The sequence below is a fragment of the Gammaproteobacteria bacterium genome, assembly GCA_029880545.1.
In the GTDB taxonomy this organism is placed as follows: Bacteria; Pseudomonadota; Gammaproteobacteria; order Acidiferrobacterales; family SZUA-150; genus JAOUOD01.
Genome location: JAOUOD010000004.1, coordinates 230,685 through 277,444, shown reverse-complemented (window position 1 = coordinate 277,444; position 46,760 = coordinate 230,685). Strand labels below are relative to the sequence as shown.

The 46,760-nt window shown below is 54.8% G+C and carries 42 protein-coding genes and 1 pseudogene (1 of these 43 only partly in view); 13 read left to right on the top strand and 30 right to left on the bottom strand.

Features of this window, described 5'->3' with window-relative positions:
* From rfbA to OEZ10_06600, 14 genes are all read right to left on the bottom strand, one after another.
* On the bottom strand, positions 1-650 hold a 650-nt coding region (gene rfbA / locus OEZ10_06665; protein ID MDH5632665.1), incomplete at its 3' end, for a glucose-1-phosphate thymidylyltransferase RfbA.
* On the bottom strand, positions 651-1,715 hold the full coding sequence (gene rfbB / locus OEZ10_06660; protein ID MDH5632664.1) for a dTDP-glucose 4,6-dehydratase: 1,065 nt from the start codon (positions 1,713-1,715) through the stop codon (positions 651-653).
* Between the two features lie 98 nt (positions 1,716-1,813).
* A complete protein-coding gene (locus OEZ10_06655) occupies positions 1,814-2,815 on the bottom strand; it encodes a GDP-L-fucose synthase (GenBank protein MDH5632663.1) in 1,002 nt (333 codons plus the stop codon).
* Entirely contained in the window at positions 2,808-3,893 is a 1,086-nt protein-coding gene (gene gmd, locus OEZ10_06650; GenBank protein ID MDH5632662.1) for a GDP-mannose 4,6-dehydratase, read from the bottom strand. Before gmd ends, OEZ10_06655 begins: the two co-directional genes overlap by 8 nt.
* Before the next feature lie 74 nt (positions 3,894-3,967).
* Positions 3,968-5,404: a mannose-1-phosphate guanylyltransferase/mannose-6-phosphate isomerase gene (locus OEZ10_06645; GenBank protein MDH5632661.1), complete on the bottom strand. Its 1,437-nt coding sequence runs from the start codon at positions 5,402-5,404 to the stop codon at positions 3,968-3,970.
* 87 nt (positions 5,405-5,491) lie between these two features.
* Complete coding sequence (gene wecB, locus OEZ10_06640; GenBank protein ID MDH5632660.1) at positions 5,492-6,616, bottom strand: UDP-N-acetylglucosamine 2-epimerase (non-hydrolyzing); 1,125 nt, start codon at positions 6,614-6,616, stop codon at positions 5,492-5,494.
* Positions 6,609-7,619, bottom strand: a complete 1,011-nt coding sequence (locus OEZ10_06635) for a polysaccharide biosynthesis protein (protein ID MDH5632659.1) — start codon at positions 7,617-7,619, stop codon at positions 6,609-6,611. The genes wecB and OEZ10_06635 overlap by 8 nt, the downstream gene beginning before the upstream one ends.
* Positions 7,612-8,493, bottom strand: coding sequence for an SDR family oxidoreductase (locus tag OEZ10_06630; protein ID MDH5632658.1), 882 nt, complete (start codon positions 8,491-8,493; stop codon positions 7,612-7,614). Before OEZ10_06630 ends, OEZ10_06635 begins: the two co-directional genes overlap by 8 nt.
* Positions 8,490-9,725 (bottom strand): glycosyltransferase family 4 protein, encoded by a 1,236-nt coding sequence (locus OEZ10_06625; protein ID MDH5632657.1) that lies wholly within the window; start codon positions 9,723-9,725, stop codon positions 8,490-8,492. Before OEZ10_06625 ends, OEZ10_06630 begins: the two co-directional genes overlap by 4 nt.
* On the bottom strand, positions 9,722-10,735 hold the full coding sequence (locus OEZ10_06620) for a glycosyltransferase (GenBank protein MDH5632656.1): 1,014 nt from the start codon (positions 10,733-10,735) through the stop codon (positions 9,722-9,724). Before OEZ10_06620 ends, OEZ10_06625 begins: the two co-directional genes overlap by 4 nt.
* 60 nt (positions 10,736-10,795) lie before the next feature.
* Positions 10,796-11,167, bottom strand: a complete 372-nt coding sequence (locus OEZ10_06615) for a hypothetical protein (GenBank protein ID MDH5632655.1) — start codon at positions 11,165-11,167, stop codon at positions 10,796-10,798.
* A 35-nt stretch (positions 11,168-11,202) separates the two neighbouring features.
* A complete protein-coding gene (locus tag OEZ10_06610; protein MDH5632654.1) occupies positions 11,203-12,399 on the bottom strand; it encodes a glycosyltransferase in 1,197 nt (398 codons plus the stop codon).
* Positions 12,400-12,498: 99 nt separating this feature from the next.
* A complete protein-coding gene (locus OEZ10_06605; GenBank protein MDH5632653.1) occupies positions 12,499-13,935 on the bottom strand; it encodes a flippase in 1,437 nt (478 codons plus the stop codon).
* Positions 13,936-14,234: 299 nt separating this feature from the next.
* Positions 14,235-14,567: a metalloregulator ArsR/SmtB family transcription factor gene (locus tag OEZ10_06600; protein ID MDH5632652.1), complete on the bottom strand. Its 333-nt coding sequence runs from the start codon at positions 14,565-14,567 to the stop codon at positions 14,235-14,237.
* Between the two features lie 229 nt (positions 14,568-14,796).
* On the opposite strand from OEZ10_06600, the gene gpmI reads away from it, so the two are divergent.
* The 6 genes from gpmI (at position 14,797) to OEZ10_06570 (ending at position 20,783) form a co-directional block, all read left to right on the top strand.
* Positions 14,797-16,356, top strand: coding sequence for a 2,3-bisphosphoglycerate-independent phosphoglycerate mutase (gpmI, locus tag OEZ10_06595; protein ID MDH5632651.1), 1,560 nt, complete (start codon positions 14,797-14,799; stop codon positions 16,354-16,356).
* A gap of 68 nt (positions 16,357-16,424) precedes the next feature.
* Entirely contained in the window at positions 16,425-17,579 is a 1,155-nt protein-coding gene (locus OEZ10_06590; GenBank protein ID MDH5632650.1) for a peptidoglycan DD-metalloendopeptidase family protein, read from the top strand.
* Positions 17,580-17,610: 31 nt separating this feature from the next.
* A complete protein-coding gene (locus OEZ10_06585; protein MDH5632649.1) occupies positions 17,611-18,921 on the top strand; it encodes a S41 family peptidase in 1,311 nt (436 codons plus the stop codon).
* Positions 18,902-19,771, top strand: coding sequence for a divergent polysaccharide deacetylase family protein (locus OEZ10_06580; protein ID MDH5632648.1), 870 nt, complete (start codon positions 18,902-18,904; stop codon positions 19,769-19,771). The genes OEZ10_06585 and OEZ10_06580 overlap by 20 nt, the downstream gene beginning before the upstream one ends.
* On the top strand, positions 19,699-20,247 hold the full coding sequence (locus tag OEZ10_06575) for a DJ-1/PfpI family protein (GenBank protein MDH5632647.1): 549 nt from the start codon (positions 19,699-19,701) through the stop codon (positions 20,245-20,247). Before OEZ10_06580 ends, OEZ10_06575 begins: the two co-directional genes overlap by 73 nt.
* Positions 20,248-20,309: 62 nt before the next feature.
* A complete protein-coding gene (locus OEZ10_06570) occupies positions 20,310-20,783 on the top strand; it encodes a GNAT family N-acetyltransferase (GenBank protein MDH5632646.1) in 474 nt (157 codons plus the stop codon).
* Between the two features lie 54 nt (positions 20,784-20,837).
* On the opposite strand, the gene OEZ10_06565 is transcribed toward OEZ10_06570, so the two are convergent.
* The 3 genes from OEZ10_06565 to OEZ10_06555 all read right to left on the bottom strand — a co-directional run bounded on the left by OEZ10_06565 (position 20,838) and on the right by OEZ10_06555 (position 24,419).
* Complete coding sequence (locus tag OEZ10_06565) at positions 20,838-22,505, bottom strand: protein kinase (GenBank protein ID MDH5632645.1); 1,668 nt, start codon at positions 22,503-22,505, stop codon at positions 20,838-20,840.
* Between the two features lie 40 nt (positions 22,506-22,545).
* Positions 22,546-23,439, bottom strand: a complete 894-nt coding sequence (locus tag OEZ10_06560) for an adenylate/guanylate cyclase domain-containing protein (protein ID MDH5632644.1) — start codon at positions 23,437-23,439, stop codon at positions 22,546-22,548.
* A gap of 245 nt (positions 23,440-23,684) precedes the next feature.
* Positions 23,685-24,419, bottom strand: a complete 735-nt coding sequence (locus OEZ10_06555) for a hypothetical protein (protein ID MDH5632643.1) — start codon at positions 24,417-24,419, stop codon at positions 23,685-23,687.
* A 296-nt stretch (positions 24,420-24,715) separates the two neighbouring features.
* On the opposite strand from OEZ10_06555, the gene OEZ10_06550 reads away from it, so the two are divergent.
* Positions 24,716-26,092, top strand: coding sequence for a hypothetical protein (locus OEZ10_06550; protein ID MDH5632642.1), 1,377 nt, complete (start codon positions 24,716-24,718; stop codon positions 26,090-26,092).
* Positions 26,093-26,164: 72 nt separating this feature from the next.
* Here OEZ10_06550 and OEZ10_06545 read toward each other — a convergent pair whose 3' ends face one another.
* The 9 genes and pseudogenes from OEZ10_06545 to OEZ10_06505 all read right to left on the bottom strand — a co-directional run bounded on the left by OEZ10_06545 (position 26,165) and on the right by OEZ10_06505 (position 35,228).
* Positions 26,165-27,094 carry a BamA/TamA family outer membrane protein gene (locus OEZ10_06545; protein ID MDH5632641.1) on the bottom strand — a complete coding sequence of 310 codons (930 nt, stop codon included), beginning with the start codon at positions 27,092-27,094 and terminating at the stop codon, positions 26,165-26,167.
* A gap of 101 nt (positions 27,095-27,195) precedes the next feature.
* Positions 27,196-28,860 (bottom strand): ubiquinone biosynthesis regulatory protein kinase UbiB, encoded by a 1,665-nt coding sequence (gene ubiB / locus OEZ10_06540; protein ID MDH5632640.1) that lies wholly within the window; start codon positions 28,858-28,860, stop codon positions 27,196-27,198.
* Positions 28,857-29,486, bottom strand: a complete 630-nt coding sequence (locus OEZ10_06535; GenBank protein MDH5632639.1) for an SCP2 sterol-binding domain-containing protein — start codon at positions 29,484-29,486, stop codon at positions 28,857-28,859. The genes ubiB and OEZ10_06535 overlap by 4 nt, the downstream gene beginning before the upstream one ends.
* 4 nt (positions 29,487-29,490) lie before the next feature.
* A complete protein-coding gene (gene ubiE, locus OEZ10_06530; protein MDH5632638.1) occupies positions 29,491-30,252 on the bottom strand; it encodes a bifunctional demethylmenaquinone methyltransferase/2-methoxy-6-polyprenyl-1,4-benzoquinol methylase UbiE in 762 nt (253 codons plus the stop codon).
* 10 nt (positions 30,253-30,262) lie between these two features.
* The gene (locus OEZ10_06525; GenBank protein MDH5632637.1) at positions 30,263-30,637 is read right to left on the bottom strand and encodes a DUF971 domain-containing protein; all 375 of its coding nucleotides are present in this window, start codon (positions 30,635-30,637) and stop codon (positions 30,263-30,265) included.
* A 163-nt stretch (positions 30,638-30,800) separates the two neighbouring features.
* On the bottom strand, positions 30,801-32,063 hold the full coding sequence (locus tag OEZ10_06520) for an inorganic phosphate transporter (GenBank protein ID MDH5632636.1): 1,263 nt from the start codon (positions 32,061-32,063) through the stop codon (positions 30,801-30,803).
* Between the two features lie 17 nt (positions 32,064-32,080).
* Positions 32,081-32,755 (bottom strand): TIGR00153 family protein, encoded by a 675-nt coding sequence (locus OEZ10_06515; GenBank protein MDH5632635.1) that lies wholly within the window; start codon positions 32,753-32,755, stop codon positions 32,081-32,083.
* Positions 32,756-32,951: 196 nt separating this feature from the next.
* Positions 32,952-33,977, bottom strand: a complete 1,026-nt coding sequence (gene hemB, locus OEZ10_06510) for a porphobilinogen synthase (GenBank protein MDH5632634.1) — start codon at positions 33,975-33,977, stop codon at positions 32,952-32,954.
* A gap of 606 nt (positions 33,978-34,583) precedes the next feature.
* A pseudogene (locus OEZ10_06505) lies at positions 34,584-35,228 on the bottom strand (adenylate kinase).
* Between the two features lie 312 nt (positions 35,229-35,540).
* Here OEZ10_06505 and OEZ10_06500 point away from each other — a divergent pair.
* From OEZ10_06500 to OEZ10_06475, 6 genes are all read left to right on the top strand, one after another.
* On the top strand, positions 35,541-35,903 hold the full coding sequence (locus tag OEZ10_06500; GenBank protein ID MDH5632633.1) for a hypothetical protein: 363 nt from the start codon (positions 35,541-35,543) through the stop codon (positions 35,901-35,903).
* 56 nt (positions 35,904-35,959) lie between these two features.
* Positions 35,960-37,363 (top strand): 6-phosphofructokinase, encoded by a 1,404-nt coding sequence (locus tag OEZ10_06495; protein MDH5632632.1) that lies wholly within the window; start codon positions 35,960-35,962, stop codon positions 37,361-37,363.
* Positions 37,364-37,447: 84 nt separating this feature from the next.
* Positions 37,448-37,666: a hypothetical protein gene (locus tag OEZ10_06490; GenBank protein MDH5632631.1), complete on the top strand. Its 219-nt coding sequence runs from the start codon at positions 37,448-37,450 to the stop codon at positions 37,664-37,666.
* 258 nt (positions 37,667-37,924) lie between these two features.
* The gene (locus OEZ10_06485) at positions 37,925-39,937 is read left to right on the top strand and encodes a sodium-translocating pyrophosphatase (protein ID MDH5632630.1); all 2,013 of its coding nucleotides are present in this window, start codon (positions 37,925-37,927) and stop codon (positions 39,935-39,937) included.
* 342 nt (positions 39,938-40,279) lie between these two features.
* Positions 40,280-42,472, top strand: a complete 2,193-nt coding sequence (locus OEZ10_06480) for a VCBS repeat-containing protein (GenBank protein ID MDH5632629.1) — start codon at positions 40,280-40,282, stop codon at positions 42,470-42,472.
* A 57-nt stretch (positions 42,473-42,529) separates the two neighbouring features.
* Positions 42,530-43,042 carry a metallophosphatase family protein gene (locus OEZ10_06475; protein MDH5632628.1) on the top strand — a complete coding sequence of 171 codons (513 nt, stop codon included), beginning with the start codon at positions 42,530-42,532 and terminating at the stop codon, positions 43,040-43,042.
* 52 nt (positions 43,043-43,094) lie between these two features.
* Here OEZ10_06475 and OEZ10_06470 read toward each other — a convergent pair whose 3' ends face one another.
* The 4 genes from OEZ10_06470 to hemN form a co-directional block, all read right to left on the bottom strand.
* Entirely contained in the window at positions 43,095-43,607 is a 513-nt protein-coding gene (locus OEZ10_06470; GenBank protein ID MDH5632627.1) for a DUF1269 domain-containing protein, read from the bottom strand.
* 254 nt (positions 43,608-43,861) lie between these two features.
* A complete protein-coding gene (gene bioB, locus OEZ10_06465; GenBank protein MDH5632626.1) occupies positions 43,862-44,842 on the bottom strand; it encodes a biotin synthase BioB in 981 nt (326 codons plus the stop codon).
* Between the two features lie 120 nt (positions 44,843-44,962).
* Positions 44,963-45,736, bottom strand: a complete 774-nt coding sequence (fnr, locus tag OEZ10_06460; GenBank protein MDH5632625.1) for a fumarate/nitrate reduction transcriptional regulator Fnr — start codon at positions 45,734-45,736, stop codon at positions 44,963-44,965.
* A 113-nt stretch (positions 45,737-45,849) separates the two neighbouring features.
* Positions 45,850-46,760, bottom strand: the 3' portion of a protein-coding gene (hemN, locus tag OEZ10_06455) for an oxygen-independent coproporphyrinogen III oxidase (protein ID MDH5632624.1). It continues 472 nt past the right edge of the window; the window shows 911 of its 1,383 coding nt (coding positions 473-1,383); its start codon lies off the right edge, out of view; it ends in the stop codon at positions 45,850-45,852.

The following is a 46,760-nucleotide window of genomic DNA, read 5'->3' as shown; positions in this document are numbered from 1 at the left end:
CGACCCATGATCTCGACACTGAGTTGGCCCTGCTCCATGTAAATACGGTTTACATCGGTGATTTCCAGCTCGCCGCGCGCCGATGGCTTGATGGAAGCGGCAATATCGACCACCTGGTTGTCATAGAAATACAGGCCGGTGACTGCGTAACGGGATTTGGGTTGCGCCGGTTTTTCTTCAAGACTGATGGCGGTGCCACTCTTGTCAAACTCGACCACGCCATAGCGTTCGGGATCAAGCACCGGGTAGGCAAACACGGTTGCACCACTTGCCTTGTTGGCGGCGTTTTTCAGGCTCTTCTGGAAATCATGGCCATAGAAAATATTGTCACCCAGCACCAGCGCGCAGCTGTCATTGCCGACAAAGTCACGACCAAGAATAAATGCCTGTGCCAGTCCATCGGGGCTGGGCTGGACAACATAGCTCAGGCTGATACCCCATTGACTGCCGTCACCCAGCAACTGCGGGTAGCGCGGTGTATCCTGCGGTGTCGAGATCACCAGGATCTCGCGAATACCGGACAACATCAGCGTGCTCAGCGGGTAATACACCATGGGCTTGTCATAAACGGGCAACAACTGCTTGGATACTGCCAGTGTTGCCGGGTGCAAACGTGTGCCGGAACCGCCGGCAAGAATAATACCTTTCATTTACTTGCCTCCCAGTCCCAGTCGTTCGCCACGATAGCTGCCATCCTGGACGCGTTGACACCATTCGCTGTTATCCAGGTACCACTGGATGGTTTTGCGGATACCGGTTTCAAAGGTTTCCTCCGGCATCCAGCCAAGCTCGTTCTTGATCTTGTCAGCATCAATAGCGTAGCGCTGATCATGGCCCGGTCGGTCGGCAACATGCGTAATCAGGTCTTCGTACTTGCTGATGTCACCGGGATGATCCGGCACCAGTTCATCCAGCAGGCGGCAAATGGTCTTGACCACTTCCAGGTTGGTTTTTTCATTATGACCGCCGATGTTGTAGGTCTCGCCGGGCTTGCCTTCGGTCATTACCTTGTAAAGTGCACGCGCATGATCGTCGACATAGAGCCAGTCTCGAACCTGGTCGCCCTTGCCATAAATGGGCAGCGCCTTGCCCTGCAGTGCATTCATTGTTACCAGCGGGATCAGTTTTTCCGGGAACTGGTACGGCCCGTAGTTGTTGGAACAGTTGGTAATGACGATGGGCATGCCATAGGTGGCATGCCAGGCGCGCACCAGGTGATCCGATGATGCCTTGCTGGCGGAATACGGTGAATTGGGTTCGTAACGGTTTTGTTCGGTGAACAGGCCGGTGGCGCCGAGGCTGCCATAGACCTCGTCAGTGGAAACATGATGAAACCGGAACGCCCTGGCCGTAGCATTATCAAGCGATGCCGTGTACTTGCGCGCCGCTTCCAGCAAGGTATAGGTGCCGACGATATTGGTGTTGATAAACTCGGCCGGTCCGTCTATGGAACGATCCACGTGTGACTCGGCGGCCAGGTGCATGATGGCATCGGGTTGATATTGATCAAAGATGCGTGCCACCTCGGCAGCATCACAAATATCGGCATGCTCGAAATGATAGCGCTCGCTGCCTGATACATCGGCAAGTGATTCCAGGTTGCCGGCGTAAGTCAGCTTGTCGAGATTGATGACTTCATCGGAAGTATTGTTGATGATGTGGCGAATAACTGCTGTACCGATAAAGCCGGCGCCGCCTGTGACAATAACTTTCATTCCCTTCCCTTTATTTTTTGCTTTACGTTACAACCGTTAACAACATGCGATTGGCGGAATACTGCTATGCCGCGCCGGTTCTGTTCCGGCGCTTGTTGTTATGCTGTCGTCAGCCTCGGTTCTTCGGCTTCACAGAACCAATCATAAGACTGTTTCAATCCCTGCTCCAGCGAGGTCGGTGCGCGCCAGCCCATGGCGGCGAGACGCGAGACATCGAGCAGCTTTCTCGGTGCACCATCAGGCTTGTCGGCATCAAAAACAATATCACCGGAAAATCCGACGACCGTCTGAATGGTTTGCGCCAACTGGCGAATCGTTACATCTTCACCCGTGCCAACGTTGATATGTGAGCACATGGGTTCGGTATTGGCATCATAGGCCGGCTTGTCGAGGCCGAGCACAAACAGCGAGGCATCGGCCATGTCATCCACGTACAGGAATTCCCGCATGGCGTTGCCGGTGCCCCAGACCTGGACACTGGCACTGTTGTTGACCCTGGCTTCGTGGAACTTGCGGATCAATGCCGGGATGACGTGTGAATTCATCAGGTCAAAGTTATCACCGGGGCCATACAGGTTGGTGGGCATGACACTGCGGTAATCGGTGCCATATTGGCGATTGTAGGATTCACACAGCTTGATGCCGGCAATCTTGGCCAGTGCATAGGGTTCGTTGGTGGGCTCCAGCGTGCCGGTGAGCAAGGCGCGTTCCTGCATGGGTTGTTCGGCCAGGCGCGGATAAATACACGATGAGCCCAGGAACAATAATCTTTCTACACCCGCTTGCCAGGCACTGTTGATGACATTGGCTTCAATCATCAGGTTCTGGTAGATGAACTCGGCAGGGTAGGTGTTGTTCGCATGTATACCGCCCACCTTGGCCGCGGCCAGGATTACATGGTCGGGCTTTTCCGCGGCAAGAAAGTCGCTCACCGCCTGCTGGCTGGTGAGATCCAGCTGCGCGTGGGTGCGCGTAATAATATGCTCATCATCAAAGCCGAGGCTTTTCAGGCGCCGGACAATGGCACTGCCGACCAGGCCACGATGGCCGGCAACATAAATACGTTGTGAGGGGTTGAGCGCGGGCGCCGGGTTACTCATGACGATTCAATACCTCGTGGCCCTCGCGCTTCAGCAGTGCATCGCGTTCGGCTTCCTTGAGATCACTGGCGGCCATTTCCTGAACCAGCTCGGCGAAGCTGGTCTTCGGCGCCCAACCCAGTTTCTCCCGCGCCTTGGTGGCATCCCCCAGCAGGGTTTCCACCTCGGTGGGCCGGAAGTAACGCGGGTCAACGGCGACAATACAGTTGCCGTTTTCATCATAACCTTTTTCATCCACGCCACTGCCTTCCCAGCGCACCTTCATGCCCAGCTCTTCAGCAGCAATGTTGACAAAGTCACGTACCGAGTACTGCACGCCGGTGGCAATGGCAAAATCTTCCGGTTCATCCTGTTGCAACATCAGCCATTGCATTTCCACGTAGTCGCGGGCATGACCCCAGTCACGCTTGGCATCGAGGTTGCCGAGATACAGGCAGTCCTGCATGCCCAGCTTGATGCGTGCCAGCGCCCGGGTAATCTTGCGGGTGACAAAGGTTTCACCGCGAACCGGTGATTCGTGGTTAAACAGGATACCGTTACAGGCGTAGATGCCATAGGCCTCGCGGTAGTTAACCACGATCCAGTATGCATAGAGCTTGGCCACCGCGTAGGGTGAGCGCGGGTAAAACGGCGTGGTTTCCTTTTGCGGAATTTCCTGCACCTTGCCAAACAACTCCGAGGTGGATGCCTGGTAGAACCGGGTTTTCTTTTCCAGCCCGAGAATACGAATGGCTTCCAGCAGGCGCAGGGTACCGAGCGCATCAGAGTTGGCCGTGTATTCGGGCTCTTCAAAGGATACGGCCACATGGGATTGCGCCGCGAGATTATACAACTCGTCCGGCTGCACTTCCTGGATAATGCGGACAAGACTGCTGGAATCGGTCAGGTCGCCGTGATGCAGGATGAAGCGGCGTTGCTTTTCGTGCGGGTCCTGGTAAAGGTGATCAATACGGTCGGTATTAAAAAGTGACGACCGGCGCTTGATGCCGTGAACTTCGTACCCCTTGTCCAGCAGCAGTTCTGCCAGGTAGGCGCCATCCTGACCGGTAATGCCGGTGATAAGTGCTTTTTTTGTCATAGTGATATGCCTTGCCGACTACTCCGGCCCAGTTCCTTGTTTACAAAAAATATGATCCCGGGGAAACAGCAGGATTATTTAACCGCTTCTTTTTCCCGACCGTATATGTCTTCCAGGCGGATAATATCATCCTCACCGACATAGTCACCGGATTGCACCTCGATCATGGACAAGGGCTGATCGGTGCGGTTCTCCAGCCGGTGCTGGGTGTTGACCGGAATATAGGTGGATTCATCCACGTTCAGGTCGAACGTCCGGTCGCCGCAAGTGACCGTAGCCACACCGCTGACCACCACCCAGTGCTCGGCTCGCTGCCGGTGCATTTGCAGCGACAGGCTGGCGCCCGGCCTGACAATAATATGTTTGACCTTGAAACGATCGCCTTCATCCAGGCACTCGTAGCTGCCCCAGGGCCGGAACACTTTCTGGTGCAGATGCGCTTCTTCGCGGCCACTGGTCTTTAACTGGCTGACGATTTCCTTGACGTCCTGCACCTTGTCCTTGTGTGCCACCAACACGGCATCACTGGTCTCTACAATGACATGGTCACTGATACCGACAGCGGCGATCATGCGGTTGGTGGCGTGCAGGTAGGAATTCTGTACATCGACGGTTTGCACATCGCCGATGCTGACGTTGCCGGACGCATCCTTTTTACCCATATCCCACAGGGCGCTCCAGGAACCGACATCATCCCAGCCGGCGTCCAGCGGCACCACGGCGGCGCGCGTGGTTTTTTCCATCAACGCGTAGTCGATGGAATCGGACGGCACCTTGCCGAAATCTTCATCGTCCAGCCAGACAAAATCATGCTCTTCGCGCTTGCTGACAAACGCTGCCTGGCAGGCAGACAGGATCGCCGGCGAATGCTGCTGCATTTCTTCGATCACGCGATCGGCGCGGAACAGGAACATGCCGCTGTTCCACAGGTAATCACCCGAGTTCACATACTCGCGCGCGGTGTCGAGATCCGGTTTTTCCACAAACCGGCCAACGCGGTAACCGGCTTCATCGAGCGCATCACCCTTGAGAATATAGCCATAGCCCGTATGCGGCTGGCTTGGCACCACGCCAAAGGTCACCAGTTCACCCGCTGCGGCCAGCCGGGCGCCTGCCTGTACTGCCTGGTGGAATGCGCCAAGATCACGAATCACGTGGTCGGCCGGAAGAATCAGCATTAACGCGTCGGCACCATGACTGGCCTGGAGCTCAAGTGCGGCGATAGCGGTTGCCGGCGCGGTATTGCGGCCCATGGGCTCAAGATAAATACGGCTGCCTTCTATGCCCTGCTCCAGCAATTGTTCTGCCACCAGGAACCGGTGCCGGGCATTGCAGATGACCATGGGCACTGCCAGCTCGGCCATGCCGTCCAGGCGTGTCGCGGTTTGCTGCAGCATGGTCTGGCTGTTGCCGGTCAGCGACAACAACTGCTTGGGATACAGCTCACGGGACAGTGGCCACAGGCGACTGCCGGAACCACCGGACAGGATAACAGGAACAATTACAGCCATGGATATCTATGCTCTATATACGTCAGGCCCGAGTATAGCGGCTTGCATCCCGGCACTCCACGATGGCTTAACCGGAAACAAACCGGTCTAGTGCTTGTGCCAGACCGTGCGATTGACATGGTCGATATTGCTCAGCACCGCTTTCAGGACTTTCTTTGATACAGACCGGCTCTGGTAATCCGCCACCGGGTCACTGTTCTGGGCCTGGGCAGTCATATCGATGGTTACACGCACGGCATCAAGAATCCGGTCTTTTTTCAGGCCGCTCATAATCAGCGTGCCGGCATCCGGCCCTTCCGGGCGTTCGTGCGCATTACGCACGTTGACGGCGGTCAGGCCCAGTAACGCAGTTTCCTCGGTAATGGTGCCGCTGTCGGACAACACGCAAAACGCCTGTTTCTGCAGCTGGATGTAATCACAGAAACCGAACGGCTTCATGAAACGGATCCTGTCACTGGCAAGCAGGCTGTCGAGCTGGTCCAGGCGTTTGCGTGTGCGCGGATGCGTGGACACAATAACCGGGAAATCATACTGCTCGGCCAGCGCATTGAGCGAATCCACCAGGTCACGCAGGTTGTGAGGTGAATCAACATTTTCCTCGCGATGCAGGCTGACCAGGAAATACCTTCCGGCCTCCAGGCCCATGGGCTCCAGCGGTCGCGCCTGGTCGATCTTGTCTTGGTAGTACTCCAGCACCTCGGTCATGTGTGAGCCGGTCTTGATAATTGTATTGGCGGCAATGCCTTCGGCTATCAGGTAGCGCCGCGCATGCTCGGTAAGCACGAAGTTGATATCTGCCAGGTGGTCCAGCACCTTGCGATTGATTTCTTCGGGCACGCGCTGGTCGAAACAGCGGTTGCCGGCTTCGAAATGAAACACGGGAATCTTGCGACGCTTGGCGGAGATGATCGACAGGCAGGAGTTGGTATCACCGTAGAGCAATACCGCGTCGGGTTGCTCCTGTTCCATTACCCGGTCGCTGGCGGCGATGACGTTGGCGATGGTTTCTGCCGCGGTTTTGCCATCGGCTTCAAGAAAGTGATCCGGCTTGCGGATACCCAGGTCATCGAAGAACACCTGGTTCAGTTCGTAATCATAATTCTGGCCGGTATGAACCAGCACGTGATCGGTATGCGTATCAAACTCGGCGATGACCCGGCTCATCTTGATGAGCTCGGGGCGCGTGCCGACGATAGTCATGACCTTAACCATTGAGTGCTTCCTGTATGATATCGAGGCTGAGCAGCAACTGCTTGACCTGCTCCACGTTCAGGCGCTCGGTATTGTGCGACGTGTAGTCGTCAAGGGTGGATACGGCTTTCTCGCCATCAGAGAAATACTTGTTGTAGTTCAGATCGCGGTTATCCGCCGGTACGCGGTAATAACGGCCCATGTCTTCTGCATGCGCCATTTCCTCGCGTGATACCAGTGATTCGTACAGTTTTTCGCCATGACGTGTGCCGATGACCTTGACACCATGCTTGCTGTCGAACAGTTCCACCATGGCCTGGGCCAGGTCACCGACTGTTGATGCCGGCGCTTTCTGCACAAAGATATCGCCCTGCTCGGCATGGGCGTAGGCGTGCAGCACCAGGTCAACGGAATCTTCAAGTGACATCAGGAACCGGGTCATGTCCGGGTCGGTAACGGTAAGCGGCTTGCCCTGCTGTATCTGTGAAATAAACAACGGGATTACCGAACCGCGTGACGCCATGACATTGCCGTAGCGCGTGGCACACATGACGGTCTCGGTGTTGGTAAACATGCGCGACTTGGCAACCATGAGTTTTTCCATCATTGCCTTCGACAGGCCCATGGCATTGATCGGGTACACGGCCTTGTCGGTACTCAGCACAATGACGCGCTTGACATCCTGCGCTACCGCGGCGTTCAGCACGTTCTCGGCACCCAGTATGTTGGTATTGACCGCTTCAAGCGGGTAGAACTCGCACGACGGTACCTGCTTCAGCGCGGCGGCATGGAATACATAATCGACGCCCTTCAGGGCCTGGTGAATACTGTCGTAGTTGCGCACATCACCGATGTAGAACTTGAGCTTGTCATGGTTCTTGCCGAGACGCATTTCTTCCTGCTTCTTTTCATCGCGGCTGAAGATGCGGATCTCGCGCACGTTGGTGGACAGGAACCGGTCCAGCACGGCGTTGCCGAAAGAACCGGTACCACCGGTAATCATTAAAACCTTGTCATCAAACATTGTTGCTCTCTTGCTTCATATAATAGGTATGCATCACCCTGACCAGCTCTTCCCAGGCCGGCGGCGTATAACCGGTTTCGCTGTTGAACCGGCTGGCATCCAGCGAGCGGTCAATGACCAGCTTGTCGTCAGGCCTGATATCGATAGTCTTGCCGTACTGCTTTGCCACCAGCGTGATCAGGTCGTGCTTGTTGATCGGTGCAGCGGCAACATGATACAGGCCGCTCATTTGCGGGCGCGGGATTACCACGTCACGAATCACCTGCGCCAGCACCACGGTTGGCAAGCCGGAAAATATCGCCCGGGTAAACCCCTTGCACGATCCTTGCTGTGACAGGAACCAGCCGACCAGGCCGTTACTGCCGCCACCCAGCTCGTGACCGATGATGGACGTGCGCAGCGTAATGCTGTGATCGTATTTCACTTCACCGAGATACTTGGATACGCCGTATAAATCCGTGCTGTCGGATTTGTCGTCCTCAGTATAGCCGCCTTTTTCGCCGGTAAAGACGCAATCGGTGCTCATGTGAATCATGCGCGCACCGGCCAGTTTCGCCAGTTTCGCCAGCCGATGTGGCAGCAGGCTGTTAATGGGGATTGCTGACAACGGGTCATTGGCGTGGGCCAGTTGCTTGATCAGGCCGACGCAGTTGATGATGATGTCCGGCTTCACCTCGGCGAAGACATTGACCAGGCTGTCGTGGTTTTCCACGTCGACGCCGGTGATCAGTTTTGCGGCAATGGCCTCGGGGAAATATTTCTTCGCCGCGCCGGAGCGCACGCTGCCATACACATCCAGGTCCGCGGATTCGCTCAATACGCGCATGACGGCATTACCGAGCATGCCGCTGGCGCCAAATACCAATACCTTCATTGATTGTGCTCCCGGTCCCGGTTCATGGCCTGCTGACAGAGAGTAACCAGTTCCTGCATTAAATGCTCCCGACCAAAGTGGGTTTCGTAATACTGACGGCCATTTTGCCCCAGCTGCCGGCGCTGCCCGGCGTCCGTGGCATGAAGCCGGCGAATGGCCTGCGCCAGCGCGGCGCCATCACCTGCCGGAACCGCCAGCCCGCAATCGGCTTCCTCGACGATGCGCGCGCCCTCGCCATCAATACTGACCACGACCGGCCTGGCCATGGCCATGTAGGACTGGATTTTACTGGGAATTGTCAGGGCAAAGATAGGCTGCTTGTTGAGTGTTGCCAACAGTACGTCGGCATGGGCCAGCAATCCGGGCACCTGCTCCAGCGGAAAACTGCCCGGAAACACCAGGTTGGTCAAGCCGCGCTGCTGCGCCTGCTGCTCCATCCATGCACGCTTGCTGCCGTCACCTATCATCACCAGGCGTATTTCGGGCGTATCGGCCAGTGCCGCGGCCGCCTCGACAATCACGTCCGGCGCCTGCGCCGAGCCGATATTGCCGGCAAAGACGACGCGGAATCCGTCGGCCATTGGCGCCGGGCACGGCCCCGGCTGGTGCTCGGGCGTATCGAACACCTGGTCTACCGAGTTGGGGTAATAGCGGATGACCGCGTCGGGCATGAGCTGCCGGATCGATGGCTCAAACGCATGCGACTGCACCAACAACATGTCGGCGTGACGGTAAATAAAACGCACCACCTTTCTGACCAGTGACATGACCAGCGAGTTATTCACGTGACCGGTGGCGGTGAGACTTTCCGGCCACAGGTCCTGCACCCAGATCAACAGCGGCGCGCGCTTGATCCAGCTGACGAATATGGCGGGAATGGCTTTCAGCAGCGGTGAGTTGGCGAACACCAGCACGCAATCATGGCGACGACCACGCAACGCCCAGGGCCCGAGCAACAGGCCCGACACCACGAACGACAGGTAGTTGATGATCAGGCGTATGGCATTGGCGCGACCGCGCGCGGCCAGCGGCAGGCGAAAGATATTCACGCCCTGCCACTGTTCACGATTGATACCGAAGAAACCGTAACCCTGGTAATACCTGCCTTCAGGGTAATTGGGCTTGCCGGTGAGCACATCGACTTCATGGCCGCGCGCAGCCAGTGTCCGGGCGATATCATTAATCAGAAAACGTTCCGGGTGAAAGTACTGGCTTACGATCAGCAGTTTCAATGCGTTCTCACCTCGCGGAAGAACGCCGCTGCCGTATGAATAACCAGCGGTTGCCCGGCGACAGCCATGTGCCTGCGCACGGCGCGGGCGATGGAAACCGGTGAACACGGATCAAAGCTCTGTACCGGCTCGGCAACATCGCGGACGTAATCCAGCTCGGAAGCGATAATGGGCAGATCGAAAGCCTGCGCTTCCACCAGCGGCAGGCCGAAGGATTCGGACAATGACGGGTATACCAGCGCACCGGCACTGGCGTACAACTGCAACACTTCATCATGACTGAGCGAGCCGCAGTTAATGATGTTGGCTTTGTATTCGGTTCGCGCTGATTCGATTTGTTCGATCAGCTGCGTTTTGCTTTCATCGACGGTCAGCAGCAATGACGGAAACAGCCCTTGTTGCGCCAGCAGTACCCAGGCATCAATCAAACGTACATGGTTCTTGTGCGGTTCGGCGCTGGCTATATAGATATAGTCAGGCCCGGTTTTGGCTGTTGCTGACGGCTTGCTGATATCGCCAATGAAGGGCGCAACCTTGATGGCAACCTGGCCGCCATGCCAGCCTTGCAGGTCCCGGGCCATGGAAGGAGTCTGCACCACGTAACGATCGACATTGCCGCGGAACCAGCGGCACCACAGTCTTTCCACGGTGAGGCGAAACCGTACAAACGCACTGAAGCCGGCGAGGCTGCCGCGACCCAGCAGGATGCGGTTTTGCACAAACACCACGATCGTGCCCGGCAACCGCGTTAACGGTGGCATGCCATGAAAACACAACACCGTATCGCCCGGCTCGACTTCAGCGCGCAACCGGCCTTCAGCAGCCAGGCGGGCGAGAATAGATGGCGCCACCCAGGACACGGTGATATGTGCCGGAATCCCGACCCGACCACGCACGCGTTCATCCAGCTGCAGGAAACGACAATCTTCCGGCAATGCCGCCAGCAGGTCGCGCAGCAGGCGCAGGCCGCCACCGACATGAACATTGGGTGCGTGGATCAACAGGGCCATTATGTCAAAGCTCTCCCTTTACAATTGCCGGTGTTCGCCGAATGCATGCTGAGTCACTGCTCAGGAAACTGTTAATGGCCTGGCCCTGGCAACAACTTCCTCGCCAATGCCCGGGCGCAACCTGAATACAATCGAAACAACAAAAACTATGGCAGGCAACAGCGCGAAACCGGCCATCCTGACCAGGGCCTGGTAAACCCTGTGCGCCAGGCCGACAGGTGTATCGCTGTAACTATGCGTTGAATACCGTGTATACGCTTCCCGTATTGCTGCCGCACCCGGCAAAGGTGGAACAAACTCGTGTTTGCACTCTTGGCTTTGGCAGCGATAGATATCTACGCGAAGGTCCGAACCATAGAGGTCATCGGTGAGCACTTCGTACCCGAGGATTGATTCGCTGTCACCAATCGGGCAATGAACGGTATTATTCAAAAACTGCTCCAATGCGCTTTTTGTTATGACTAAAGTCAGTCTTTCAGGTTGTCATCCCAGCCAATACCACGTTCGACAATAATCTCTTCAAGCCGACTCATGGCTGCCTGGATATCCGGGATGTCACTGACAAAGAATCTTCCGGCGCTCACTGACGGTTTCATCAGGCGCCGGGCCAAGGCAAATATTTTCAGTGCAAGTGATTCGATGCTGTACCGGGCAACCTGTATCAACATCAACACCAGGCTCGTGTTCCTGCCTTGTGAGCAGGACTTTATGGATTTATAAATCTCGCCGGCGTAACTGCCGTGCGTGACAAGGCATAGCCCGTAAAGCCTGGCCAGGTTCATTTTTTCAGGCGATATATTGTTGGCGAGCAAGGTAGCATAGCCCGCTTGCGCCCATACTGTCTCGACACTGAAAAACCGGGGAATCTCGTCAGGCCATACAAGGTTCCGATATGGCTTGATGTGCGGATCATCTTCCAGCTTGCCCTTGTGCGTACCCATGGCGCTGCGACCGGTGTTGCTGCCCCCGGCGGCACCAGGCAGTGAAAACGGGAAATCAATTTCGACAAAGCGATCAACACGCAAGCCGATGGACAATGCGCCAGATATATCCGGGCTGACGCCGTGCAAATATGATCCTGTTTCCGCCTTGATGCGGATCAACACATCACGCGCGATAATGCCATGATACAGCTTGGTCAGACCTTCTGTGCCCTGAGTTGCATCGCCAAATGACCTGGTAACAGCCGCCTTCGAATCAATCCAGCGCCATTGGCCTGAATAATCGATAACATACATACGCGATGCATGGCGATTACCCAGCCGGGCGGTGCGAAAATCCGGCCAGGCATAGTTGGCGGAAATTTTGGGCACTACTGCATCGACCTGGTGCCGCTTTGCCCAGTGTGCCAATTCAACAATGGCAGATGACACGCCATCGTCGTCGCCAATTACGCAAACGTAATCTGCTGTTGCCAAATCCAGCGCCTGGCAATAGTTATCGGTCATGGACAATCGCGTTTCGCTGTGGCGATAAACAAACCTGTTGTCTGCGGCAAATTCGGAAACGGCGGCAGCCAGCTTTCCGTCGTCACTTGAATCATGAACAACCAGTTGCAAGTCATTACTTTTAATTGCCAGGATTCCCCTGATCGCGCTGATCGCATAGACACTTCGATTATGGGTAGCGACAACCACCGAGATTACCGGTTTTCCATCGTTCATTAGTTCAACCTGCCAATCATAAATTTTGTCTTCAACTGCGGCGCCAGCATGCCTGCCTGTAACAAAGCGTTGTGTTTGACCACCCGGCAAACCGGCATTCTACAGCCCCTTGCTGCGCAATGCCCGATATTCGACAGCACATAGCGCCATCGCTGCCAGGCTGAGCAACACCAGTGCCGCCAATTTCGCCACCAGGCCCTCCATAATCATCAGCAGTGACAGCCCCACCGCCACCAGCGACAGGCCAGCCGCGATAAAACGGATCACTTCCCTTATGCGCAAGCCGATGACCTGCGAGACCACCAGGAACATCAGAAAATTATCCACGACGATACGCGCCAACCATACGCCGGCGGCGCCCATCAATCCGTAGGCCTGTGAAAATATGTACAGCGACACGACAAAAACCGGGAACTGGACGGCATGAATCAGGGCGGTGTAGCGCGCCTGGCCGACTCCCTGGATATAAGTGAATGGTACCGTGGCCAGGCCATTTAAAATCGCGCCAACGCAAAACACGATCATAACCATGTAGCTCTGCCCGGCAAACTCGCTTGAGAGCCACAACGACAGGATCTCCCTCGAGAACAATGACAACATCATCGTAGGAACAAACATCATGCCGAAGATCAGGACGACGGATAACCGGAAGTCGCTGCTATTTTCCGATATATGCCGGTGACTTTTTTCCGAGAACAGCGGGAAGATGGCTGCCGTCAACGCGCCGGGGATAACCCACAACTTGGAAACCACTTCGTAGGGAGTTGCGTAGTAGGTGATGGCCGATACCGACACCACCATGCCGATAATCATCCGGTCTACGTAGCTCATTAACGGACCGAGAATATTGCTTACCGCGATCCAGCCGCCGGCAGTAGTCAGCCGCCGGGCCACCCCGGGCCGATATCGAGCACCGGAAGCGGGAATCGATACCAGGCCACGGCAATAGAAGGCGTGTGCGAAAAACGATGCAACGCGCCCAAGCGTTAAGGCGATGGCAATATCTTCCAGGCTGTTACTGATGTACAGGGTTACCACTACCGGGGCAACGAACGTGTACAGCCCCATTGGCAGACGAATCAAGTTGATAATGCCAAAACGATGTTTGGCCTCCAGGATTCCGCGCAACCCCGTGGTCAGCACGATAAAAGGCACCGCCAGTGCCATGGCATACACGGAGGCGACCACCTCATCCGGGTTCTCAATTCCGGCGAGCTTGCCGGTTATCCATCCGGCAGTCGCAGCCATCAGCAGCGCGGCAACTATCCCGATTAGCGCCATGATGCCGAGCCCGACAAAGACGAGTTCATCCGCAGCTTCGGAGTCATTTTTCGCCCAACTGACGCTTAGTTGTTGCGTCAGTGCGCGGCCAAGGCCTAGGTCAAATAAACCAAAATAACTCACCACCGCCCAGATGAGAGTCAACACGCCAAACTTTTCGGTACCGAGCGCGTCTAACAGCATCGGTATGGTGATCACTGCGGCAACCAGGGGCAAACCCAGTCCCAACATATTATAAAACGAGTTTCTAACCATTATTCGCGCATCTTTGCCCTGGTTGCATGTTGTTCCGGTCGACTACCTGCCAGGCGCAGCAGCAAGCTGAAGAACGGGAACGGCTCCGATTATAGCCGCCTGGCGCGGTGTTCCGAATTATCCATTTGTCTGGATGCTCGACACACCGGATATTTGTTGCACCAGGCTGCAGGCGCAACGCGCAGTGCAAACCCGAACCTGCGGCCAGGAACCAGTAAACTATAGCGACAAAAAGCCCGGGCGACGGGCTTGATCATGTTCGACGGAGATATTCCTGCCGCCAGAAACAACTGGCAGGATCAGATGCCTGCCGTGCAGAACGCCTCGCGCATGGAGCCGATCAGCTTGACGACCTTGGGATCGGCGATGCTGTAGAACACCTTGTTGGCGTCCTTGCGGGAATTGATGATGCCCTTGTCACGCAGGATCGACAGATGCTGGGAAATATTACTCTGCGAAGTGCCCACCTGATCGACCATGTCCTGAACACTGACTTCGTCGTTGGCGCCGAGAATACAGAGAATTTTCAGGCGCAACGGGTGGGCCATGGCTTTCATGGAGCGGGCGGCGTTATGAATATCGTCTTCGCTGGTAATGAGAATATCTTGTAGATTTTCTGCTGCAACGCTCATGGCTGCCTCCTTCTCCTGATTATTGGGACAGTGGTGTCGCGCCCCGTATTCTGTTCGTGGATCAGCGCTCCTGGAGGTGCACCGATACCCACGCGGCTGGTGCAGGTTTTCAAATACGCTTTTTGTTGTTCATTGGCGTATTGCCTGCTGCCTTTATAATCGAAACATTATACAATTATATTCATACGAATAAAGACCGAAATACTGAAGAAGGAAGCGCAAACGCCATATGGCTTTCACCCCTAAACCCTTACTTTTACTCATCTTTGACGGATGGGGTCACCGCACCGAAACCGAATACAATGCCATTGCCAACGCCCGGACTCCGAACTGGGATCGGCTCTGGAAGGATAATCCGCACACGTTTATCCAGGCTTCGGAAGCCGCGGTGGGCCTGCCATCCAGCCAGATGGGCAACTCGGAAGTCGGCCACCTGAACCTGGGCGCCGGCCGCGTGGTCTACCAGGAATACACCCGGATCAACCAGGCCATCAGCTCGGGCGACTTTTTCAATAATAAAACGCTCACTGCCGCCGTAGACCTCGCGATCAAGAACAAAAAAGCGGTTCACATCATGGGCCTGCTGTCCCCGGGCGGCGTCCACTCCCACGAGGATCATATCCAGGCCATGGCTGAATTGGCGGTCAAACGCGGCGCGCCGAAAATCTACCTGCACGCTTTCCTGGACGGCCGCGACACACCGCCCGAAAGCGCCATTACCTCCATCGCGCGCATGGAAGAAAAATTCACCGAACTCGGCAACGGCCGCTTCGCGTCCGTGATTGGTCGCCACTACGCCATGGACCGCGACCACCGTTGGCCGCGCATCCAGGCTGCCTACGAACTGTCGGCGTTGGGCAAGGCCCAGTACACCGCCCGTTCCGCCAGCGAAGCGCTGCACATGGCCTATAAACGTGGTGAAACCGACGAGTTCGTCAAGGCCACGGTACTGGTACCGGAAGGCTCCAAGGCCGTGCATATTCGCGACGGTGATGTGTTGATTTTCATGAATTTCCGTTCCGACCGGGCGAGACAAATGACCCGCCCCTACATCGAACCGGATTTCGACGATTTCGAACGCAAGGAATTCCCCAAGCTGGGTGCCTTTGTCAGCCTGACCGAGTACAACTCGGACTTTGATATCCCGGTCGCATTTCCACCGATGCGACTGCAGAACGTTTTTGGCGAATACCTGTCCAACCTGGGCAAACACCAGCTGCGCATCGCCGAAACCGAGAAATATGCCCACGTGACCTTCTTTTTTAACGGCGGTCGCGAGGAGCCCTACGAAGGCGAGGATCGCAAGCTGATCCCGTCGCCAACGGATGTGCGCACCTACAACCTGAAACCGGAAATGAATGCGCCGATGCTGACCGACGAACTGGTCAAATCCATAGACAGCGGCACCTACGACGCCATCATCTGCAACTTCGCCAACCCGGACATGGTCGGCCACACCGGCGATTTTGATGCCACGGTCAAGGCCATCGAAGCACTGGATATCTGCCTCGGCCGCGTTTACGACGCACTGAAAAAAGCCGGCGGCGAAATGCTGATTACCGCCGACCATGGCAACGCTGAACTGATGTTTGACGTCGAGACCGGCCAGCCACATACCGCTCACACCACCAACAAGGTGCCGTTCATGTACGTGGGGCGTGACGCAGAAATCGCTACCACCGGCTCGCTGGAAGACATATCCCCGACCATGCTCTACCTGATGAATCTGAAAATTCCCGCGGAAATGACCGGGCGACCGCTGGTTACCCTGCAGAACGGTGATTGCTGAGCGCGCCAATAGCAAGTGACGACGGCCCGGGCCGTCGTGGGTACTCAAGCCGGCGCTGACCGGGTACCATGAGAATCATGCTGCTGCGCCATATTGTCCTGCTTTCACTTGTCACACCGATTTTCAGTGTCAGCTTCGCCGATGAACAAACCGACAAGGCCGCCGAACTGACCAGGCTGCGCCAGCGCATTGAGGCACTGCAGCAGAACTTGCAGCAAAATCGCAGTCAGTACAGCCACGAGACACGAGAACAACGGCGCACCGAAAAAGAAATTGGCAACATTCGACGCCAGATACGCCTGACTGACCAGTCGCTGCAGAAAACCCGCAAAAAGATCGTCGACCTGCAACACGAACAGAAGCAGCTCGATGGCCAATTGCAGCAACACAAGGACAGGTTGGCACAACAGATCCGCTCGGCTTACCTGTCCGGGCGCCAGCCGACCATCAAGCTGCTGCTCAACCAATCGCGGCCGGAGACATTGACCCGGGTCATGACCTATAACCGTTACTTCAGCGAGTCGCGGCAACAGCAAATCGGTGCCGTCAATGTACAACTGACGCGCCTGGATCGGACCACATCCGCTATCCAGGACAAGCAAATACAGCTCAACACCCTGAAAAACCGGCAAATGGAACAAAACACCGCTCTGTCCGGCGCCCGCGAGCAGCGCAATATCGTGCTCGCCAGCCTGAAGCGGGATATCAGTGGCCAGGAGCAAACACTTCAACGACTGCGCCGCAATGAACAGGAACTGGAATCGCTGCTACAGCAGCTGCAAGGCATCTTGTCCGATATCCCTGCCTCTCTGGGTGATAGTGCCCGATTTGCCAGCGCCCGGCAGAAAATGCGTCTACCCTTAAAGGGTCGACCGGATTCTCGCTTTGGCGAATCCAAGGGCGCGGGCGATTTACGCTGGAAAGGTGTGTTTATTCAGGCGCGCACGGGTACGCCCGTGCAAGCCCCGTTTCGCGGCCGCGTTGCCTACGCGGACTGGTTGCGTGGTTTTGGGCTGCTCTTGATACTGGAACATGGTGACGGCTATATGACATTATACGGCCACAACGAGAGCCTCTTTAAAGGGGTCGGCGACTGGGTGGAGGCCAACGAGACCATTGCTGTCAGCGGCAACACCGGCAACCCTCCCCGCCCCGGACTATATTTTGAAATCCGATATAACGGAAAGCCACAAGACCCGATGCGTTGGTGCAAACTACACTGACGGGGAAGGCGTTTTGACGGAGTAACGAGGAATGGGAATGACCGCACGCTATGCACTTATCCTGATTACCGGTATCGCTATCGGTATCGGCGCCAGCCTGGATCACACGGCCCTGGCCAAGCGCAGCGAGAAAAAAATTGAACCGCTGCCACTGGAAGACCTGCGCACTTTTACCGAGGTGTTCAACCGCATCAAGAGTGATTACGTCGAGGATGTGGAGGACAAGCAGCTGCTGAAAAACGCGGTTCAGGGCATGCTCACCAATCTCGACCCACATTCTTCTTTCCTCGACCAGGAAAGCTACAAGGAAATGCGTATTGGCACCGAGGGTGAATTTGGCGGTCTCGGCATTGAGGTCACCATGGACGACGGTTTCGTCAAGGTGGTGTCCCCCATCGAGGATACGCCAGCAGAGCGCGCCGGCCTGAAAGCCGGTGACCTGATCATCAGACTCAACGACACCGCGGTGAAAGGCATGAGTCTTTCTGATGCGGTCAAACACATGCGCGGCAAGGTCGGAACCCGGATTACCCTGACCGTGGCTCGAGAAGGTGAAGGCAAACCGCTGGAATTCACCCTGGTTCGCGCCGTCATCAAGATTCAAAGTGTGAAGAGCCGCATGCTTGAACCCGGCTATGGTTATACCCGCGTGACCGCATTCCAGGCCAACTCTGCCAAGGCGCTGGTATCTGCAATCAGTAACCTTAAGAAGGAAGCCAAGGGTGATCTCAAGGGGCTGATCCTGGACTTGCGCAATAACCCCGGTGGCGTGCTGCCGGCCGCTGTCAGCATCAGTGATGCTTTCCTGAAATCCGGACTGATTGTCTATACCGAAGGCCGTGCCTCGGATTCCAAGTTGCGCTATAGCGCCACGCCTAACGATATTCTCAACGGCGCACCAATGGTTGTCCTGGTCAATGGCGGCTCAGCATCGGCATCGGAAATTGTGGCCGGGGCGCTGCAGGATCACAATCGCGCCATCATTCTTGGCACCAAGACCTTCGGTAAGGGCTCGGTCCAGACCATCCTGCCCATGAGTCGCGGTACCGCGCTGAAGCTGACCACGGCACGTTACTTCACGCCCAAGGGTCGCTCAATCCAGGCCACCGGCATTGTTCCCGACATTATCAGTGAACAGGCCACACTGACACGAACCGAAAACATCAAGCGCCTGAGTGAAGCTGATCTCAGCGGGCACCTGAGCAATGGCAATAACCCGGGGAAAGAAGGCACATCCAAAGACGGCAACAAGGATGCAAACAGCAACGCTGCCGATGAAGACTTCCAGCTTGGTGAAGCGCTCAACCTGTTAAAAGGTATCAATGTCTTCAAACAAGGCTAACTTCCTGATGACCCATCCATGGCGGCAATTCGTTGCCGCCATTTTTCTTTCCCTGGTTCCGGTAACCGGGTTCAGTGCCTCCATCAGCATAATCATCGACGACCTCGGGCACAGGCCCCGGGAAGGCGAGCGTGCAGCACGGCTGCCCGGACCGGTTGTATGTGCCGTCCTGCCCCATGGCATGCACAGCACCGCGCTCGCCGAGCTGGCACACAGGCAGGGCAAAGAAGTGATATTGCATCAGCCCATGGAGTCAACGCTGCAGGACAAGGACCCGGGGCCGGGTAAAATACTGGCTTCGATGCCGGACCTGGAAATTGCCATTACCCTCGCCTACAACCTGCAATCCGTGCCTCATGTCATGGGCATGAACAATCACATGGGAAGCGCGCTGACTACTGACGGCCGGGCCATGGCCGCGGTTATGGAAGCCATGCGTGGACACCAGGGCCTGGTATTTATTGACTCGGTAACCAGTCCACGCAGCGTTGCCGCAAGCGTTGCCAGGCGGTTTACCATTCCCACGCTTGAGCGCGACGTGTTTCTCGACAACACCGCCAGTCATGACGCCATCCAGCGCCAGTTTGATCAACTGCTTCGTATCGCCCGTCGTCGCGGCCATGCAATTGGCATCGGCCACCCCTACCCGGAAACCATGGACGTGCTGGAACGACGGCTGTCTACACTGGACAAGGAAGGCGTTACACTTGTCAGCCTGAAACAGATGCTGACCCTGACCAGGGCTACACAGACAAATACCACAGAGGAGCAACCCGCATGGCTACCGTCCTCGTCCCGCTTGCCGAAGGTTTCGAAGAACTCGAAGCCATCACTATCACCGACCTACTGACCCGTGCCGGGATCAAGGTTGTCACTGCCGGGCTGGTACCCGGCCTGGTGAAAGCCAGTCGTGGCGCACAGCTGCAACCGTCCATGACACTCGATGAGGCGCTGGCATTTGAATACGATATGCTGGTATTGCCGGGCGGCCAACCCGGCGCAACCCACCTTGAAAAGGATCCACGCATAACCGGGCTGGTACAGTCCATGGCTGCCGATGACAAATATGTGTCCGCCATTTGCGCGGCGCCCAAAGTGCTGGCCAGCGCCGGTATACTGACCAATAACAAGGTTACCTGCTATCCAGGCACTTTCCAGACCGGGGATTTTGAATCCGTCACTGTCACTGGCACCGCCGTTGAAGAGGCCGGTAAAGTCATCACGTCGCGCGGACCGGGCACTGCCATGGACTTCGCGCTAACATTAATAGAGAAACTTGAAGGCCGGGATATTCGCGACAAGGTCGAAGCCGGTCTGGTACGCTGACCCCGCAACCGGGACAACTCGATAATTGATTACACACAGGAACTCACAAACGGTAATACGACATGACAGAAAAGAAAAAGAAAATCCGCATTCGCCCGCTAACTCCCGGTGACATAGAGGCAGTAATGTACCTGCACAAGGAACTGGGCTGGAACCCTGCATTCAAGGCCGACGGCAGTACGCTGCGACAACGCCTGCAGGAACTGATTACCGAGGAAAATGCATTACTTTTGGTCGCTGAAGTCAACAAGCGTGTTATCGGCTACATCCACGGCGAAACCATTACCTACCTGCTGTTTGCCGGCCGGGAAATGATGATCAGCGAAGTGTTCGTTGACGAGAATCATCGTGGCTCAGGCGTTGGCCAGGCGCTGATGACAGCCATCGAAGCCGAGGCCGCCCAGCAAAAATGTTTCCGCATTACTGTCATGAACGGTCGAGAACGCGAATCCTACAAGCGTGGATTCTACCCGTCTCTGGGCTACCAGGAGCGTGGACAAACCGCTGTGTTCAGCAAGCGCCTGGACTGGGGTTAAGCTGCTGACCGGGAACGGTGAATCACGGGATTCTGTGCCCGGGCATGCACATCCCTAGAACCCGCCGAAGTTGCGTCGCTTGGTCGGCTTTTCCTGCTTTTCAATATAAGCCTGGAGATCCAGCAACCGTGAATGCTGAGGCACAATAGCGAGCCCGCTGGCGATCAGGCTCTTGGCTCCACCGTAATCCTTCTTGTCAGTAAGGTCGGTTGCCAGGCGCAAGTAGGCATCGGCCACTCTTCGATCACCATCAGCGACTCTTGGGTCGCTCGGATTGATTCTCGCGGCCTTGCGAAATGACTCTCTCGCCTGCTCGATTCGACCTCCACTCAACCGATGTGGTGACAGGTAGTCATCAGCCTGACTGATCAATTGGTCGAGCTGGCGCACTTCGGCTTTTTTTGCATCTTCGCGCTGCTGCTTCAGAGCCAGTTGCTGTTCACGTTCCGCAGCCTGTTTCTGTTTGCGCTCATCATCCTGCTGGCGCCGATCATCGAGCTGCTGTTGGCGCAACTCCTCCTGCTTGCGCAAGTCGGCCAAGCGTTGTTTTTCTGCCTCGATTTCCGCCAGCGCTTTCTTGGTTTCTTCCGTCGCCTTGGGATCAATAACTTCGCGGGTAATGGTTGTCGTTTTTTCCACCGGCGCAACTGCCGCTACCGGCTGTGGTGTTACCGGTTTGATGAAATTAAGGTAGTAATAACCGGCACCACCAAGACCGGCCAGCAAAACAATACTGGCCACCCACTTCATTCCGCCACCGGCGGATTTGGCGCCGGCGGAAGGTGGTGGTGTAACCATGGTCCTGGCACTGACTGTCTTGCCGCCTACCTGGGTGGTGATCACCGTCGCACCAAGATCATCCTCGGTGATGGCCATATTCTGCGATGTCACTTCACCGGCCATATCACCCAGCTGCAATTCGAGCATTTCAACTGTCTTGACGATATCGGCGCCCGTTTGCCAACGGTCTTCAGGATCCTTGGCGATCATCTTGTCGAGCACGGTCTGGAACATGCTGTACTGACCCGGAAGACGAGGAATCGGGTCACGCAGGTGCTTGATACCAACCGACAGGGCCGAATCACCCTTGAACGGAACAACGCCGCAGAGCATCTCGAAAAAGACAATACCGAGACTGTACAGGTCAGAGCGACCGTCCAGGTCCTTGCCTTGCGCCTGTTCCGGACTCATGTAATGCGGTGTACCAATTACCGAGCCGGTTGCAGTCATGTGTGTATTGCTGTTACTGGCACGGGCAATACCAAAGTCGGATATAACTATGTCGCCAGTACTTTTGAACAGGACGTTCTCAGGCTTGATGTCACGATGTACATAACCCTTGTTGTGGGCAAAATCCAGCGCGGACGCCATTTGCTTGGTGATGCGCAAGACCTCGGAGAGTGCCAGGCCGGTCTTGATGCGGTCCTTGAGCTCGCCGCCCTCATGAAACTCCATGGCAATAAAATGATTATTGTCATGAACACCGACATCATATACGGCAACAATATTAGGATGGGAAAGCTGGGCAACAATTCGGGCTTCGCGCAGGAATCGCTCGCTGAATGTCGGGTCGGCACCCAATGCATGTAACATTACCTTGAGTGCGATCTTGCGTTCGACCGATTCCTGGATGGCGAGATAAACCACCGCCATGCCACCGCGTCCCAATTGGTTGATTATCCGGTATCCGGGAATCGTAATTTCGATATCCGCCTGTGCCATAAGAATCCTGCCTGCTCCCCAGCCTTTATAATAAGTTCGTTTATCCGGCGCGGTACCTTATGAGGTGGGGAGCATCCTCCCGGGTCGGCTCGCCCAGGCAGATTGCCCCGCTGCTCATCAATGGCAACTCCTCGCGTCGAATATAAATTGGCTCGCCCTGACCGGTATCCACATAAGTACCGTTGGTGCTTTGATCAATAAGCACAAACTTGCCACGACGATACTCGACACGGGCATGAACCCGCGAGGCGAAGTTGCTGTCAACGCGGATGGTGCAACGTTCGTCACGACCCATAACCACGTCAGGTGACTTGGCATTCAGCTCGTAGTCTTTCCCCTGGTAGCTTAATGTAAGTGTCGATGCTGTCGCAATGGCAGCCAGCGATGATGCTGTCTGCATCCGGGTAACATTTTCTTCATTCCACAAGACCTCGTAGATAGTGATTTCCTCAGCCTTGCCCTTGACCATTGCGCGATCAAACTCCCGGGCCTTTGTTGCGTTGGCACCCTTGAGATTGACGATGGTGTCCTGCGTAGTGATTATTTGCTTGCCCTTGGCGATGGAGGCCATGCGCGCCGCGACATTGACCGCATCACCAAAAATATCGCCATCCTTGTTGACCACCAGCCCGTAGTGCAAGCCAATGCGAATCGCCGGCATGGTAATGCCTTCCGGCGCCGGTAATTCCATGGATTCCTGCAGTGCACAGGCCGCACCGACGGCCTCGTCCTCGGTGGCAAATCGGCACATGATCTCATCGCCGATCGTTTTAATAACAGTCCCCTTGTGCGACTGGATCACATCAGCCATTCGTGACAGGCAATATTCAATACTCTTTTGGGCGGCGATATCGCCCAGTCTTTCGTACAGGCGCGTACTGCCTTCCACATCAGCGAACATGATGGCGGTTTTTTCGTAATTATCCTGTGCCATGATCCACAATTTCCCGATCCGGTCCCGGTCTACCCGGGTTGACGAGCAAGTACGCCGGCAAGAAAGGGGCCGACCACCCGGTTTGATTCTGAATTATAGCAGCACGTTCAGACCGGGTAACATTTACTGGCTGGATTTTGGCTGTGAATCTGCGAATTTGTGACACGCGTAACAAATGGGCATCGCCGACCGGGCGCGGGTCGGTCACCCGGCCCCGGCCGTCCCGGGCCGGGCCGGTCAAACGGCTAAAAATAGGAGGAAAGAGACAAGGACAAAATGTCGAAATTCTGCTCGTAATCAATCAAATCACTGCTGAACTGGTAGCGGTGGGATTTGAGATTTGCCGAAAACACCTGGCTGTCATTAACCGGTACCGACCAATACAGCCCGTAACTCACACCACTGGTATCGCCATCCAGATTCAGTATAAACGGTGAGACCGAGCTGCCCCTGATAAGCTGTCCCGCCATCGCGGCGTAGGCGACATTTGCTCCGATGCTGCCATACTTGTCCATCTGGTAGCCGTAACTAAACCCCAGGAACGGGCCGTTGTCCCGAAACGTCAGGTCAGTCAGTTCTCCGGTAAAGATTTCCTTCGAAGAGATTTCTGACTGGCCGTCCTTGTAACCTGCAAAAATATTAAAACCGGCAATGTTATAGCCGAACGTCAACGCGTAATCCTGGCGACTGGACTGCAACTCTCTCTCCGCTTCCAGTTCATAGGTACTGTTAACCGATTCGTCGGCACTGAGCGACATGTAAAACTGCTTGTAGGCTGCCGTGAAAGCCAGCTCGGCCGTAACCGTGGTGATTCCAACATCGACACTTCCCGTCTTGTCGATAAACTCCATCTGTTTCTTGCTGGCCGAAACCTTTGGAACGAAAACCCAGCTTTCGCCCTGTTCTGCAAACGCCGGTCCGCCAACAAAGAAAGTCATAGACAAAAAAAACGGGAAGTAACGACTTCCAAGGTAGTTCATTGATCAGCACTCCTGTTCAACAGTACCCGTCATACAATTCAGGTTTCGAAAATCACCTGGCTCGGCTGGCAAGGTTGTTCTGCCTTCGAAACAACGGTTCTTCAGAAAATTAACAAGTTCTTATATAGATGGCGGAAAACTGCCACTCATTGAAAAATGACAGGAACTGGAACAGCCGTCAACCTAATCCTATAATAATGACCACATCGGACAGCCTGATAGAATTCATTCAATTCTGGAAAACTACTCATCAATCAGCAACAATCAGGGATACCGCTACACAGGAAGATTCGACCATGACAAATTCAAATAATTCCAAAGCTATTTCAACTGGTTCCGGAAAAACTGCAATCCTGGCAGCCATGGTCAGCACCCTGGTCTCGGCATGCGGGATATCTGAAAAATCTGATGAAGATGTTACAACCGCACCCCTGATTCCCAACGCAAGCATAGTCTATCGAGATATGTTCTATGATCCGGTCACAAAACAGCCCAGTTTTTACCGGCAGTTTCGTTGGGATGACACATACACATTTACCGGGGCTGACCGGTTCAATGCCCCGGGCCCTGATGGAATATGGCTGACCAGCGACGACGTACTGGAAGGCTGGTACTCCTACCAGATTGCCGCGGACAAAACCAACACTGGCTACATTTATTATACCGGAAAAGGTGCTGATAACGCCTGGTACACGGCGGATGATGTAATTTTCAGAACGCATACCGTGGAGTATATCGATTCTGATGGCGGCCGGTACCGAAACAACAAGTTTCGCATCGACGCCGGAGCCGATGGGACCTGGGACACCGCCGATGATGTTGGCCAGCCCTATTATGAATATCGCCGTCACCAGAATGGTGCCATGGTCAGTGCAGCGTATCGAACTGATGCTGGACCGGATGGCCTGTGGTTTAACGACGATGATACAGTGGATTACTCCTACTATTATTATTTTGATTCAAACGGCAACCTGGAAAAAGAAACTGCGCACTGGGGCGCAGATGGTCCGGGCGCAGATGGTCTCTGGCTAACCAATGATGATCCGATCTGGTATCAAACTTACAGGCATTTCAGCACAGGGCCTACCCAGGTGTTAACAAGAGAAGAATTGGTTTACTCTGTTGGCCTGGACGGATTGTGGAACAATGTAGACGGCATTACCTATTATTACAATTACCTCTACAACGGGGACAATCTTCAGACCAGAAGAATCGGGCACTGGACCGGCCCGGACGGAATTGCCTATAACGCGGATGACACGGTCACCAATTATCAAACCTACGATTATACTTCCAATGGTGACATGTCCCGGGAATTATCCTATACGGCTGCCGGGGCAGATGGAAACTGGTTTACTCATGATGACACCAATCTTCCTTCTGGCACTTATCAGCCTGCCTACTCGCATGTTCAATACAATGACCAGGATTTGCCTGTATATTATTTTTATAACTATTTTGGTCCGGATGGCTTGCCATTTACTGCTGATGACTCGCCTGCCCAATACACAAAATTTGATTATGACGACTACGGCAATATTGTCTCTTTTGTCTCTCATGATGCACCAGGTCCGGATGGCATCTGGTTTACCGATGATGATCGCTCCAATGGCTGGGCAACCTATATTCCCATTTACAGCGAGGATCAGTCAGGCAAGATAGAAATATTCTGATTGGGCTTTACAATAATCAAGGGCGGCAATAAGCCGCCCTTTTTCTGTATTCGGTGCAGGCAAATTTATAGGCTACCGAAAGTCAAACCTGGTGCCGAAATAAATCTGGCCCTGATCGACATTCCCGTTGTACTCATTGTTTTCCATGATGTAGTTGGCTTCGGCGGTCACGCTCCAGTTTGAACGAATGCGCCAGTTCCAGCCAGCGGACAGGCGGGAGAACATTTCGGCACCGGCAAGCGGGTCGATCCCGCTATCCAGAACATGACTGGTATCAACGCTGTTTAATCCGGAATCCGCACCCAGCGCATCTTCGTTATACTGATTCTTCTGGAACTTCAGTGATACATAAGGCGTGTGACTCTGGAACAATGTCATCTCACCACCAACACTAATGCCGTAATAGCGACGACCAAACTCTGTAACCGATTCGGCGACATCAGTCGCTTCGCCGGTTTCATCACCGATAAACACGCTGCCGGTCAGGCTGGGCCGGTAGCCGCCCTGCCAGCGACTGGTCCAGGAAAAACTGGCCATGGTGCTGGAACTGCTGCCAGTAATATCTTCGGCTTCGTGGTAAAGGTTGTCACTGCGGTGGGCTGACAGCGCGAAACTGTCGCCATCTTCCAGCGTATGCTGCCATTTCAGGCCCCAGCCATCGAGCAACCTGTGTTTTTCCTTACGGGTCTGCACCTGCTCCTTGTACAGAGGCACAAGGAAGCTGTTTCGATCGCCGCGGTAACCAAACAGGCTGTACCGACCCTCGGCATCCTTGTCGGAATTCTTGCTACGCAACGATTCAAACGACTGAATTTCTTCAGGAACCGGCTGCTGCCCCGGCTTTTCGGTGCCGGCAAGCACGCCCTGGTTGGAAGCGAGTAACTGCTGGGCGGAGCCAAACAACAGGATGCCGGGTGAGTTTTCTGCGGCGCATACGGCGCCACTGGCAAGCACGCCCGCCAATCCGATACCGGAAATCACCTGGTGGCCGGAGATTTTCACTGGCCAGCACCCTCTGAGTAATAATAACTGATTCAGTATAACCTGAATTCGGCTCCGGCCAGAATACAATTTAGACCCGGCTATCGACCAAACTGATCAATTTAATCAGGTTTTCGCGCCAGCAGGCCGGAAACGAGAAGTAACAAGCCTGCGGCGCTGGCCGTTGCTCCGGAAAGAAAGAATACCTGGTGATAAGGGATAGACATGACACCGAATCCCAGGGCCAGCACGCCTGCGATCAGCAAACCGGAGCTGGCCAGAATGCGTCGCAGCCCTCTCTGGGTTGAAACCAGCTGCTGGCGCAGTTGCTCAAAATCCTCTGAATGCCATTGCTGCATGCGCTCACCCCGGTATTCACGACGCAGAATTTCGTTGGCCATACCCGGTATTTCAGGCAACAACTGCCAAAGCTTGGGCATTTCCTTTCGTGCCGTACGCAGGAACGCGCGTGGGCCCAGTTGCTCCTTCATCCATGATTCGAGGTAGGGCTTGGCGCTTTCCCAAAGGTCCAGATCCGGGTACAGCTTCCGACCCAGCCCTTCGATCTGAAACATGGTTTTTTCCAGCAACACCAGTTGCGGCTGTACTTCCATATTAAAGCGCCTGGCGGTGCGGAACAGGTTCATTAGCAGGCGACCAAAGGAAATGTCCTTGATAGGCTTGGCAAAAATAGGTTCGCACACTGCCCTGATGGCAGCCTCAAAATCCTCGACACGGGTCTCACGAGGGATCCAGCCCGCACGCAAGTGGGCTTCGGCAACAGCACGGTAATCGCGGTTAAAGAAACCCAGAAAATTTTCCGCCAGGTAGCGTTTGTCGGCCTCGCCCAGGGAGCCCATGATACCGAAATCCACGGCCCGGTATTGGCCGTCCTCGGTAATAAACAGGTTGCCCGGATGCATATCGGCATGGAAAAACCCGTCACGGAATGCCTGGGTAAAAAAGATCTCGGTGCCGTTATGCGCCAGCTGTTTCATGTCAACGCCGGCGGTTCTCAACTTGTCCATCTCGTTAATAGGAATGCCATGGATACGCTCCATGACCATGACATTCTGACGACAGTAGTCCCAGTACACCTGGGGCACGTACATGCGTGGATCATTTTCAAAATTACCGCGCAACTGGCTGGCGTTGGCAGCCTCTCGCATCAGGTCAAGCTCGTCCGCCAGCGTCTTGGCGAACTCGTCCACCACTTCAACCGGGCGCAAACGACTGGCGGTTGGCCAGTAGCGCAGCGCCAGTCGCGCCAGGGCATAGAGCAATTCAAGGTCGCGCTTGATGACCGGCTCAATGCCGGGTCGCAATACCTTGACCGCTACCTCGGTGCCGTCATGGAGCCGGGCAAAATGCACCTGGGCCACAGACGCCGAGGCAACTGGCTGGCGATCAAACTCGGCAAAATGGGTTTCCAGGGATTCAGCAAAAGCGGCTTCAATTTCCGCTACCGCCTGGTCACCGGGAAACGGTGGCACCCTGTCCTGCAGATAGGCCAACTGCTCGCCAATATCATCAGGCAACAGGTCAGGCCGGGTGGAAAGTGTCTGGCCGAACTTGACGAAAATCGGACCCAGTTCTTCCAGGGCTTCGCGCAAACGCTGACCACGCGGCTTTTTTGCCTCCAGGCGTACCCAGCGCCACGGCGCCAGTCGCAGGAACCAGCGGTATGGCCGAAACAGGTGAACAGCGGAAACAAACTCGTCCAGGTCGTGACGAACAAAGACGCGGTGAATACGCAATAGCCGGCGCAAATTCTGTACGCGGTTCACGTGGTTCCTTTCATTGCACGCAGGCGTCGTTCGAGTCGATCAACCCGGTCACGCATATCGTCCACGGCCTCAAGAAATCCGTCGACCTCGTGCCTGAAAGGTGTCAGCCGTGCCTCTTCCTGGGCGTAGTCGGCAAAGTCCTGTTCGAATTTTCTGCCTGCCCTGGATTTGAAATCCTGCCAGCCACGCAGCAATCGACCTACCCGATGCGCAGCCATATCGCCAATGTGGCGGGACAGCGCTTCCTCGAAATCCGGCTCAACCGCTTCGAGTATTTTTTTGAATTTCTGGCCCAGGTCGATGTCACCGCGAATCTGCATATCAGCATTGACAATGGATTGCGGCAGGGCGTCCTTGAACAGCATTTGCACGTAGACCGGCAGGTTGCCGCCGATGGTGACATCTGCACGACCGTCGTATTCACGACGAATGCGCAAGCCGCCGCCAAAGGGGAGGATATATCGCGTCAGCTCATTACCATGTTCATCGCGGTACTGGACCGCGATCACCTTGCCATCCAGCGCGGCAAGCTGGTTCAGCGCGCGCGGGTCCATGCGCAGTACGCGATTTACCATTTCTTCGGCAAGCCAGGTGATAACCGGCGGTGGCGTACGCGATTCAGTCATGGGTTTACTGGATCTTCCAGGCCTTGTGCAGGGCGACAATGCCGCCTGTCAGGTTAAAGTAGTCGACACGACCAAACCCGGCGCGGCTCATCATTTCCTTGAGCGTTTCCTGGTCTGGATGCTTGCGAATAGACTCGGCCAGGTAACGGTAACTTGTCTCATCGTTGGCAACCAGCTTGCCCAGTTTGGGCAAAATTGAGAAGGAGTAGGCGTCATAAATCTTGTCGAGACCGGGTGCCACCGGCTTGGAAAATTCCAGCACCAGCAGCTTTCCGCCCGGCTTCAGTACGCGGAAAATAGATTCCAGTGCACGCTGCTTGTGGGTGACATTGCGCAGGCCAAAGGCCATGGTGACAACATCAAAGCGATCTGACGGGAACGGCAACTCTTCGGCGTTGGCCTGGACAAACTCAACAGCGCCGGCAATACCCTTGTCCATCAAGCGATCACGCCCTACTTCCAGCATGGCATCATTGATATCCGCCAGCACCAGTTCGCCCTTCCCCTTCATTTGCCTGTGCATCAGCACCGCCAGGTCACCGGTACCGCCGGCAAGATCCAGCACACGCATGCCCGGTCGCACACCGGCCTGGTCAATGGCAAAACGCTTCCACAGGCGATGGACACCCATGGACATCAGATCGTTCATCACATCGTACTTGCTGGCCACCGATCGAAACACGTCACCCACCAGGCGCTGTTTCTCTGATTCAGGCACGTCACGATACCCGAAATGCGTGGTCTTATGCTGCGATGATTCACCCATGATTTACCCCTCAGGAAAAACTGACGTCCTTGCGCTTGTGGCCGGCCGCTTCCAGTCGATTCAGGTATTTGGCCCAGTACTCGTCATAATTGCTGCCAAGATCATACAGGGTTTCCCATGAATAGATGCCGGAATCGTGGCCGTCATCAAACAACAGGGCAATTGCATAGTTACCCACCGGTTCTATCCCCTGGATGTTGACGTTCTCCTTGCCCAGCTGGAGGATTTCCTGGCCGGGACCGTGACCCTGCACCTCGGCAGACGGAGAATGGACACGCAGGTATTCACACGGCAGCTCAAAGTGCTTGCCATCTTCGAAGGCAATTTCCAGCTTGTGTGATTTCTGGTGCAGCTTGATATCAGTCGGTCGATGACTCTTGGTCATAATGCCCTCTCAAAAACTTGATTCCGAAGGCGGCGATTATAGCGAGCGCCGCCCGATCGCCATACGGCAACTAGCCGGCTAAAGGCGCAAGAATCGTAAGCTTGGAGTGTAGCCGTTCTGGCGACAGGAAAAAACCTGCCGCCAGCGGTACGGGACGGGTGTGTTAGCCGAACATGCCCTTGAGCATGTAGAAAAAGATGATGGCCATAAAGGCACCGGCCGGCAAAGTGACCACCCAGGACATGAAGATATTGCCGACAACCCGCATGTTGAGGGCCGCAATACCTCGAGCGAAACCAACACCCAGCACCGCGCCCACCAGCGTATGGGTAGTAGACACCGGCAAACCGGTGAACGAGGCAAGTACAACGGTACTGGCGGCAGCCATCTCGGCAGAAAATCCGCGACTAGGCGTAAGCTCGGTAATTCGCTGCCCGACCGTACGCATTACCTGAAACCCATAGGTTGCGAGTCCCAGGACGATACCGCCACCGCCCAACAGCAAGATCCAGACGGGCAGCGCACTCTGCTTGCCAATGGCCACGCCTGCCGCCATGGCCTTGGCCGTACTAACTACCGCCGCCAGGGGACCGACCGCATTGGCCACGTCATTGGAGCCATGCGCGAATGCCATGGACGAAGCCGTAAACACCATGAGAACCGCAAAGACCTTTTCGACACTGGCATAATGGAACTGTTTTTCCGCTTCCGGATCAGCCTTAACCCGGTGAATCAGCCAATAGCCAATAATCGATATGACCAAACCGAATAATACGGACAGCCCAAACGCATCCAGCGAACTGATTTCAAACTTAAGATGTTTCAGTCCCTTCTTGATGGTGAGCAAGGAAATAACGAAAGTAACCAGGAAGATATAACCAGGCCCGTACTTCCGGGCATTATGCAGGGGTCTATCAGTATCAAGAATCAGGTTCTGTATCGAACGGAAAATGATAAAGGCAATGGTACCGGCCAGCAACGGCGATACCACCCAGCTCATAACAATCGTGCCCACCTTGGTCCATTGCACCGCATCGACGCTAACGCCTACAGCAGCGAAACCGACTATTGCACCAACAATGGTGTGCGTGGTGGAAACCGGCCAGCCATTGCGTGAAGCCACCAGCAACCACACCCCGGAGGCCAACAGGGCAGCGAGCATGCCAAATATCAACAACTCCGGATTTCCCGTGAAATGGCTGGTGTCGACAATACCTTTGCGAATCGTGCCGGTAACATCACCGCCCGCCAGGAAGGCACCGGCGAATTCAAAAATGGCAGCGAGAATGATTGCTGTGCGAACACTGATCGCCTTGGAACCAACGGAGGTGGCCATTGCATTGGCGACGTCGTTGGCGCCGATACCCCAGGCCATAAACAAACCGAACGCAGCCGCGAGCGCAATATAAAGAGTATATTGATCCATTATTCTGTCTCCGCCGGTTAACGTGCCAACAGCAACTGCAAGCGACTGCCTACACGCTGGGCCAGATCCGCGACCTTGCCAACACCTTCAATCAGGCGATAGGTAAACATGACATCAGTCGGGCGAAGATCATCTTCAAGACCGAACAGGATATCCCGTAATTGAACCTGCAACTTGTCGGTTTCGCCCTCAATGTCATTGAGCGTACTGATCATTGACTCTACGCGATCAACTTCAACACCGCGAAAACCGGTTTCTACCAGTTCATCAAGCTCATTGATAACGACCAGCGCCTGGGCAACTGCGTCTACAGAACGTTCGCCAAAGGTTTTGAACAAGGCTTGCATCGGTTCTGGCAGAGTCATGCGACGACCCACTACCAGACCTGCAATATCCTTGGCCTGGTTGGCGATCTTGTCCTGCATGGTGAGCACTTCCAGCAGATCGCGACGATCTACCGGCATGAACAATCCGGTGGGCAAATGGTGGCGCAACTGCCACTTCAGTTCATCTGCTTCATGCTCCTGCCGGGCAATATCCTTGCGGATACTGACGACCTTTTCCTGGTCATTGGCGATCACGGCATCAATGAGAGAATTGAGCTCGGATACACATGCGTGAACCTTGGACATGTGTTCCTGGAGTGGACGGATGGGGGAACGGCCGAAGAGATTCGGCATATAGCTTGGCATGTTTAACTCCTTTTCCGGTGCTGCCTATCAGCACCCTGTTTCTTTTGGACTCTTTCGTTGGCGCGCAGTATACGGATACAAAAGAGTCATGCAAGAAAAAGTTTAAAAAAAATCAGGCCAATTATAATTATTAAATTTCAGTAACTTGCTCAACTTCTGCCCGCACCTTCCCGGTGCAAACATTGACCTTGGACAGCTAGGCAGTGTCCTGCAGCCATTGCGCAACGTCGTGCGCATAATAAGTGAGAATGCCATCAGCACCGGCACGTTTCATCGATAATAATGCCTCAAGGACCACGGCTTTCTCATCGAGCCAGCCGTTCTGACTTGCCGCCTTCAGCATGGCGTATTCACCGCTGACCTGGTAAACATATGTGGGCGCGGCAAACGTTTCCTTGACCCGGCGCACGATATCCAGGTACGGCATACCCGGCTTGACCATAACCATGTCCGCGCCTTCGGCAAGGTCAGCAGCTACTTCATGCAGGGCTTCATCGCTGTTGGCCGGATCCATCTGGTAGCTGTACTTGTTGCCCCCGCCGAGATTGCCAGCTGAACCTACAGCATCGCGGAACGGGCCATAGTAAGATGATGCGTACTTGGCCGCATAAGCAAGAATGCGCGTATTGCGGAAGTTCTTTTGCTCAAGCGCCTGACGTATTGCGCCAATGCGTCCGTCCATCATGTCTGATGGCGCCACCACGTCAGCACCGGCCTCGGCATGGGACAGCGCTTGCTTGACCAGCACCTCGACGGTTTCGTCGTTGGTGACGTAGCCACCATCATCCAGCAAACCGTCCTGGCCATGAGACGTAAACGGGTCCAGTGCCACATCAGTAATGACACCCAGGCCCGGAACACGTTGCTTGATCGCGCGCACTGCCCGCTGGGCCAGGCCATCGGGATTGAAGGCCTCCTCGGCCATATCGGATTTTTTATCAGCACCCACCACCGGGAACAACGCCATGGCAGGAACGCCCAGGCCATCAATGCGCTCGGCATAATCACACAGCACATCAATACTCATTCGCTCGACACCAGGCATGGACACCACTGCCTCGGTCTGATTTTCGCCCTCAATAACGAATACCGGCTGGATCAGGTCGTTGGCTGTGAGGACGTTTTCGCGCATCAAGCGCCGGGAAAATTCGTCACGACGCATGCGACGCATGCGGGTGAAAGGAAACGGGCCACGTGGTGATGGTTTGTCAGCTGCCGCCATGATCGAACTCGCAATACTTTATTATTTATCGGCGGCCAGATTACTGAATCCCGGCGTCTATGGCTAGTAGTAGCAAAGGCAGGGTCGATGTCCAGACGCTTCCAGGCAAGAAAAAAGCCCGGTTTCCCGGGCTTTTTTGTCTGGCCGTGATTAACGGCGAGCTTTTTTCTTGCCGGCTTTTTTCTTCTTGGCCGTTTTCTTCTTCACTGCCTTTTTCTTGGCTGCCTTCTTCGCCACCTTTTTCTTTTTCACTGCCTTTTTCTTCGCCGCTTTCTTGGCAACTTTTTTCTTCTTCACTGTCTTCTTCTTTGCCACTTTCTTTGCAGCCTTCTTCGCCGCTTTCTTTTTCATAACCTTCTTGGCGACTTTTTTCTTCACTGTCTTCTTGGCCGCTTTCTTCTTAGCTGCCTTCTTCGCCACCTTTTTCTTCACCGCCTTTTTGGCCGCTTTCTTCGCAGCTTTCTTGGCTGCCTTTTTGGCCGCTTTCTTCGCAGCCTTTTTCGGCTTGGCAGCCGGTGCTGCAGCCTTGGTCTCAGCCTTGGCCGCCGGGGCCGGCTTGGCTGCGGCCGGGGCAGGACGGTTGATGGCTGCGGCCAACGGACGAATCTGGGCTTCAATCACATCGCACATACGACTGAAGATTTCATCAATGCTGCCAATACCCTGAACCGTGCGTAGCTTGCCCTGTGCCTTGTAATAGGAAACCAGCGGTGCAGTCTGCTGCTCATAAACCTGCAGACGATTGGCCACGGTTGCTTCGTTATCATCAGAACGATGAACCAGGTTGCCGCCGCATTTATCGCATTTGCCGGCATCCTTGGACGCGGAGAAATGAATATTGTAGATGGCGCCGCAAGAGCCGCAGCTGCGACGACCGGTGATGCGCTTCAGCAACACATCAGAATCCACATCCACCAGCAATGACAACTGTAACGGCTGACCCATCCTGGCCAGCATGGCATCCAGTGATTGCGCCTGGGGAATGTTGCGCGGAAAACCGTCCAGGATGAACCCGCTTTTTGCATCAGGCTGGCCCAGGCGCTCCTGGATCATGCCCAGAACAATCTCGTCCGATACCAACTGACCCGCATCCATGGCCTCCTTGGCACGCTTACCCAACTCGGTACCCGCTGCCACCGCCTCACGCAGCAGATCTCCAGTAGAAATCTGGGGAATACTGTATTTTTCAACAAGCTGCTTGGCTTGTGTTCCTTTGCCGGAACCCGGCGCTCCTAGTAGCACGATTCGCATGGCAGACTCTCACTTGTAAGTTCTTGTTTCGCTTTAATTTCTCACCCAACCTCCTGAGGTGGTGTGAGTCCATGGTAAACCTACCTTTTTGATTGATACCGCGTCAACGCCTTTTGGCGAGTCATAAAGCTGTCCTATCCACTTATTGATACTTTATCGTGACGGTATCAGTACGCAAAAACGCCGAAATGCGTTACCCTTAGCGCCCTTTTCGGGCCATCGATCCGGATCGACCAACAGATTCCAGATTGATGGTCAAAACGAAATACAGAATTCAAGACAATATTCACAAACAGGCACGAGCGGCTTTCCATGACCGGAAAAATTGCTGATTTCAACGATACCGAGCTCTGGGGTATCAAGGAAACGCTAAAAGAACGTTACGGCGACGACATATCGCTGGAACTGGGTGACAGCGAAATTCGCATGAGCCCGGCAGACCGCGAACTTACCGAGGTACCGGTTGTGTACTGGTCCGGGCGCGGCAGCAATTTCGTTATTTTCAAGGTGGGCGATGGCCGCTACCGCGCGCAATTTTATTATCGTGGCTACCAGCAATACGGTACCGGCAAGCCCGAGTATGATGATATTACCACCTGCACGGTTGAGCTGTTGCAGGTGCAGGCGGATCACGAAGCCAAAGAGCGTGAACGCGAACAAGCCGGCAAGAAATAACCCCGGCAAGACCATTTTCCTTTTCAATTAACGACCCAATCACGGAGACATTCATCATGGCCAAGAAAGCCAAGAAGAAGACAGCAAAGAAAAAGACTGCCAAGAAGGCAGCCAGCAAAGCCCTGACCGGCAAAGCTTCAAAGAAGAAACAAAAGAAAGCCGTAAAGAAAAAAGCGCCACGTGCACGTATTCTTCGTGAGCCGGCACAAAATGCGTTTTATGCCCAGTCCGGCGGCGTAACAGCGGTTATCAATGCCTCGGCTGCCGGTGTTATCGAGGAAGCGCGCAAGCACAAGAACAAGATCGCCAATGTCTATGCCGGACGCAACGGTATTATTGGTGCATTGACCGAAGACTTGATCGATACCAACAAGGAATCCGCGGCCACTATCCGCGCCCTGCGTCATACGCCATCAGGTGCGTTTGGTTCCTGCCGTTACAAGCTCAAGAGCCTGGAACAAAACCGTCGCGAATACGAACGCCTGATCGAAGTATTCAAGGCGCACAACATCGGTTACTTCTTCTACAACGGTGGTGGCGACTCTGCTGACACCTGCCTGAAAGTATCCCAGCTGTCCGAATCCATGGGCTACCCGATCAAGGCTGTTCATGTACCGAAGACCGTTGATAACGATCTGCCGATTACCGACAACTGCCCGGGTTTTGGCTCGGTAGCCAAGTACATTGCCGTTTCCACCCAGGAAGCCAGTTTTGACGTTGCCTCCATGGCCAAGACGTCCACCAAGGTATTTATCGTCGAAGTAATGGGCCGTCATGCCGGCTGGATTGCCGCTGCCGGCGGCCTGGCATCAACAGCCAATAACCCGATCCCGACCATCATCCTGTTCCCGGAAGTGGAATTCGACGAGAAGAAATTCCTCGGCCGCGTTGATGAAATGGTGAAAAAGCACGGTTACTGTACTGTTGTTGTATCCGAAGGCGTACATTGGCCAGATGGCCGCTTCCTGGCCGATACCGGCCTGAAAGATGCGTTTGGCCATGCACAGCTGGGTGGTGCCGCGACAGTTATCGCCGGCATGGTTCAGCGTGAGCTGGGCCTGAAAAACCACTGGGCCGTTGCCGACTACCTGCAACGCGCCGCCCGCCATATCGCTTCCAAGACTGACGTGGACATGGCCTACGCCATGGGCAAGGCTGCGGTCCAGTTTGCGCTCAAGGGCCATAACTCGGTTATGCCTACTGTTGAGCGCCTGTCCAACAAGCCGTTCAAATGGAAAGTCGGCATGGCACCACTGAACAAGGTAGCCAATGTTGAAAAGATGATGCCAACCAACTTCATCAGCAAGGATGGCTACGGTATCACCCAGGCCTGCCGCAACTATCTTGAACCCTTGATCAAGGGTGAAGACTACCCACCGTTCAAGGATGGCATGCCACAATATGTGCGCGTCAAGGGAATCGCGGTTCCGAAGAAGCTGAAAGGCAACTTCGAAATCTAAAGGCAAAACAAGATGCCGCTGTAACCCCCGGGAACAGCGGCATTTTTTCTTCTGCTGACAAATCTTATAGGGGAATAAACAACCTTGACCTTGGATAAAGCGCGAGAATTGCTCAAAGTACAGGCTGACTTCGGTGGCTTCTATAATGGCAATGCCTGCAAGCTGATTCTCTCCGAAGTGCAGCGGGAACATGGTCAGCAGGCTGTAGACAAGCTGATCCGGGAATTGAGACTGGACAGCCTGTTTGGCTTTGAACCGGGTACCGTGTTTGACGGCGGCCTGGCCAAGGGACCAATCAGGTAGCAGCCGTCATTGCACTTCTCTCCCGAAATTTTGAACAAATGCGGTAGACCACCTGTTTTTGCGGTGGACGAAATGGCTCAAGGATAAAAATCAATAGGGCCATAAGAAGTATATTAGCAAATACTTATGAAATTCTGATCTGGGTCAAATAGGCCCCGCAGGGATATTTGTAAGAATTCGCGACAGATGAATTTTTATCTGGTCTGACGCGACCACTGACGAACCTGAAACCCCGGTTACGGGAGAGGAGAAAAAACGATGTCTAGTAGCCTGATCTTTGCACTGTTATGTGCCGGAGCTGCCATCGTCTACGGCCTGGTGTCGAGACAATGGATACTCAGCAAGCCTGCCGGCAATGAACGCATGGTGGAAATCGCCACGGCTATACAGGAAGGCGCCAAGGCCTACCTGAATCGCCAGTACACCACGATCGCCATGGTAGGTGTCGCACTATTCATCATTATTGGTATTTTCCTGAACTGGGCTACGGCTATTGGCTTTGCGGTCGGCGCCGTACTCTCTGGCGCAGCCGGGTATATCGGCATGAACATTTCCGTTCGCGCCAACGTACGCACCGCCCAGGCTGCCAATGACGGGCTCAATGCTGCCATGCAAATCGCCTTCCGCGGCGGTGCCATTACCGGCCTGCTGGTAGTCGGCCTGGGCCTGCTGGGTGTTGCCGGCCTGTACGCAGTACTGACTTCCATGGGCGCCAAGGATGCACTGCACCCGCTGGTTGGCCTGGCATTCGGCGGCTCGCTGATCTCCATCTTCGCCCGACTGGGTGGCGGCATTTTCACCAAGGGCGCTGACGTCGGTGCCGACATCGTTGGCAAGGTAGAAGCCGGCATCCCGGAAGATGACCCGCGCAACCCGGCCGTTATCGCTGACAACGTTGGTGACAACGTTGGTGACTGTGCCGGTATGGCCGCCGACCTGTTTGAAACCTATGCTGTTACAGTTGTCGCCACCATGTTGCTGGCTTCGCTGACCTTCCCGGCGTTTGGCAATGCCGTCATGTACCCGCTGGTACTGGGTGGCGTATCCATCCTGGCGTCTATCGTCGGCACCTTCTTCGTCAAGGTTCGTGAAGGTGGCAAGATCATGAACGCCCTGTATCGCGGTCTCGCCGTAGCCGGTGGCCTGTCTGCTGTTGCGTTCTACTTTGTTACCGAACAGATGATGGCCAACAACGGCGCCTACTCGGTCAACCAACTGTTTGGCTCGGCCATGATCGGCCTGGCACTGACTGCGGCCATGGTTATCATCACCGAGTACTACACGGCCACCGAGTACAGCCCGGTTCGCCATATTGCTGAAGCTTCCACTACCGGTGACGGCACCAACGTTATTGCCGGCCTCGGTGTTTCGATGAAGTCCACAGCAGCACCGGTGCTCGCGGTATGTGCCAGTATCTGGGGCGCCCACGAACTGGCCGGCCTGTACGGTATCGCCATCGCTGCAACCGCCATGCTGTCCATGACCGGCATTATCGTGGCGCTCGACGCCTACGGCCCGATCACCGACAACGCCGGCGGTATCGCCGAAATGGCCGAGCTGGATGAAAAGATCCGCAACATCACCGATCCGCTTGATGCTGTTGGCAATACCACCAAGGCCGTTACCAAGGGTTACGCCATTGGTTCTGCCGGACTTGCGGCGCTGGTTCTGTTCGCCGACTACACCCACAGCCTTGAAGCCATGGGCAAACACCTGGCATTCGACCTGTCCGATCACATGGTCATCATTGGCCTGTTCATCGGCGGCCTGGTGCCCTACCTGTTTGGCGCCATGGCCATGGAAGCGGTCGGTCGCGCTGCCGGCGGCATCGTTAATGAAGTACGTCGCCAGTTCAAGGAAATGCCGGGCATCATGGATTACAGCCAGAAGCCTGACTACTCCAAGGCTGTTGATATGCTGACCAAGTCTGCCATCAAGGAGATGATTATTCCTTCGTTGCTGCCTATCGCCGTACCACTGGTTGTCGGCCTAGTATTGGGCCCCAAGGCCCTGGGTGGCCTGCTGCTCGGTACCATTGTTACCGGCCTGTTCGTGGCCATCTCCATGACCACCGGTGGTGGTGCCTGGGATAACGCCAAGAAATACATCGAGGACGGCAACTTTGGCGGCAAGGGTTCCGATGCCCACAAGGCAGCAGTTACCGGTGACACCGTGGGCGATCCTTACAAGGATACCGCCGGTCCGGCCGTTAACCCGCTGATCAAGATTATTAACATCGTTGCCCTGTTGATTGTTCCATTACTGGTCTAGGATTAGTAACAGACGAGGTCTGACACACACTGACCGGTAATAACAATACCAACTTTGCAATAAGAAGAAATTGAAGGGCGCCTACCATAATACTTGGGGGCGCCCTTTGTTTTTCCTGATGCAGGAGAATCAAATTCGGAGACCTACAACTGCTCAGATCAAAATCAGCTTGTTTCGCCAGCAAGCTATTCTCAGCCCATATCTATCTTCCTCAGACCCAACTACCTCCACACCCTCCCTCGCCATGTACAAGACCAGTCTTCCGGTATATATTAGTTAGCAGAGGACGATACCGACGTACTGAACCGTCATTTCCAGTCGCCAAGGAATCTGGAGAACAGGATGAAAAAACAATATTCAATACCCGTCACACTATCCGTAATCCTGATGGCTTTCTCGGCATCATCCTGCCAAAACAGCTCGCAGGACCGTCCTCCAGCCCCTACCCTGTCTTTCGCTGCCCCATCAGACACATTCGATCTGTACCTGGCACCGTACTATAGCCCGAGAGCCGTAGCAGTTGGCGATATCGACAACGATGGCGACATGGATTTTGTCGACGCAATGGACGGGGCTAATCCGGTCTGGCTAAACGATGGTGCCGGAAATTTTTCACAGTCTGGTGTGCGGCTGGGCTCAGAAGATACCAGATCTATTAAGCTGGCGGACCTAGACAACGACGGCGATCTTGATCTTGTTACTCTTAACGATTCCGGGGTGGATCGCTTATGGCTTAACAATGGCGACGGCAGCTTCAGCTTTGGCCAGGCACTGGGTACTCCTGATTCTTCTTTGCATGGTCAGATCGTAGTCGGCGATCTCGACAGCGACGGCGATATCGATCTGGTTTCCGGGGGATGGGGATCTCCCAATATCGTATGGATTAACACTGGTGGCGGTCATTTCATCGACAGCGGTGCCGCCCTTGGAAATAACCTCACATATGCACTGGCTCTGGCAGATATCGACGGCGACAATGACCTCGATCTCTTGTCGGGTAATGGCTTTGGCCAGCAAAACCTGATCTGGCTCAATGACGGCAATGCGGGTTTTTCCCTGGATTCCCAAACGCTTGGCACAACTGCTGACGCGATTCTTACCGGTGATATTGATGGTGATGGTGATGTCGACGTAATTACTGTTGGCTCCAACATTATCCTATGGGCCAACGATGGAGTCGGAAACATGATAGACAATGGCCCACTTCTGACACCCGGTTACCCCAGCGCGTTAAATGTCGACGAAGTATGTGCCGCCCTGGCCGACATGGATGGAGATGGGGATCTTGATCTGATTTCTGTAGATAGAACTCGAACCAGCAGGGTATGGATTAACAATGGCAGCGGCCTGTTTTCTGATAGCGGTTCAAGAACCCCTGCCGGAAATGCTGCAGCAATTGAAGTTGCTGACCTGAACGCCGACGGGAACCCGGACATATTGCTGGCTAGTGGCACCGGTATCACATGGAGAACATGGTTCAACACGGGTGGCGGCCTGCTTTCCAACAACTATTCTGGGCGCACACTTTACACTTCTGCCATCATTGGCAGTGGTGATCTGGACGGTGACGGTGATCAAGACATCATCATAGATGGATATCATCAAAATACCGGGGCAATCTGGATGAACAATGGTAATGGATCGTTCTCCAATCGGAACTTGTCATTAGACAGGCTCAAACTTGGAGGCATTCCCCGGGATATCGATAATGATGGCGATCTCGACATCATCACCCTGGGAAATTATCCGGTTTGGCTAAACGACGGCTCGGGCAATCTTACCAATACCGGTCAGACCCTTAGACGCGAATCGTGGCGCTCCTTCGGTGCTGTTTCCCTGACTGATGTTGACGGTGATGGCGACCTGGATATTGCTACCAATGAATTTGGCGCGCCAATCTGGCTAAATGATGGTACCGGTCACTTCAGCGATAGCGGCTTTACCGGTCCTGGCGGTCACTCCATTGCCTTTGGAGATATCGACAATGACGGAGATCAGGACCTGATTGCCGTAACACTCTCTACTGCATGGGGGGAAATCACTACCACCGATATCCTCCCTCAGGAGTCCACGCAGACGGTTACCCCAAATCCTAACCCGATATGGATTAACGATGGAACAGGCAACTTTTCCTTCTCCGGCCAGAATCTTGGCGATAGCTCTCTTAATAACATTTTCCTGGTCGATCTGGATAGCGACGGTGATCTGGATGTAGTTGCCTCCGGCGATGACCCCGCCGAAATCTGGATCAATCACGGCGCTGTCAGCTTCCAAAAAAGCAACCAAACAATTGGCGGTTCCGCCGACGGTCTCGCCCTGGGCGACATTGACGGCGATGGGGATATCGATATCGTCAAAAGCAACGAAGTTTGGCTCAACCAGGGTTCGGCAAACTTTATTTTGGCTAATACCAACCTCGGCAGCTTTGGTGAAGACGATATTGCGCTGAGTGACCTGGACGGTGATGGCGACCTGGACATTGTCTCCGCCAGTTCTTCAGAGCCAAGCCGGGTCTATCTCAACCTGTCCAAATAACGACCGACAAGGCCGCGCTCTGGCTCCCGCCTCCGCGAACCAGTACAATCCGCGGCCATGAAAATCTGCATTCTTTCCGACAGTCACGATCACCGCGAGTTTCTCGCCGGTGCCGTGCGCGAGGCCAAGGCACTGGGCGCCGAGGCGGTGCTGCATTGCGGCGACATCGTCGCGCCCAGCACGCTGCACTGCATTCGGGAATTCGAGATTCCGCATCACGTAATTCATGGCAATAATGAAGGCGATACCTTTCACCTGGCTCGGCAATCGCACCGGCCCGGCAGCATTATTACCTACCATGGCCAGGACGCGACGCTGGAACTGGGTGGCCGCCGCATTTTCATGGTGCACTACCCGCATTACGCCCGCGCCATGGCGCTGACCGGTGATTACGATCTTGTCTGCAGTGGTCATGAACACAAGCTGCACATTGATGAAATCACCAACATCAAGGGTGGTACGACCTGGTGGGTAGATCCCGGCACCGTTGGCGGCGTCAGCGCACCGCCCACCTATGTCTTGGCGGATCTTGACACCATGAGCTTTGAGACCCGCGAAGTGTTTGCATAAGGAAATAACGCCGCTATCGCGACGTTATTTCTGACAGCACCCTACAATCCACTTATGGAAATGCCGGCATCGTCGGCTCCACACCTTTGGCAACAGCATCAGGATCCTGGTTGTGGATGATGGTTTCAATTTTTTTCATGTCCTGTCGCGACACGTCGATCATCATCAGCACCTTGCCCTGGTCAATCGCTTTCTCGAACCGCTCCAGTTGCGTATTGGGCACATCCAGGCCGATCAGACTCGCCGCCCAGGCACCAAAACTCGCGCCCAGCAAGGCCATTAACAAGATCGCCGCCATCGGCACCAGCATGCCTTCCGGGGGAAACTGGTAAAGATACAATCCGAGCGCGGCACCCGTGGCGCCACCTGAGACAATGCCTTGCACGGCGCCATGCAGCACATCGGTGCGCTGGTTCAGGCCCGCCTCAGGCATATCGCCCAGGTCAACGCCCGGTTTGGCCATGACATGAATTCGACGCGCCTCAACCTGGGCAAGCAACAAATCATGGAACATGTGCGTGGCGCGGGAAACATCGGGAAGAACATAATATAAACGCTTGAGCATACTCACCCCCCTGCAAACAAGTATTGAATGAAAGGAAAGGCGGAACCGGCGGGAACTGCGCACCCGGCTAATGCAGCCAATGAAACTCCATTATAGATCGACTACCAAGGTTGCCGCTCGCACAAATATGGAAAAAATCTATCACGGTATGTACTAATACTATTTATATGGATAGATATTGCCCGACCAACAACAAAAACAACAAAATAAAAAAGGCGCCGGGGCGCCTTTTTTGACAACATTTCCTGCACAAATCAGGATGCCTTGCGGCACTCGCCCTTGTGCGGAATTTCCACTTCCATCGGCTTGATGCCGAGATCATTGAACATTTGCATATCAGTATTGGTATCCGGGTTGCCGGTGGTCAGCAGTTTCTCGCCATAAAAAATGGAATTGGCGCCGGCAAAAAAGCACATGGCCTGCAGGTAATCGGGCATGGCCTCACGACCGGCTGACAGCCGAACCATGGACGTCGGCATGACAATACGGGCAACGGCAATGGTACGCACAAACTCCAGCGGCTCGACGCCCTTGTTGCTGTCATCATCAGCAACCGGCGTGCCGGGAATTCGTACCAGCATGTTAATGGGAACGCTGTCCGGAACCGGGTCCATGGCGGCCAGTTGCGCCAGCAGACCGGCACGATGACGACGCGACTCACCCAGGCCGACGATACCACCGCAACAGACCTTGATGCCGGCACCGCGCACCTTGTTCAGGGTATCGATACGATCATCGTAGGAATGCGTGGTAATAATCTGGTCGTAATACTCCGGCGCGGTATCGATATTGTGGTTGTAATAGTCCAGCCCGGCCGCAGCCAGTTCCTCGGCCTGCCCTTCTTTGAGCATGCCCAGGGTGACGCAGGTTTCCAGGCCCAGGCCATTGACCGCCTGGATCATCTCTTTCACCGGCTGAATATCGCGATCCTTGGGGCCGCGCCAGGCAGCGCCCATGCAGAAGCGGGTCGCACCCTTGGCCTTGGCGGCCGAAGCCGCTTCAATGACTTCATCCAGTGACATCAGGCCACCACGCTCAACGCCCGTATTGTGGCGTGCGGACTGCGAACAATAGCCACAATCTTCCGAGCAACCGCCGGTCTTGATGGATAACAGCGTGCTGACCTGCACAGCATTGGCGTCGAAATTTTCCCGGTGAGTACTATGCGCCCGGTGCAGCAAATCATTAAATGGCAAAGCAAACAGGGCTTCGATGTCAGCGACACTATGGGTCATGGAAAATCTCCGGGAAATCAGCGTGATACGGATTTTATCGGCGGCAAAACTAGGGGATGTGGCGGCGATTGTCAACTAATCGCACAGGAAAAAGTTGACAACAACAGGGGTCGACCCGGATCAGGACGCGGCGGGGCGCTTCCCGTTTTTGCGCTCGACCACCTCTCCGGCCAGTTCACGCAGCCCATCCATATCGAGCAAACGTAACTGGCGACCTTCGGCCTCGATCAGGCCATCAGCCTGGAACCGGGAAAACAGGCGGCTGACCGTTTCCAGGGCCAAGCCCAGGTAATCGCCCAGGTCCTGGCGCGACATGGTCAAACGAAACTCGGTGTCAGACTGTCCAAGCCGGAAAAAACGCTCAGAGAAACTCAGCAGGGCGCTGGCGAGGCGGGCTTCAGCACTCATCTTGCCCAGCATCATCAGCATATTCTCGTCATGAACGATCTCACGACTCATGATGCGCAATAATTGCTTTTGCAGGCCAGGCACCTGGCGCGCCAGCTCTTCCAGCTGATCCAAAGGAATTTCGCAGACCTGGGTGGCTTCCAGGGCAATAGCGTCACAAGGATGCTTGTCCGTGCTAATGGCATCGACGCCCAGCAGTTCGCCCGGCAAATGGAACCCGGTAATCTGGACATCGCCGTCACGGCCCATTTCCAGGGTCTTGACGCTGCCACGATTAATGGCAAACAGCCCTCTGAGCTCATCACCCATGCGGTACAGGTATTCGCCCTTCTTCAGGTCCGTGGTACGACGAACGATTTTTTCGATACTGGAAACGTCCTGATCTGTCAGCCCCAAAGGCAGACACAGTTCACGCAAGGAACATTCCTGACAAGCAACCTTGATTTTTCCGATATTCACCACGGATGCCCGCTTCGATGAGCTCATGTGACGCCTCTTGAATGGATTGTTACAGCCCTAGTTGTTCTTAGTATAATCCGGACCGCCTATTTGAACAGGAATAGCCCGGCAGGTCTACCCGGAACCGGGTACAGCATGGCCTAAATCACCTTGGAAAATCGGCCACTTTCCCCGCTGCGCAAATACGCGTCAAAAATCATGCATATATTGCGAATCAGCAATTTACCAGCGGGAAAAACCTGAATCCCATTGTCAGACAGCTCCAGCAGCCCGTCCTGCTGCATGGGTTCCAGGCGTCGTAACTCGTCGGCAAAATATTCGGTAAAACGTATTTGATACGCATTCTCGATACGCTCAAAATCCAGCCGAAAGTGACAAATGAGTTCGGTAATTACTTTTCGACGCAAGCAATCATCGTCAGACAATGCCAGGCCGCGAATAATGGGCAAATGCCCCGCCTGGATTGCAGCGGCATAGCCTTCCTCTGTTTTTTCGTTCTGAGCATAGTGATCGTTTACCGCACCAATGGATGTCATGCCAAAGCCGACCAGGTCGCAATGGGCATGAGTAGAATAACCTTGAAAATTTCGATACAGCGTACCTTCGCGCTGGGCTACCGCCAACTCATCGCCAGGCAGGGCAAAATGATCCATTCCGATATACACATAACCGGCGTCAGTCAGCTTGGTAATCGCCATATCCAGAATCGCCAGTTTTTCAGCCGGTGACGGCAAATCCTCAGCATTAATGCGACGCTGCGGTTTGAACATTTCCGGCAGGTGCGCGTAGTTGAATACGGACAGCCGATCGGGCCGAATTTCCAAAATGCGATCCAGCGTCGCCGAGAAACTGGCCACCGACTGGAATGGCAGACCGTAGATCAGGTCCAGGTTGATGGAGCGAAACCCCAGCGCGCGAGCCTGTTCCAGCGCGGCGATGGTCACGGCCTCGGGCTGAATCCGGTTGACCGCTTTTTGCACTTTCGGATCAAAATCCTGTACGCCCAGGCTCATGCGGTTGAACCCCAGCTCCCGTAACAGTGGCAGCGTGT

Bases quoted from the DNA above. Each gene is read 5' to 3' on its own strand.
- OEZ10_06470 (MDH5632627.1), bottom strand. From the start codon at position 43,607: ATGCTCAAGCGTTTATATTATGTTCTTCCCGATGTTTCCCGCGCCACG.
- OEZ10_06520 (MDH5632636.1), bottom strand. From the start codon at position 32,063: ATGGATCAATATACTCTTTATATTGCGCTCGCGGCTGCGTTCGGTTTG.
- OEZ10_06480 (MDH5632629.1), top strand. From the start codon at position 40,280: ATGAAAAAACAATATTCAATACCCGTCACACTATCCGTAATCCTGATG.
- OEZ10_06580 (MDH5632648.1), top strand. From the start codon at position 18,902: ATGTCTTCAAACAAGGCTAACTTCCTGATGACCCATCCATGGCGGCAA.
- OEZ10_06605 (MDH5632653.1), bottom strand. From the start codon at position 13,935: ATGGTTAGAAACTCGTTTTATAATATGTTGGGACTGGGTTTGCCCCTG.
- OEZ10_06570 (MDH5632646.1), top strand. From the start codon at position 20,310: ATGACAGAAAAGAAAAAGAAAATCCGCATTCGCCCGCTAACTCCCGGT.
- OEZ10_06655 (MDH5632663.1), bottom strand. From the start codon at position 2,815: ATGAGTAACCCGGCGCCCGCGCTCAACCCCTCACAACGTATTTATGTT.
- OEZ10_06585 (MDH5632649.1), top strand. From the start codon at position 17,611: ATGGGAATGACCGCACGCTATGCACTTATCCTGATTACCGGTATCGCT.
- OEZ10_06645 (MDH5632661.1), bottom strand. From the start codon at position 5,404: ATGGCTGTAATTGTTCCTGTTATCCTGTCCGGTGGTTCCGGCAGTCGC.
- wecB (MDH5632660.1), bottom strand. From the start codon at position 6,616: ATGGTTAAGGTCATGACTATCGTCGGCACGCGCCCCGAGCTCATCAAG.
- OEZ10_06555 (MDH5632643.1), bottom strand. From the start codon at position 24,419: ATGAACTACCTTGGAAGTCGTTACTTCCCGTTTTTTTTGTCTATGACT.
- OEZ10_06575 (MDH5632647.1), top strand. From the start codon at position 19,699: ATGGCTACCGTCCTCGTCCCGCTTGCCGAAGGTTTCGAAGAACTCGAA.
- OEZ10_06525 (MDH5632637.1), bottom strand. From the start codon at position 30,637: ATGACCAAGAGTCATCGACCGACTGATATCAAGCTGCACCAGAAATCA.
- bioB (MDH5632626.1), bottom strand. From the start codon at position 44,842: ATGACCCATAGTGTCGCTGACATCGAAGCCCTGTTTGCTTTGCCATTT.
- OEZ10_06630 (MDH5632658.1), bottom strand. From the start codon at position 8,493: ATGAAGGTATTGGTATTTGGCGCCAGCGGCATGCTCGGTAATGCCGTC.
- OEZ10_06495 (MDH5632632.1), top strand. From the start codon at position 35,960: ATGGCCAAGAAAGCCAAGAAGAAGACAGCAAAGAAAAAGACTGCCAAG.
- OEZ10_06485 (MDH5632630.1), top strand. From the start codon at position 37,925: ATGTCTAGTAGCCTGATCTTTGCACTGTTATGTGCCGGAGCTGCCATC.
- OEZ10_06600 (MDH5632652.1), bottom strand. From the start codon at position 14,567: ATGAGCGTTGCAGCAGAAAATCTACAAGATATTCTCATTACCAGCGAA.
- OEZ10_06610 (MDH5632654.1), bottom strand. From the start codon at position 12,399: ATGAACGATGGAAAACCGGTAATCTCGGTGGTTGTCGCTACCCATAAT.
- OEZ10_06565 (MDH5632645.1), bottom strand. From the start codon at position 22,505: ATGGCACAGGCGGATATCGAAATTACGATTCCCGGATACCGGATAATC.
- OEZ10_06475 (MDH5632628.1), top strand. From the start codon at position 42,530: ATGAAAATCTGCATTCTTTCCGACAGTCACGATCACCGCGAGTTTCTC.
- gmd (MDH5632662.1), bottom strand. From the start codon at position 3,893: ATGACAAAAAAAGCACTTATCACCGGCATTACCGGTCAGGATGGCGCC.
- rfbB (MDH5632664.1), bottom strand. From the start codon at position 1,715: ATGAAAGTTATTGTCACAGGCGGCGCCGGCTTTATCGGTACAGCAGTT.
- OEZ10_06635 (MDH5632659.1), bottom strand. From the start codon at position 7,619: ATGTTTGATGACAAGGTTTTAATGATTACCGGTGGTACCGGTTCTTTC.
- OEZ10_06620 (MDH5632656.1), bottom strand. From the start codon at position 10,735: ATGGCCCTGTTGATCCACGCACCCAATGTTCATGTCGGTGGCGGCCTG.
- OEZ10_06550 (MDH5632642.1), top strand. From the start codon at position 24,716: ATGACAAATTCAAATAATTCCAAAGCTATTTCAACTGGTTCCGGAAAA.
- OEZ10_06515 (MDH5632635.1), bottom strand. From the start codon at position 32,755: ATGCCAAGCTATATGCCGAATCTCTTCGGCCGTTCCCCCATCCGTCCA.
- OEZ10_06500 (MDH5632633.1), top strand. From the start codon at position 35,541: ATGACCGGAAAAATTGCTGATTTCAACGATACCGAGCTCTGGGGTATC.
- hemB (MDH5632634.1), bottom strand. From the start codon at position 33,977: ATGGCGGCAGCTGACAAACCATCACCACGTGGCCCGTTTCCTTTCACC.
- fnr (MDH5632625.1), bottom strand. From the start codon at position 45,736: ATGAGCTCATCGAAGCGGGCATCCGTGGTGAATATCGGAAAAATCAAG.
- ubiE (MDH5632638.1), bottom strand. From the start codon at position 30,252: ATGGGTGAATCATCGCAGCATAAGACCACGCATTTCGGGTATCGTGAC.
- OEZ10_06590 (MDH5632650.1), top strand. From the start codon at position 16,425: ATGAGAATCATGCTGCTGCGCCATATTGTCCTGCTTTCACTTGTCACA.
- OEZ10_06535 (MDH5632639.1), bottom strand. From the start codon at position 29,486: ATGACTGAATCGCGTACGCCACCGCCGGTTATCACCTGGCTTGCCGAA.
- gpmI (MDH5632651.1), top strand. From the start codon at position 14,797: ATGGCTTTCACCCCTAAACCCTTACTTTTACTCATCTTTGACGGATGG.
- OEZ10_06560 (MDH5632644.1), bottom strand. From the start codon at position 23,439: ATGGCACAGGATAATTACGAAAAAACCGCCATCATGTTCGCTGATGTG.